Annotated in this window: 52 protein-coding genes and 1 tRNA gene (2 of these 53 cut by a window edge); 11 read left to right on the forward strand and 42 right to left on the reverse strand. The window is 56.4% G+C overall.

Translation table 11 applies throughout. From position 1 onward, the window contains the following. Positions 1 to 1279, forward strand: partial view of a hypothetical protein gene (locus tag HMPREF9241_RS04740; protein WP_006681141.1) — the 3' portion only. It extends 266 nt beyond the left edge of the window; 1279 of the gene's 1545 nt are visible here — the last part of the coding sequence; its start codon lies off the left edge, out of view; its stop codon occupies positions 1277 to 1279. 125 nt (positions 1280 to 1404) lie between these two features. On the opposite strand, the gene HMPREF9241_RS04745 is transcribed toward HMPREF9241_RS04740, so the two are convergent. Then, positions 1405 to 2019, reverse strand: a complete 615-nt coding sequence (locus HMPREF9241_RS04745) for a cation efflux transmembrane domain-containing protein (protein ID WP_006681142.1) — start codon at positions 2017 to 2019, stop codon at positions 1405 to 1407. Positions 2020 to 2268: 249 nt separating this feature from the next. After that, positions 2269 to 5145, reverse strand: a complete 2877-nt coding sequence (locus HMPREF9241_RS04750; protein ID WP_006681143.1) for a Cna B-type domain-containing protein — start codon at positions 5143 to 5145, stop codon at positions 2269 to 2271. 411 nt (positions 5146 to 5556) lie between these two features. Here HMPREF9241_RS04750 and HMPREF9241_RS04755 point away from each other — a divergent pair, with 411 nt between their 5' ends. Continuing rightward, positions 5557 to 8394, forward strand: coding sequence for a Cna B-type domain-containing protein (locus tag HMPREF9241_RS04755; protein ID WP_131367640.1), 2838 nt, complete (start codon positions 5557 to 5559; stop codon positions 8392 to 8394). Between the two features lie 182 nt (positions 8395 to 8576). On the opposite strand, the gene HMPREF9241_RS04760 is transcribed toward HMPREF9241_RS04755, so the two are convergent. Beyond that, positions 8577 to 9413 (reverse strand): ADP-ribosylglycohydrolase family protein, encoded by an 837-nt coding sequence (locus HMPREF9241_RS04760; RefSeq protein WP_006681145.1) that lies wholly within the window; start codon positions 9411 to 9413, stop codon positions 8577 to 8579. Positions 9414 to 9629: 216 nt separating this feature from the next. On the opposite strand from HMPREF9241_RS04760, the gene HMPREF9241_RS04765 reads away from it, so the two are divergent. The 5 genes from HMPREF9241_RS04765 to HMPREF9241_RS04785 all read left to right on the forward strand — a co-directional run bounded on the left by HMPREF9241_RS04765 (position 9630) and on the right by HMPREF9241_RS04785 (position 15238). After that, positions 9630 to 11057, forward strand: a complete 1428-nt coding sequence (locus HMPREF9241_RS04765) for a purine-cytosine permease family protein (RefSeq protein ID WP_006681146.1) — start codon at positions 9630 to 9632, stop codon at positions 11055 to 11057. Positions 11058 to 11086: 29 nt separating this feature from the next. Beyond that, positions 11087 to 12847 (forward strand): adenine deaminase C-terminal domain-containing protein, encoded by a 1761-nt coding sequence (locus tag HMPREF9241_RS04770; RefSeq protein WP_006681147.1) that lies wholly within the window; start codon positions 11087 to 11089, stop codon positions 12845 to 12847. Between the two features lie 8 nt (positions 12848 to 12855). After that, the gene (gene add, locus HMPREF9241_RS04775; protein ID WP_006681148.1) at positions 12856 to 13854 is read left to right on the forward strand and encodes an adenosine deaminase; all 999 of its coding nucleotides are present in this window, start codon (positions 12856 to 12858) and stop codon (positions 13852 to 13854) included. 197 nt (positions 13855 to 14051) lie between these two features. Beyond that, the gene (locus tag HMPREF9241_RS04780; protein ID WP_006681150.1) at positions 14052 to 14882 is read left to right on the forward strand and encodes a class I SAM-dependent methyltransferase; all 831 of its coding nucleotides are present in this window, start codon (positions 14052 to 14054) and stop codon (positions 14880 to 14882) included. A gap of 2 nt (positions 14883 to 14884) precedes the next feature. Continuing rightward, a complete protein-coding gene (locus tag HMPREF9241_RS04785) occupies positions 14885 to 15238 on the forward strand; it encodes a cupin domain-containing protein (RefSeq protein WP_006681151.1) in 354 nt (117 codons plus the stop codon). 106 nt (positions 15239 to 15344) lie between these two features. Here HMPREF9241_RS04785 and HMPREF9241_RS04790 read toward each other — a convergent pair. Continuing rightward, positions 15345 to 15418, reverse strand: a tRNA-Val gene (locus HMPREF9241_RS04790). Positions 15419 to 15503: 85 nt separating this feature from the next. Next, positions 15504 to 15902 (reverse strand): DUF3052 domain-containing protein, encoded by a 399-nt coding sequence (locus HMPREF9241_RS04795; RefSeq protein WP_006681152.1) that lies wholly within the window; start codon positions 15900 to 15902, stop codon positions 15504 to 15506. Between the two features lie 282 nt (positions 15903 to 16184). Between HMPREF9241_RS04795 and aceE the strand changes: the two genes are divergently transcribed. After that, positions 16185 to 18923: a pyruvate dehydrogenase (acetyl-transferring), homodimeric type gene (gene aceE, locus HMPREF9241_RS04800; protein WP_040318609.1), complete on the forward strand. Its 2739-nt coding sequence runs from the start codon at positions 16185 to 16187 to the stop codon at positions 18921 to 18923. 136 nt (positions 18924 to 19059) lie between these two features. Here the strand turns inward: aceE and aspA are convergent, their stop codons facing one another. From aspA to rpsB, 18 genes are all read right to left on the reverse strand, one after another. Further along, on the reverse strand, positions 19060 to 20523 hold the full coding sequence (aspA, locus tag HMPREF9241_RS04805) for an aspartate ammonia-lyase (RefSeq protein ID WP_006681154.1): 1464 nt from the start codon (positions 20521 to 20523) through the stop codon (positions 19060 to 19062). A gap of 209 nt (positions 20524 to 20732) precedes the next feature. Beyond that, the gene (locus HMPREF9241_RS04810; RefSeq protein ID WP_006681155.1) at positions 20733 to 21083 is read right to left on the reverse strand and encodes an acyl carrier protein; all 351 of its coding nucleotides are present in this window, start codon (positions 21081 to 21083) and stop codon (positions 20733 to 20735) included. 3 nt (positions 21084 to 21086) lie between these two features. Next, positions 21087 to 21590, reverse strand: coding sequence for a DUF3145 domain-containing protein (locus tag HMPREF9241_RS04815; protein WP_006681156.1), 504 nt, complete (start codon positions 21588 to 21590; stop codon positions 21087 to 21089). Between the two features lie 138 nt (positions 21591 to 21728). Further along, positions 21729 to 22220 (reverse strand): peptide deformylase, encoded by a 492-nt coding sequence (def, locus tag HMPREF9241_RS04820; protein WP_006681157.1) that lies wholly within the window; start codon positions 22218 to 22220, stop codon positions 21729 to 21731. Beyond that, on the reverse strand, positions 22220 to 24031 hold the full coding sequence (locus HMPREF9241_RS04825) for a proline--tRNA ligase (protein WP_040318555.1): 1812 nt from the start codon (positions 24029 to 24031) through the stop codon (positions 22220 to 22222). The genes def and HMPREF9241_RS04825 overlap by 1 nt, the downstream gene beginning before the upstream one ends. Before the next feature lie 86 nt (positions 24032 to 24117). Further along, positions 24118 to 24564 carry a hypothetical protein gene (locus HMPREF9241_RS04830; protein WP_006681159.1) on the reverse strand — a complete coding sequence of 149 codons (447 nt, stop codon included), beginning with the start codon at positions 24562 to 24564 and terminating at the stop codon, positions 24118 to 24120. A gap of 103 nt (positions 24565 to 24667) precedes the next feature. Then, the gene (locus HMPREF9241_RS04835; protein ID WP_006681160.1) at positions 24668 to 25162 is read right to left on the reverse strand and encodes a hypothetical protein; all 495 of its coding nucleotides are present in this window, start codon (positions 25160 to 25162) and stop codon (positions 24668 to 24670) included. Positions 25163 to 25179: 17 nt separating this feature from the next. Next, a complete protein-coding gene (gene ispG, locus HMPREF9241_RS04840) occupies positions 25180 to 26355 on the reverse strand; it encodes a flavodoxin-dependent (E)-4-hydroxy-3-methylbut-2-enyl-diphosphate synthase (protein WP_006681161.1) in 1176 nt (391 codons plus the stop codon). Between the two features lie 226 nt (positions 26356 to 26581). Then, positions 26582 to 27631: a threonine aldolase family protein gene (locus tag HMPREF9241_RS04845; RefSeq protein WP_006681162.1), complete on the reverse strand. Its 1050-nt coding sequence runs from the start codon at positions 27629 to 27631 to the stop codon at positions 26582 to 26584. Positions 27632 to 27643: 12 nt separating this feature from the next. Beyond that, positions 27644 to 28882 (reverse strand): M50 family metallopeptidase, encoded by a 1239-nt coding sequence (locus HMPREF9241_RS04850; RefSeq protein ID WP_006681163.1) that lies wholly within the window; start codon positions 28880 to 28882, stop codon positions 27644 to 27646. After that, complete coding sequence (gene dxr, locus HMPREF9241_RS04855) at positions 28879 to 30093, reverse strand: 1-deoxy-D-xylulose-5-phosphate reductoisomerase (RefSeq protein WP_006681164.1); 1215 nt, start codon at positions 30091 to 30093, stop codon at positions 28879 to 28881. The genes HMPREF9241_RS04850 and dxr overlap by 4 nt, the downstream gene beginning before the upstream one ends. A gap of 15 nt (positions 30094 to 30108) precedes the next feature. Further along, positions 30109 to 30660, reverse strand: a complete 552-nt coding sequence (locus HMPREF9241_RS04860) for a DivIVA domain-containing protein (protein WP_006681165.1) — start codon at positions 30658 to 30660, stop codon at positions 30109 to 30111. Further along, positions 30657 to 31904, reverse strand: a complete 1248-nt coding sequence (gene rlmN / locus HMPREF9241_RS04865; protein WP_006681166.1) for a dual-specificity RNA methyltransferase RlmN — start codon at positions 31902 to 31904, stop codon at positions 30657 to 30659. The genes HMPREF9241_RS04860 and rlmN overlap by 4 nt, the downstream gene beginning before the upstream one ends. An 8-nt stretch (positions 31905 to 31912) precedes the next feature. Continuing rightward, on the reverse strand, positions 31913 to 32803 hold the full coding sequence (locus tag HMPREF9241_RS04870) for a phosphatidate cytidylyltransferase (RefSeq protein WP_006681167.1): 891 nt from the start codon (positions 32801 to 32803) through the stop codon (positions 31913 to 31915). Beyond that, complete coding sequence (gene frr, locus HMPREF9241_RS04875; RefSeq protein ID WP_006681168.1) at positions 32800 to 33357, reverse strand: ribosome recycling factor; 558 nt, start codon at positions 33355 to 33357, stop codon at positions 32800 to 32802. The genes HMPREF9241_RS04870 and frr overlap by 4 nt, the downstream gene beginning before the upstream one ends. An 18-nt stretch (positions 33358 to 33375) precedes the next feature. Further along, a complete protein-coding gene (gene pyrH, locus HMPREF9241_RS04880) occupies positions 33376 to 34092 on the reverse strand; it encodes a UMP kinase (RefSeq protein ID WP_006681169.1) in 717 nt (238 codons plus the stop codon). Positions 34093 to 34182: 90 nt separating this feature from the next. Next, on the reverse strand, positions 34183 to 35010 hold the full coding sequence (tsf, locus tag HMPREF9241_RS04885; RefSeq protein WP_006681170.1) for a translation elongation factor Ts: 828 nt from the start codon (positions 35008 to 35010) through the stop codon (positions 34183 to 34185). Between the two features lie 33 nt (positions 35011 to 35043). Next, positions 35044 to 35871: a 30S ribosomal protein S2 gene (rpsB, locus tag HMPREF9241_RS04890; RefSeq protein WP_006681171.1), complete on the reverse strand. Its 828-nt coding sequence runs from the start codon at positions 35869 to 35871 to the stop codon at positions 35044 to 35046. Between the two features lie 349 nt (positions 35872 to 36220). On the opposite strand from rpsB, the gene HMPREF9241_RS09060 reads away from it, so the two are divergent. Then, a complete protein-coding gene (locus tag HMPREF9241_RS09060) occupies positions 36221 to 36742 on the forward strand; it encodes a M23 family metallopeptidase (protein ID WP_006681172.1) in 522 nt (173 codons plus the stop codon). A 45-nt stretch (positions 36743 to 36787) separates the two neighbouring features. On the opposite strand, the gene HMPREF9241_RS04895 is transcribed toward HMPREF9241_RS09060, so the two are convergent. The 17 genes from HMPREF9241_RS04895 to HMPREF9241_RS04975 all read right to left on the reverse strand — a co-directional run bounded on the left by HMPREF9241_RS04895 (position 36788) and on the right by HMPREF9241_RS04975 (position 52762). Further along, a complete protein-coding gene (locus tag HMPREF9241_RS04895; protein WP_040318557.1) occupies positions 36788 to 37702 on the reverse strand; it encodes a tyrosine recombinase XerC in 915 nt (304 codons plus the stop codon). Between the two features lie 10 nt (positions 37703 to 37712). Further along, on the reverse strand, positions 37713 to 38867 hold the full coding sequence (gene dprA / locus HMPREF9241_RS04900; protein ID WP_006681174.1) for a DNA-processing protein DprA: 1155 nt from the start codon (positions 38865 to 38867) through the stop codon (positions 37713 to 37715). Further along, positions 38851 to 40410, reverse strand: coding sequence for a YifB family Mg chelatase-like AAA ATPase (locus HMPREF9241_RS04905; RefSeq protein ID WP_006681175.1), 1560 nt, complete (start codon positions 40408 to 40410; stop codon positions 38851 to 38853). Before HMPREF9241_RS04905 ends, dprA begins: the two co-directional genes overlap by 17 nt. After that, a complete protein-coding gene (locus HMPREF9241_RS04910; protein ID WP_006681176.1) occupies positions 40407 to 40817 on the reverse strand; it encodes a YraN family protein in 411 nt (136 codons plus the stop codon). Before HMPREF9241_RS04910 ends, HMPREF9241_RS04905 begins: the two co-directional genes overlap by 4 nt. Before the next feature lie 111 nt (positions 40818 to 40928). Next, positions 40929 to 41225, reverse strand: coding sequence for a DUF2469 domain-containing protein (locus tag HMPREF9241_RS04915; RefSeq protein WP_006681177.1), 297 nt, complete (start codon positions 41223 to 41225; stop codon positions 40929 to 40931). A gap of 35 nt (positions 41226 to 41260) precedes the next feature. Next, positions 41261 to 41944 carry a ribonuclease HII gene (locus HMPREF9241_RS04920; RefSeq protein WP_006681178.1) on the reverse strand — a complete coding sequence of 228 codons (684 nt, stop codon included), beginning with the start codon at positions 41942 to 41944 and terminating at the stop codon, positions 41261 to 41263. Next, positions 41934 to 42641, reverse strand: coding sequence for a signal peptidase I (gene lepB / locus HMPREF9241_RS04925; protein WP_006681179.1), 708 nt, complete (start codon positions 42639 to 42641; stop codon positions 41934 to 41936). The genes HMPREF9241_RS04920 and lepB overlap by 11 nt, the downstream gene beginning before the upstream one ends. A 107-nt stretch (positions 42642 to 42748) precedes the next feature. Further along, a complete protein-coding gene (gene rplS / locus HMPREF9241_RS04930) occupies positions 42749 to 43105 on the reverse strand; it encodes a 50S ribosomal protein L19 (protein WP_006681180.1) in 357 nt (118 codons plus the stop codon). A 181-nt stretch (positions 43106 to 43286) separates the two neighbouring features. Continuing rightward, positions 43287 to 44630, reverse strand: a complete 1344-nt coding sequence (gene trmD / locus HMPREF9241_RS04935) for a tRNA (guanosine(37)-N1)-methyltransferase TrmD (RefSeq protein WP_006681181.1) — start codon at positions 44628 to 44630, stop codon at positions 43287 to 43289. Next, a complete protein-coding gene (gene rimM / locus HMPREF9241_RS04940) occupies positions 44630 to 45154 on the reverse strand; it encodes a ribosome maturation factor RimM (protein WP_006681182.1) in 525 nt (174 codons plus the stop codon). The genes trmD and rimM overlap by 1 nt, the downstream gene beginning before the upstream one ends. A 172-nt stretch (positions 45155 to 45326) precedes the next feature. Beyond that, a complete protein-coding gene (locus HMPREF9241_RS04945; RefSeq protein ID WP_006681183.1) occupies positions 45327 to 45566 on the reverse strand; it encodes an RNA-binding protein in 240 nt (79 codons plus the stop codon). A 2-nt stretch (positions 45567 to 45568) separates the two neighbouring features. Continuing rightward, positions 45569 to 45997: a 30S ribosomal protein S16 gene (gene rpsP, locus HMPREF9241_RS04950; protein ID WP_006681184.1), complete on the reverse strand. Its 429-nt coding sequence runs from the start codon at positions 45995 to 45997 to the stop codon at positions 45569 to 45571. 227 nt (positions 45998 to 46224) lie between these two features. Then, positions 46225 to 47331, reverse strand: a complete 1107-nt coding sequence (locus tag HMPREF9241_RS04955) for an amidohydrolase family protein (protein WP_006681185.1) — start codon at positions 47329 to 47331, stop codon at positions 46225 to 46227. Then, positions 47328 to 48920: a signal recognition particle protein gene (gene ffh, locus HMPREF9241_RS04960; protein WP_006681186.1), complete on the reverse strand. Its 1593-nt coding sequence runs from the start codon at positions 48918 to 48920 to the stop codon at positions 47328 to 47330. Before ffh ends, HMPREF9241_RS04955 begins: the two co-directional genes overlap by 4 nt. A 154-nt stretch (positions 48921 to 49074) precedes the next feature. After that, entirely contained in the window at positions 49075 to 50352 is a 1278-nt protein-coding gene (ftsY, locus tag HMPREF9241_RS04965; RefSeq protein WP_040318611.1) for a signal recognition particle-docking protein FtsY, read from the reverse strand. 88 nt (positions 50353 to 50440) lie between these two features. Then, positions 50441 to 50785 carry a hypothetical protein gene (locus HMPREF9241_RS04970; RefSeq protein ID WP_050998791.1) on the reverse strand — a complete coding sequence of 115 codons (345 nt, stop codon included), beginning with the start codon at positions 50783 to 50785 and terminating at the stop codon, positions 50441 to 50443. A gap of 117 nt (positions 50786 to 50902) precedes the next feature. Continuing rightward, entirely contained in the window at positions 50903 to 52762 is a 1860-nt protein-coding gene (locus tag HMPREF9241_RS04975; RefSeq protein WP_006681189.1) for an RNA polymerase sigma factor, read from the reverse strand. A 198-nt stretch (positions 52763 to 52960) separates the two neighbouring features. On the opposite strand from HMPREF9241_RS04975, the gene HMPREF9241_RS04980 reads away from it, so the two are divergent. Then, entirely contained in the window at positions 52961 to 54061 is a 1101-nt protein-coding gene (locus HMPREF9241_RS04980; protein ID WP_006681190.1) for a polyprenyl synthetase family protein, read from the forward strand. A 105-nt stretch (positions 54062 to 54166) separates the two neighbouring features. Here the strand turns inward: HMPREF9241_RS04980 and HMPREF9241_RS04985 are convergent, their stop codons facing one another. After that, the gene (locus tag HMPREF9241_RS04985) at positions 54167 to 54517 is read right to left on the reverse strand and encodes an Rv2175c family DNA-binding protein (protein ID WP_006681191.1); all 351 of its coding nucleotides are present in this window, start codon (positions 54515 to 54517) and stop codon (positions 54167 to 54169) included. Positions 54518 to 54637: 120 nt separating this feature from the next. Here HMPREF9241_RS04985 and pknB point away from each other — a divergent pair, with 120 nt between their 5' ends. Further along, the gene (gene pknB, locus HMPREF9241_RS04990; RefSeq protein WP_006681192.1) at positions 54638 to 56680 is read left to right on the forward strand and encodes a Stk1 family PASTA domain-containing Ser/Thr kinase; all 2043 of its coding nucleotides are present in this window, start codon (positions 54638 to 54640) and stop codon (positions 56678 to 56680) included. A gap of 369 nt (positions 56681 to 57049) precedes the next feature. On the opposite strand, the gene HMPREF9241_RS04995 is transcribed toward pknB, so the two are convergent. Continuing rightward, positions 57050 to 57671: the final stretch of a class II 3-deoxy-7-phosphoheptulonate synthase gene (locus tag HMPREF9241_RS04995; protein ID WP_006681193.1), read on the reverse strand. 794 nt of this gene lie beyond the right edge of the window; only the last 622 of its 1416 coding nucleotides appear in the window; its start codon lies off the right edge, out of view; the stop codon is at positions 57050 to 57052.

The following is a 57671-nucleotide window of genomic DNA, read 5'->3' on the forward strand; positions in this document are numbered from 1 at the left end:
ACTAACCGTTGGTAAAGATGAGCAGATTCCACTCAACGTGGACCCTAAGAATCCCCGAAACCCCAAGTACGAGGGTGTTGATAAGATCGGCGTTGACGACTGCTACCAATATCGTAACGGCAAGTACGGACCCAGCCAATTCACTTTTTCAACTGGATATAGTAATGGCGTGAAACAAGTCTATATGGACCAGCAGGCCAATACCGATTTCACGTTTAAGTTGGTTGAAGGCGAGTGGGATGGGGAAACCTATCTAGGTGAGATTCCCGACGGCAAGGCACCCACAATCACAATTGGGGTATCGCAGCATAAGGCCGGAGACGCAGTTACAGAAGATGGCCAAAAGGTTTACAAGCCCCTTATCACCAAGCGTGGCGACCCTGCTGCAAACAAGTATGTTTTCGCCGACGGGGAGTCTCATAGGCCCTCTGCCGAAATCATGCCAAGTCGTGAAGATACTCCTATTACTCGCGCTTCAATTGGCAATAGCCTGAACATGTTCTCTGGATATACGGGTCGTTACCAGTGGTACCAGTTGACCGCGTCAATTGATGATCCAGAAGAGGCTAAGCTCTTCCGCATTGAAAGCGTTGAAGGTAATGACCTTGACGGCTGGACTGTAAAGGTAAGCTCTGTTGTACGCAAGATTACCCCCGAAGCTCCGACCGTTGTAGATTCCAACAAGTGCGGAGTTGCTGGCACGGTCCAGGTTCCTGAATCCAAGTACTTTGACTACGAGCAGGTTCAGCAAGGCACCACTGTCTCGGTAGCGGCTCTACTGAAACAGGATTTTAAGGACAAGTTCGTGGTTGAGGGTGACACGCAGTGGGAGCTCAGCGTCGCTTCTCAGCCGTGCACAGTAGATCCAGCTGAAGAGTTGGCAACTCCTGTTGCTCCGAAGCTGATCAATCCGTCCGCTGCTGATCCTTCTTCTTGCACCGTCGAACCTTACGTGACGATCCAGAAGACCGAGGGCGTCGCCTACACCGTCACCGCAAACGGCGTTCAGCTGAAAGCTAACAAGGATGGCAACTACAACTACCCGTACAACTCGAAGGTAGAAGTTAAGGCCTCCGCTCTGGATGGTTACTTCTTCGCTGACGATGCTGTAGCCGAGTGGACCTGGGACAGCCACGATACTGCGATGGACCCAGCATGTAAGCCGGCTGAGCCAAAGAAGAAGATCGCTAAAACTGGTGCTGAGGTTGCTTCCCTCGTCGGCCTTTCCGCCGTACTGCTTCTTGCAGGTGGTGTGCTCACCGCACGCAAGTTCATGTAACCAACGAGCAACACGCAACCTGCCTACAGGCGAGTAGTTGCACAGAATCCCCGGAAGGGGAGCTGAGTGATCTCAGCTCCCCTTCCGGGGTTTGCTTTACCCATCTAGCCTAGGCTTATTCGCGCCTACTCATCATCGAGCTCAAGCTCCGGAGTTTCTGCACGAGCTTGCTCAAACACTTCTGCCGCAGCCGAGAGGTTGATGAAGCCGATAACAAGACCAACCGCGATGTCTGGCCAGGGGCTGAACCAGAACACCATGACAACGCCAGCGGCAAGGATCAAAAGGTTTGCGAGCACATCATTGCGGGCGGCCAGCCAGGCACCTCGCACTAATGCTGTATCGTGCTTACGCAGTTGCAGTAGTAGTAGCGCGCTGGCGAGGTTGATTAGCATTGCGATGATGGCGGTTACCGACAAGGTGAGTGGCTCCGGCGCCTCCCCGGAGATCATTTTCCATATCGCGGTGCCAAAAGCCGCAACTGCGGGAATGAGGATGAGGCCGGCCAGGCCGTAACTGGCTTTCCTCCTGCTTGCTACCGACCAGCCCAGGGCGGTGAGCACAAGCATGTTAATGAGGAAGTCTTCAAGGAAGTCGGCGGCATCTGCAAAGAGTGCGACTGAGCCAATGATTGAGGCGATCACCAGTTCAATGATGAAGCCGATGAGGTTTAGGATGGCAACCCAAGCAACGATTCGCCGGGCACGAGTGTCAAGATTCTTAGCGGTATACACGAGCATAGATTGTAGCTAATATCTTCAGATGCTTCGCGAGCCATCCTTTCCACCGTGATAGTTGTATTGGTGCGCGTTGGTTCCCTCTGACGGGGCACTAATCGAACGAAGTTAATGTGACCGGATAACGATAACAAAACACCTCCCAGGGATTGCCGGGAGGTGAATGTTGTGCATGACTAGCTCACTCGATAATGAGGAAGCCAGTTACTGTGCCGGGTGGGTCCGCTAAACGGCGGGCCCACCCGCACTTGCTTATGGACGACGGCGCTTGGATACAGCCCAGATTCCCGCAGCGAGCAGGGCAACGCCCCCTACTACTAGGCCTTGAACTGCCGAGCCGGTGCGACCCAACGAAGGTGGGATGTCCTTGGTGTTAGTAACCACGTACCCCTCGGCCGCGCTACCGCTAATGGAGGAGGTGTAGCCAGGAACTTCTACCTCAACCACCGTGTAAACGATCTCAGTCTTTTTACCATCAACCGTCACATACTTCGGCAGGTCGGTAAACGTACCCTTCCAGCCATTCTCGGCAGTCAGTTCCAAAGACTTATCCGTCTGTTGACCATCAGCCAACAAGTTGATAGTCACAGAACCCGGACGATCAGCCTCCACATCACCAGACCACCGCTTCTCAACAGGTACCGAGGTAACTGGCGGAGCGTCCTTGGTGTTAGTAACCACGTACCCCTCGGCTGCGCTACCACTGATAGAGGGGGTGTAACCAGGAACCTCTACCTCAACCACCGTATAAACGATCTCAGTCTTTTCGCCATCAACCGTCACATACTTAGGTAGGTCGGTAAACGTCCCCTTCCAGCCATTCTCAGCAGTCAGTTCCAAAGACTTATCCGTCTGCTGACCATCAGCCAACAAGTTGATAGTCACAGACTCAGGACGGTCAGCCTCCACATCACCAGACCACCGCTTCTCAACATCGACCGATGTGGGAGGTTCGTTAACGATTTCAACCTCGATCGTCTTTGTGTCTTTGTTTTCCGTCACTACTGCGCCGTGAGACATGTAGCCATCGACGTCATGCTCGACGAAGGTCAGCGGGATCTTCTCGCCCGTCTTGGCATCAATGAGGCTGCTTGGATCGGGATAGTTGGTTAGCTCAGCCTTCCAACCATTCTCCTTTGTGAGCTTGATGGTCTCAAGTACCTTGTCCCCCAGCTTCACGTCCACCGAAATGCTCTCGGGGCGGTCCTTGGGATCGTCATTTTCCCACTTCTTTTCCAGCTTCAGTTTCCACGGGTCGGGATCGCCAAAAGTTAGCTTGCCGTTGTTTGCGATACCAGCTCCTGATATGCCCACACCAGTGGCTACGTTATCGGTGATCTTCACAGTCGCGAGAGTCTCCGCGATGGCCTTAGCGTCCTCAGTTGGAACAGACTTAAAAACCATATTCTCGGTGACTTCTTCGTTTGGCTTGATAGCCGTGTTCGGCCCCTCCGCCGAGTAGCGTGGAACGGCTTTACCGTCCGACCAGTTGGTATGAACACCAGATGCCGACCCGTCTTGGAACCATTGACGGGGACTACCGCCGAGCATTCTTTCAGTAACTACAACCGAACTGTGTGTCTCTGGATTATCTCCAAAGTACTTCAGGATGCTAGCGAAGTCATCGCCGGCCCCACCGTTCTTATCCTTGTGAACATTTGGAACGCTATTGTCAAAAATACCCACGCCTCGAGTTACGTGCATAACTGTCGAACCGGTGGGACAGTTCCACACGCCACCGCCTTGGGCGCTAATGGTCTTACCACCGATGCCGATCAGGAAGCCGGGTTTAATGACGTTGCCACGAATGAGGCCATTGTAAATAGTCACTTTGGCATGGGTATCGTTGTACATCGCCCCGCCACCCCAGAAACCTTCCGCAGTGTTATCGCTGAGAGTAGCAGCATAGATAGAGGCCACCGTCTTTCCACCGAACGAGATGCCTCCACCGGATTTTGCGGCCGTGTTAGAAGTAATGTCTGCGCCAGATATTTCAACCTTAGCATCATCCGCGCTGATTGCCCCGCCGAAAGCAGTGGTCACGTTCTCTGTAAACGTTGCGCCACTGATGTTCAGTGTGCCTCCGACTTGATACAGGCCACCTCCATCGCTCGAAGCGCTGTTAGAAGTTATCTCGGCGCCGGCAATATCGACCTTCGTATCGCCCGCTGTGCAGATCGCACCGCCGGAACCAATAGACACGTTCTCTGTAAACGTTGCGCCACTGATGTTCAGCGTGCCTCCGCTTTGAAAGAGGCCACCTCCAGCGCCTTTATAATCCCCGTTGTTGTTGCCTTGAACAACAACGCCACCTGACAGAGCAACGTTGCTATTGATAAAGGCAAGAGCCCCACCGCGCTCCGTAGAGTTCTGCTGTAGAACCCCTCCAGTTATTTTCACTGAGGCATCTTCACCGTAAACTGCACCGCCATAGCCTTGGAATCTGGGGTGACTAATAACGTTTCCAGTTAACGTTCCGCCCGACATCTCGAAAGTACGCGTTCCGCCGTCGCGCGACCATAAACCAACAACACCACCGCGTAGCAGACCCGTGTTATTGCTCAGCGTTCCGCCTTTTACTCGCACGGTGCCGTTATAAGCCGTGATAGGAGCGTACTTCAGCTTTTCAACCCCCGCCGGGAGAAGTTTGCCGGACTCATCTGAAACGTTGTTTCCCGAGAACTCGGCTTCTCCACCAATGGTCAGGGTTCCGCCATTAACAAAAACGACCGGGCCGGTTACCGCAGTGTCGCGGATCGCGCCGCCTACAAGGTTCATATCGCCCGCAACGCTAAACTGTGCATTGGTGAAAGTCGGACCGGATAGGGTGAGTGTTCCACCCTCTTCTACCGAGAACAGCGGAGATCTATTTCCGCTGATCTTTCCACTACCCGTGAAGGTGACTTGTTTCCCCGCGGGCACAACCAGCGGCTGAGCACCGCCCTCTACGGTGATTTCTGATGCGATTGACAGTTCTGTTGACTCGCCGTCACCAAGACCATTAACCGTAGCAATAACGTCGTCCCAGGAATTAATATCGGCTGCCTGAGCTACTCCCCCGGACATCCCGACTGTTGCCAGCACTGTGGCCAGCAAAATCCCGAATGACCGCACCCAAGGGCCCCTCATTATTTGCTCCTCTCATAAGAGCGACCTCTGGTCTGCTCAACAACGGGCCAGATTACGCGCAACGTTACTTCGAGTCTTTCACATATGGGACTTAATTCCCAAGTCTTTTCGCGATCATTTGGCTTAGCGAGATTTCTTGTGTTTCCGACCACTTTTCACGCCGGGCGACACGTCGGATCGTATCCGACGATTCCGCTAGGTGTTGGCTCGCGTTGTGATTATTTTGTCTACACAAAGTAGTATCTTGTTTCTTCGCGATTCCTCTGACAGTATGGCTTTAGTCCTATAAGTCCCCCGGCCTTTTCCGAGGCTCTTCTTGCACTCTAAAAAAGAGGAAAAGTGAAAAGCACAAAGCGTTACAGTTTTCTCCCCGCCTTGTGGGCGGCATGTCTAACGGTATTTCTAGTGGTGATGGGCACTGGCCTTCCCCCGGTTGCCGAGGCCACACCAGAATCCCCGGACCGGCAGGTTCTCAAGTGCTACGAAGAGGGCCGGGTTCTGTACTGTGAGCCGGACCGTCTAGAAGAACTCATCGCGCAGGCTGGAACTACTCCGACCAGGATTGAAATTGGTAACGGTACCGAGACTCTGCTGACGAAGACTATTGTCATTCCCGCTGGCGCAGACATTGAGCTAGTGGACGCAGACATAGCTCCATGGTCCTCTGAAACCAATATTATTCGTGATGACGGTGATTTCACCGGCAGCCTACTGAAGGTTGAAAAGGGCGCAAAACTCACCCTTTCTGCCAGGACTGAAAACGGCGAGGGCATCATTATCGACTCGCGCGCACAATACGACAATGTTGTGACGGGATCCAGCTTCTCCCCCACGATTCTCGTGGAAGGCGAACTGGTGATGAACGCCGGCACCATTACCGGCGCACGGAAGCTGACTGGCTTCTATCGAGGTGCTGTCACGGCGCAGGGCGAAGAATCTAAATTCACTATGAATGGTGGAACGATCACCGATAATCACCGCCTGAAAAACACCCCCGAAAGCGTTCAGCGTGGCGCAGGGAACGTTGCATTGAATTCCGGCGCCACGATGGTTATGAACGGTGGCGAGATCTCCAAGGGCGAAACAGATACTTCGCCGTACGCTTACGGAGAAGTAGGCGGAATTGGCGTCTTTAACGGCGCCCACCTAACAATCAACGGTGGCAAAGTCACGCAAAACACCGGCTGGGCCGGCAATATCAATGTGTTCTCCTGGATCTGGGATTGCCCAGCGCCTGATGAAGACACGACGTCAACGCGTTCAACGTTCGTGTTCAATGACGGTGAAATCTCGAACGGTGATGCGGGCTTTGGTGGCGGTGGCATAAACATCTTCGGAAATGCCGACGTCACGATGAACGGTGGCACCATCAAAAACAACCATGCGAGCAACGGTGGCGGTGTCAATGCTATGGATCTGTTCGTGAAGGGCACGGATAACACTGGGAAGGAAGTTGCCGCGGAGGGTTTCACGTGCACCAAGGCTAAATACGGCGAACCGAATACGGAAGCGTGGACCACACTTTCCCCCGGCGGCTTCACTATGAATGGCGGTAGCATTATCGGCAACAGTGCTTCCCGCACAGGTGGCGGCGTAAACGTGGTTTCCAACGGTGTACACCTTAACGCAGGTACGATCAAGGGAAATAGTGCCGACGATCAGGGTGGCGGCGTGTACGTTGCAACCAAGTCGTACACCGCCCATTTCAAGGACGCCCTCATCACCAAGAACAGCACAACCGATGGCTGGGTTGCAGTCGGTGGCGGTGTTTGGCTCTGCCCCACAGGGAGCATGGTGACACACGTCACGAACGGCGTAGCGGTATTCGATAACGAATCCCCAACGACTGCTACCGATCATCACTGGGGCGATGACATTGCGCATGACAACTATAGAGGGGGGTCCACTTCCGCACGCATGCTTATCGATTCGCACATGCTAGGTGGCGGCGACTCTACCTTCTACAAGGATGGCGGCTACAACGTGCCTCGTTTCGACGCCGAGAATCCTGGTAAGAAGCAGGTGTTCGATGGTGAGGAGAGGGAATCCGACGAAACCAGTGATTATCGGACCTCGCTTCAGAACGCAGGCCTCAAGACCATTACTGACCAGAACGCGAAGAATAACGCGAAGTCCTGGGCGAGGTTGATTATCACGGAGAACCAGTCTCCGCGCGGTGGCGGTATTGGCTCAAACGGTGGACTTGAGTTTGGAACCCCAGAAAAGACCGAGGTAAAGGTTTCCAAGGCGTGGAAGGACTCTAAGGGCAACGACCTTGTTGACGAAGCTTCTAAGGTTGCTGTCAAGGTGCAGCTGGTGGGATCAGTTGGCGGTGAGAAGTTCTACATTGGCCAGCCGGCAGAGCTCAATGCTGACAACAAGTGGACGCATACGTTCAAGGACCTGCCCAAGACCAAGACCGTCGAAGGTGAGCAGGTAGAGGTCACGTACTCGGTTGAAGAGCAGGGCGTTGACGGAGCCAACACAGTTAAATTGGAGGGCACCGCGCAGGACGGCCTGAAGATCACTGCCCCACTAGCGATATCACCTGTAAACGTGCAGCTCCTGCAATCTACCGACGGCATTAACACGAGCCCCGTGGGTGATCCAGTAGTGCTAGATGAGACGAATGACTGGACATATACCTTCGATGGACTACCAGCCACGAAGACCACTGGGGACGAGGATTCCGAGAACACCGAGGAACACAATATCTCCTACTCTGTCAAGGAGCTGGGCGTTAGCGGATTTACCATCAAGGTAGAAGGTGATACAGAGGAAGGCTTCACTGTCACGAACACCCAGGTACCTCAACCCACACAGGTGGATGTGACCAAGGTGTGGAAGGACAATGAGGGTAACGATCTTGACGCGGGTTCAACGAAACCGGTTAAGGTCCAGCTGACCAGAACAATCAATGAGGAAACCAACCTGGTTGGTGACCCTGTCGAACTAAACGCTGAAAACGAATGGAAGCACACGTTCACAGATCTGCCTCGGTTCATGATCAGCGACGGCAAGCGCGCAAGAATCACTTACGCCGTTGAAGAGCTCCCCGTTGACGGCTTCACCTCTACGGTTTCGGGCAATGCGAAGGATGGCTTCACCATCACTAACGTGAAGAACCCGCCGACGGAGAAGCCACGCAAACCGATGCCACGCACTGGTGCTGAGATTGGCTCGGCTATTGTCCTCGCACTTGCCCTGCTTGGTGGCGGCGTAGTGCTAGTAAGGCGCAACCGGGAATAACACACCACATGCGTCGCCCAATAAACCGGGTAGCGCATAGCCCGTAATAGTTTGGCCGGCCACTTCAAGTGAAGTGACCGGCCAAACTCATTTAAGGAACGTTGCGCATAATCTTTGCTCTACTCCCCGTACAGCGCAAGGCTCGGCAGTACCGTGACGGCGCGTAATGGAAGCAGGCTCGCCTAGAGCTCGGCTAGACCAGCCTCGTAGGCAATCACATACCCGCGAAGGTCTTGGGGAAGGTATTCGAGGGCGGTATCGGACATCAATCGCATTTGGGGGTCTACTCCCCCGTTGTGCTTGTAATACGCCCAGGCGATCGAACCGGTGATGGCCCCCATGGTGTCGGCGTCACCACCCAACCAGATGGTGTTTCGGATTGCCTGCTCAAAGCTTTCCGATTCGAGGAAGGCCTGGATCGCCTGCGGCACGGTTTCCTGGCAGGATTCGTAAAATCCGTAGGTGGGTTTGATTTGTTCGATGGTGAAGTCGAGGTCGTAGAAGTTTTCGCGAATGTAGCCTGCTATCTCCTGCTGTGTTTTACCTGTTTGCGCTAGGTAGATCGCGGCAGCTACAGCCTGCGCGCCTTTAATCCCTTCGGGATGATTGTGTGTGACTTCCGCACTGGCCTTCGCTAAATACAAAGCCTCTTCAAGGCTGGTGGCAAGTTCTGCCGCTGCACACACCCGCATCGCACTACCGTTGCCCCACGAGTTGTAAGGCTCTGGATTCTCTTCGCCTAGCCACATCCCAAAACTGCCGCCGTATGCGCCTTTCGGGTCTGGAAACCTGCGCCCCATCGTTTGCATGTGCGATACGAGGAGGTCGTGCAGGTTCTGCTCCGATCTGGTTCGCTCATCGAGTGCCTGGTAGTCCTTGATGGCCATGGCAACCGCGATGGTCATCAAGGAGTCATCAGTGAAGTCCGCTGCTTGAGGAAACAGCTCAAAGTCGTAGGTATCAACGGGCTGGAACTCATAGTCTGAGCCCACAATGTCACCAATAATCGCGCCAATCATTCTCTGCTCCCTGTTCAACTATTGTTGCCGCGGATAGGCATTCTGCATCCAGCTTCGGCAACTATCTTTCGCTTTGCAATCCACTCTATTTCTTTAGGGACGGCATTAAACCAGAAATCGCTTTACAGCAAGTTGAATCGGCCTAGGCGGTTCTATAAACTCGAGATCGGATCCTAACCCAGTTCGGCTGGGCACCTTGAAAACTAAGGAGACAATTTGTCAGATCCAGCGGCTCTTGAAACCTCTTCAGGTATCGATCAACAGGGCATTGATCTCGTGCCACCACATCGTCGGCACGGAAAAGCTATCGACTTATTCTTCCTCTGGGCCGGCACAACCACGAACATCTTCACCGTCTCTTACGGCGCGCTGCTGGTGATTCTTTTCGGCCTCAGTTTCTGGCAGGCTATCGTGGCGATCGTCGTCGGCAACCTAATCGCCTACCCGCTGTTGGCGCTGGCCTCGTTGCAGGGCCCCAAGACCGGCACGACCAACATGACGATCAGCCGCTCTAGCCTGGGTCCTCGAGGCGGACGAGCAAATGGCCTGTTCTCGTGGCTGATGTTGCTCGGCTTCGAAGCTGCTGGTCTGGTGCTCGTTTATTACGCGATTGCCGCGCTACTAGGCATTTTCGGCATCGATATCTCGGGCGTTACGCAGGTCGCGGGCATCGTGGTGCTCGGCCTTATCCAAATGCTGCTGCCGCTGATCGGCTACAACTTCCTGATGGCAGCGCAGAAATTCGCCACGATCATTTTCGCCTGCGCGTTCGTAATCCTGGCAGTACTGATCCTGCCCAAGGTAAACATCGCGACGGGCGAGGTAGGCGCCGACATCAACGCGATGATCAGCGCGATCAGTCTAGTAGTGGTCTCCGGCGGCCTGAGTTGGGCATGCTCCGGCTCGAACTTCTCACGATATTTGCCCGAAGAAACCAGCCCGTTATCGGTTGGCACCTGGGCCGCGCTGGGCGGTTTCGTGCCGTACCTCTTGTTGCAGAGCCTAGGCGCCGCCATGGCTACGGTCGCAGTCGGCCCCGACGTTGACCTCTCCGACCCGCTAGCCGTTCCCGCGATCTTGCCTGCGGGGTTCTCTGTGCCGTTTCTACTTCTAGTGGGCTTCGGCCTGATGGTACAAAACGGCACCAACCTTTATTCGTCGTCACTTAACCTGCAGACCGCCGGCATCCCGGCAAAGCGCCCGGTGGTTGTCGTCACTGACTCGATCATTTGCATCTTGATCACTATCTTCGCGGTCGCCCAGTCGTCGTTCTACGCGCTGCTGAGCGCCTTCGTCGGTTCGCTGAGCGTCTGGCTAGCACCTTGGATCACGATCTATCTCGTCGATTGGGTCATGAGACGCGGCAATTACGATCTGGCTGGCTTGATGAACGACAAGGGCGGGGTCTACTGGGGCGTCGGGGGCGTGAAGCTGCCCGGATTCGTCTCGCTGATTGCCGGAATGATCGCTTCCGCGCTATTTGCCAACACCGGATATTTCATCGGCCCGATTGCAGCTGCGATCTCGCCGCAACACCCGGAATATGCCCCTGACTTGGCGATTCCCGCCGGGATAGTGGTCAGCGGCGTCCTGTTCATAGCACTCACAATCACCAATAAAAAGAAGAACTTAGGGATCGCGTGACCGCGCGCCCCTAAAGCGAAGGAGTAAAAATGCCTAACCGGCACGTAATGGATGTGGCCTACGGCAGGGCACATGCTGACAAAATCATCGAAAACGGCAAGCTGGTTAATGTCCTAACTGGCGAGATCTATCCAGCAGACGTGGCCATCGCGGACGGCCGTGTGGCTGCCGTCGGCGATGTGTCTGTGCAGAAGGGCCCCAATACCGAGATCATCGACGCCGAGGGCCGCTACCTGACCCCGGGTTTGATCGACGGCCACTTGCACATCGAGTGCTCGAAGCTCTCTGTGACGATGCTCGCCGACATGGTCGCACGTTATGGCACCACCTCGGTCATCTCCGGACTCGATCAGGTGTTGGTCGCCGCAGGCATTGACGGCGTCAAGGAGTTCCTGGCGGAGGCCGCCGACTCGTCGGTACACGTCTGGTGGGGAGCACCCGCTAAGGCGCCCTACACCATCCCCGAGTCCAACGTCGGTTATGCGTTCAAGGCCGAGGACCACAAGATAGCCCAGGAGCTGCCCGAGTGCGTCGGCCTCTGGGAGACGGTTCAGGAGATGGTTGAGGACGGCGATGAGGACGTTCTGGCCGCGATGGACATGGCGGAGAAGAACCGACTGCACGCCTTCGGCTGCGCGCCTCTGGTGGACGCCCGCAGGGTGGCTGGATACGCCTCTTCCGGGGTCGTCCTATGTCACGAGTCTTACTCGCCTGAGGAAGAGCTGGAGAAGTTGCGCAACGGCATCGACATCATCATCAGGGAGTCGACCGCGGCCCCGATGCTGCGCGAGAACATCAAGCTGGTCACCGAGATGGGCGCCCCGAGCGACCGTGTCGGTTTCTGCACCGATGACATAACCTCGAGCGATGTGCTTGGCCGTGGCCATCTCGACTACGTGGTTCGCCTGGCCATCGAGTGCGGCGTGACCCCGATGCAGGCAATTCAGATGGGCTCGATCAACACCGCTCGCATGTACAAGCTCGATCACAAGATCGGCTCGATCGCGCCCGGCCGCTTCGCCGACATCCTGTTCGTGGACGACCTGAATGACTTCCGACCCGCACGCGTGATGACCGCTGGCCGCATCGTCGCCGAGAACGGCAAGTCGGTCGTAGCTCCGGTGGCGCCCGAGCGCACCTCGGTTGTGACCGACACCTTCAAGCTGAAGGAAGTGGACGCAAGCCGCATCAAGGTCGAGGCCGAGGGCTCCAAAGCAGTCGTTCAGGCGATAGTGCTCAGCAAGGACGTGGCCTTCCGCCGTCCCGGCGCGGAGATCGAGCTGGACATCGTCGACGGCGTGGTTCAGCCCTGCACCGAAAAGGACGCAATCATGGTTGCCGTCGCCGAGCGCTACGGCAAGACCGACAACCTGCCGGTTGCCTTCATCAACGGTTTCGGTATCAAGAAGGGTGCGATCGCGACCTCCAACTCGCCAGATGACAACAACGTCGTGGTGGCCGGAACCAATGCGGCAGACATGGCCCTCGCCATCAACGAGGTGACTAGGCTTGGAGGTGGCCAGGTGGCTGTTGCCGATGGCGAGGTCATCGGCAGCTTGCCACTGCCGGTAGCCGGCATCGTAGCTGACATTCCAGCTGAGGAGATGGCCGCTGCCGAACAGGAGATGGATCGCATCGCCCGCGAGGAGTTGGGCAGCGATCTGCCGTCGCCGTTCGGCCAGCTGTTGTTCCTGTCGATCACCGCAATCCCGGAGTGGGCGATCACCGATCTGGGCCTGATCGACTGCGTCAAGTTCGTCGTCACCGATCCTGTAATTTCCAGCAACTAGGACTCAAAGTGAAGATTTCACCCTTCGTTCAGAAACTGCCCAAGGTTGAGCTGCACCTACACATCGAGGGCACGCTCGAGCCGGAGCTGAAGTTCAAGCTCGCCGAGCGCAATGGCATCAAGCTCGCCGAGGAAACCCCCGACCAGGTTCGCGAATCATACGATTTCGACGATCTGGCGTCCTTCCTGGCTGCGTACTACGACGGCATGAACGTGCTGCTGACCGCCGAGGATTTTTACGACCTAGCCATGGCATACCTGAGCAAGGCAGCCGAGCAGAACGTGCGCTACGTGGAAATATTCTTCGACCCCCAGGCGCACACCTGCCGTGGCGTCTCGTTCCACACCGTCATCCATGGTCTGCACCGCGCCCAGGTCGAGGCCGAGAAGAAGTTGGGCATCAAGTCGGCTCTGATCATGTGCTTCCTGCGCGACTTCCAGGCCGAGTATGCGATGGCCACGCTGACCCAGGCCCTGGATTACAAGCACTGGATCATCGGCGTCGGGCTGGACTCCGACGAAACTGACAATGCGCCCGAGAAGTTCGCCGAGGTCTTCGCTCGCGCTCGCGAGGAGGGCTTCCTGCTGACTATGCACGCCGACGTCGACATTAAGAACTCGATCGAGCACATCCGCCAGCTGATCGAGGAGATCAAGGTTGACCGCATCGACCACGGCACTAACGTCATCGAGAACCCCGACTATGTGCAGTATCTGGTGGACAACAAGATCGGCCTGACCAGCTGTCCGGTTTCCAACACCTGGGTTTCGGACGGCTCCAAGACTCAGCTGATCAAGCAGTTATCTGACAAGGGAATGAAGATCTGCATCAATTCCGACGACCCTGCATACTTCGGCGGCTACATCGGCGAGAATCTACAGCTAGTTGCCGATGAGTTGGACGCAGACGAGGACTTCCTCAAGCAGCTCTGCCTGAATGCGGTGGATATTTCGTGGGCCACCCCGACGCTCAAGCATCAGCTGCGGGAAGAGATTGCCGCCTGCTAAACCTTTCCAGCAACATAATTGGAGCCTTGGCTCAATGAAGCTGCTCCCTCGCACAGCGCGAAGCTCAACACCCCATCTACGTTATTAATAGCTAGCTTACGGATTGCGCGGACGTACATCGTCTGCGCAATCCTCTCTAACAACACAATGCATCCTTAGGTTGGGCTTACCTAATTCGTTCTAGTACTGTTGGCATCATGGACACAGATAAGAATGAACCCCGCCTTCCGCAAAGTGACCGGTCAACTCGTGTTGCGGCAGGCCATTGGGTGCTTGCCCGGGCAGGCAAGCGAGTTTTACGCCCGGGCGGATTGAAACTAACGAATCGAATGTTGGATGCGGCCGATCTATCTGGCAAGAAAGTGCTGGAATTCGCTCCGGGATTGGGACGTACGGCCACGCTCATGCTTGAGCGAGGAATCGCCTCCTACACGGGCGTGGATCAAGATCCAGATGCCGTCGCACGAGTGCAGGCAATGGTGGGGCCGAGGGGCACAGTTGTCAATGCAAATGCGCAAGACACCGGCCTTGAGTCCGAATCAGCTCAGGTTGTGGTTGGTGAAGCGATGCTGACCATGCAAGGCGATAAAGGCAAGCGAGAGATCATCGCCGAAGCGTTCCGACTGCTTCAACCAGGCGGTTGCTATGCGATCCACGAACTTGGACTCACCCCTGACAGCATAGACGCGGCGTTTGCGGACCAGTTGCGACAGCGCCTAGCCCGCACGATTAGGGTTAATGCTCGCCCTCTTACTCGCGCTGAATGGTGCGGATTGTTAGAACAGTCGGGTTTTTGTATCGAATGGGTGGGATATGAGCCGATGGCTTTACTGTCCCCACGTCGTAATCTAGCCGATGAAGGCATAGTCGGAGTTGCGCGAATTATGCGTAACGTTGCGCGTGACAAGGATTTGCGTCGCCGCATATTGGATATGCGCGCAACGTTCAACGAATACCGCGACAGTTTAACCGGCATCGCTATCGTCGCGCGCAAACCCACCGCTAGCCTGGAAGAAAAGGAGATTTGATTATGACTGAACTCAAACCATCATCAGCAGGCGCGCTGGGGTTTATTGAAAACCTTGCGCAGCACGTTGAGTATTGTGCGAACTCAACCACTTCTACAACGCTCATGCGCGCTGAGGGGGTGAACGTGGTGTTGTTCTCGTTCGACGAGGGAGAAGAACTATCCGAGCACACCGCCGCGATGCCGGTGATTGTTCAAGCCCTTGAAGGTGAACTAGAAATCAGTGGGGACGGTAAAACGGTGACGTTGCGTCCCGGCGGAATGGTGCATTTTCCTACGCGCCTACCACACGCGGTTAAAGCACTAACCAAAGCAAAAATGGTGCTTTACATGATGAGCCGACCATCGACGAACTAAGTACTTCACGCCAATTCGCGCAGGAGCGGACCGGAACCGGTCCGCTCCTGCGCGTTGACTTTAGGCAGTATTCACGTTGGTGGGAAAAGCACGTGGGTACCAAAAGTGGGCCCGGCCGGATTCGAACCGACGACATCTGCGGTGTAAACGCAGCGCTCTGACCAACTGAGCTACAGGCCCGTTACCCGCACACGCGCGGGAACAGTCGAAAGCATACTGGGCTTGCGTTTCTCGCGCGAATCCCAGTGGCTTTTTGAGACTAAAATCAACGACCCCGAGGACGAGCCGTCAAACGAATACCCGCCCAGTCATTACCAACCGAGGCAGCGGACGTGGAATGCAATCCCGCAACCTTCGCAGCTTCTTCAACATCAGCAACAGGAACGGTTCCAGCACGACCCGGCTTCGGGATGAAGACCCAGATCAGACCACCGTCATCAAGGTTCGACAGAGCATCAACCAGAAGGTCGGCAAGATCATCTTCTTCAGCATCATCTGCACGCCACCACACGATGGCACCGTCAACGACATCTCCGTAGTCCTCGTCGACGAGCTGTTCGCCCGTCTCGGATTCAATGGAGACGCGAATCTGCTGGTCAGCATCATCGTCGACGTAAAATTCTTGAACAATCTGTCCCGGTGTGAAACCGAGGCTCACCGCCATGATGAACAACCACCCTTCGGCGTGAGCGCACGGAGCGCTGAAGTATCTAACACCCTTTTATCGTATTGCACATCACTGCTGAAACTCCATTTGTCCACGCCGTGAAGACCAGCGGAAAGGTCGAGCACATCTTCCCGATGGCACAGCGTGCAATAATGAGGCATTACTCATGGGTCAGAAGTCCCTGTAGGGGTCGCATGAAGAGCCCGAACAGTGGACAATAGGAACAAGGTCACGAAGCCGTGCACCACCGTAAAAGCTAAGCAATACCAGAGGGGATTCGTGAGTCACTTGAGCGAAAACCATCCCGTTGTTAACGGCCTGATTAGCCAGGTTCCGGACAACGATCCGGCAGAGACCGCCGAATGGATTGAGTCGCTGTCCGGATTGATCGACGAAAAGGGTGGTCCGCGTGCCCGCTACATCCTGCTTCACATGCTGGATCAGGCACGCCACCAGGGCGTCCATGTTCCGCAGGAATACACGACTCCTTACGTCAACACCATCCCGGTGCACGAAGAGCCCTACTTCCCCGGTGACGAGGCCATGGAGCGCCAGTACCGCCGTTGGATCCGCTGGAACGCAGCCGTCCAGGTGACGCGCGCACAGCGCCCCGGCGTCAAGGTCGGCGGACACATCTCGTCCTACGCATCCGTTGCCACCCTGTACGAAGTTGGTTTAAACCACTTCTTCCGCGGTAAGGATCACCCGGGCGGTGGCGACCACGTCTTCTTCCAAGGCCATGCCTCTCCGGGCCCCTACGCACGTGCGTTCGTCGAAGGTCGTCTTTCCGAAGAAGAAATGGACGGCTTCCGTCAGCAGGCATCGACCGAACACGGTCTGCCCTCGTATCCGCACCCGCGCCAGCTCCCCGACTTCTGGGAGTACCCCACCGTCTCCCTCGGCCTCGGCCCGGCAGAAGCCATCTATCAGGCATGGTTCGACCGCTACCTGCACCTGCGTGGCATCAAGGACACGTCGCAACAGCACACCTGGGCATTCATCGGCGACGGTGAAATGGACGAGCCCGAATCGCGTGGCATGCTCCAGCTTGCCGCCCAGCAGGGCCTCGACAACCTGACCTTCGTCGTCAACTGCAACCTGCAGCGCCTCGACGGCCCGGTCCGCGGTAACGGCAAGATCATCCAGGAACTGGAAGCCTTCTTCAAGGGCGCCGGCTGGAACGTCATCAAGGTCATCTGGGGCCGTGGCTGGGATCAGCTGCTCGCCTCCGACAAGGACGACGCTCTTGTCCACGTCATGAACGACACGCTCGACGGCGACTACCAGACCTTCAAGGCCAACGACGGCGCATACGTTCGCGAGCACTTCTTCGGTCGCGACCCGCGCACCAAGGCCATGGTTCAGAACTGGACCGACGACCAGATCTGGGCACTGCAGCGCGGTGGCCACGACTACCGCAAGGTCTACGCCGCTTACAAGGCAGCGATGGAGCACACCGGCCAACCGACCGTCATTCTGGCGCATACCATTAAGGGCTACGCTCTTGGTTCGCACTTCGCAGGTCGTAACTCAACCCACCAGATGAAGAAGCTGACGCTGGAAGATGCGAAGCAGCTACGAGATCGTCTACAGATTCCGATCACGGACGCAGAGCTCGAACGCGATCCCTACATGCCTCCGTACTACAAGCCGTCTGAGGACGATCCGGCACTCCTCTACATGAAGGAACGTCGCGAGAAGCTTGGCGGTTGGGTTCCCGAGCGTCGTGACGACCGTCAGCCGAAGCTACCACCGTTGCCGACCAAGCCGTTCGAGGGTCTGTCGAAGGGCTCCGGCCCACTCGAGGTCGCAACAACCATGGCACTCGTTCGCCTGTTCAAGGACCTCTTCAAGGACAAGCAGGTTGGCCGTTACTTCGTCCCGATCATTCCTGACGAAGCCCGTACCTTCGGCCTCGACGCGATCTTCCCGTCCGCAAAGATCTTCAACACGCACGGCCAGAATTACACGGCCGTTGACGCTGACATGATGCTCTCCTACAAGGAATCCGAGCAGGGTCAGGTTCTCCACACGGGCATCACCGAGGCCGGCTCCGCCGCTGCCTTCCAGGCTGTTGGCACCGCATACGCGACCCACAACCTGCCGATGGTTCCCGTTTACATCTTCTACTCGATGTTCGGTTTCCAGCGCACCGGCGACCAGTTCTGGGCTGCCGGCGACCAGATGGCGAAGGGCTTCGTCATCGGTGCAACCGCTGGTCGTACCACGCTCGCCGGCGAAGGCCTGCAGCACATGGATGGCAACTCACAGGTTCTGGCTTCCACCAACCGCGCGTTCGTCTCCTACGACCCGGCATACGCCTACGAACTCCGTTACATCATGGAGGACGGCCTGGCACGCATGTACGGTGAGAACGATGGTCGTGACCCGAACGTCATGTACTACATCACCGTCTACAACGAGCCGATTCACCAGCCTGCAGAGCCTCAGAACGTTGACGTTGAAGGTATCAAGAAGGGTATCTACAAGGTCGAGGATCACTCAGGCCAGGGTCACAAGGTCCAGCTACTCGCTTCCGGCGTGGGTGTGCCGTGGGCACGCGACGCCAAGCGCATGCTTGCTGAAGACTGGGGCGTTGACGCAGCCGTGTGGTCAGTTACCTCGTGGAACGAACTGCGACGCGACGGCCTGGATGCCGACGAGCACAACTTCCTCCACCCGGAGGAAGCACCGCGCACCGCGTACCTCACGCAGAAACTGGCCGGTTGCGAAGGCCCATTCATCGCAACCTCCGACTTCGACACGCTGACCCAGGATCTGATCCGCCAGTGGGTGCCCGGCGAGTACCGTGTGCTCGGTGCCGACGGCTTCGGTATTTCCGACACCCGCCGTGCAGCACGTCGCTTCTTCCACATCGACGCTGAGTCGCTGGTCGTTCGCACCCTGCAGACTCTCGCCGATCAGGGCAAGATCGATCGTAGCGTCGTTGCTCAGGCAATTACGCGCTACGACCTGTTCAACTGCGGAATCGATTCTGTTGCAGACCAGGCACACTAAGACGAACTACTACCCTGACGCGGCGCTCAGTCGCCGCGTCAGGCCTCGTCAATAAGACAAACGAAAACTGCTGGGATACTCACCCGAGTGTCCCAGCAGTTTTTTATGCGCCGAGCGTGCGACGCCATATGAACGATTACTCTTCGTCCTCCAATTCCACGACCGACGGGTCGCCACCCGAGTAGTATCTCATGTCGCGGTACTTCGGGCGCAACAGGTTTTCAACGCTGAGCAGTTCATCCAGCGCAGCCTCGTCCAGAAGTCCCATTTCAAGAACAACCTCGCGAACGTTGCGACCACTACGCGCACACTCGCGACCAACCGCGTCACCGTTCGCGTGCCCGATCACCTCGTTAAGGTAGGTGACAATACCGATCGAGTTCAGGACATTGTTACGACAGACATCCTCGTTTGCCTCGATGCCGATGACGCAGAGCTCACGCAGGGTCCGTATCGCGTTCGCCAGCAGGTTGATGGACTCAAACAGAGTTTGGCCGATTACCGGCTCCATGACGTTCAGTTGCAACTGGCCAGCTTCAGCCGCGAAGGTCAGCGCCACATCGTTGCCCATCACCTTGAAGCACACCTGGTTCACGACCTCCGGGATCACCGGGTTCACCTTCGCCGGCATAATCGACGATCCGGCAGCGCGTTCAGGCAAGCGAATTTCACCCAAGCCCGCACGAGGTCCAGACGACAGAAGTCGCAGGTCATTGCAGATCTTCGATAGTTTAACCGCAAGACGTTTAATGGAGGCGTGCATCGACACGTAGGCACCAGTATCGGAGGTTGCTTCCAACAGGTCGTCCGCTCCCCTGATCGGCAGTCCCGTGACCTCACGCAGGCAGTGAACGACGGTGTCCTGATATCCGTCAGGAGTATTCAGGCCAGTGCCAATAGCGGTCGCGCCAAGGTTAACTTCCAGCAGTAGCGCCGAGTTGTTACGCAGACGCGGGATCTCTTCACCCAAGAGCACACTGAATGCTTCAAACTCTTTGCCTAGGCTCATAGGGACGGCATCCTGTAGCTGAGTGCGCCCCATCTTGATGACGTCGCGGAACTGCAAGCCCTTCGATGTGAAAGATTCGATCAAACGCTCGAGTTCATCCACCAGATCGTCGACCTTCTTGTACAAGCCCAAGCGGAAGCCGGTGGGATAGGCGTCGTTTGTCGACTGAGACTTGTTGACGTGATCATTCGGGTTGATGTGCGCGTAGCGTCCCTTCGCGTACCCTAGGTGTTCCAGCGCAAGGTTAGCGACAACTTCGTTTGTATTCATATTGACGCTGGTGCCCGCACCACCTTGGAACACGTCGATCGGGAACTGATCCAAACAGCGCCCATCTTCCAGGATTTCGTCGCACGCCCAAATAATCGCATCGGCGATTGTGTCGCTCAGTGTCCCCAGCTTCCGGTTCGCCATTGCTGACGCTTTCTTGACGGCAACCATGCCACGGACAAATTCAGGTTCCTCAGCGATTGTCGAACCGGAGATCTGATAGTTCTCGATTGCGCGGAGCGTGTGAATACCCCAGTAAACCTCGAGCGGAACTTCTCGTGCGCCCAAGAGGTCTTCCTCGATACGCTTCGTTTCCCTCACCTGCGACTCCTTCGTCTGTGGTTACGTGTACTGAGCGATGCTTGTGAGCATGCTCAGCTTCACTACTGTGTTGCGCTATCTATGGTGACGTAAATCTAGGACGAAAGTCCACGACTTGCCGAAACTACACAAAAGAAAAACCGTCTCATCACCTTTTCTTGACCGAAGTCAAAGAAGATGAAAAAGACGGTCCTCGAACGCGGTTTCACCTACATGCGCCCCGCAACATCGGAAAGCACATCGTCCACTGTCTCCCACGCATCAACCTCAGTATCTCGAATCGATAGCTTCAACTCGTGTTCAATGCGTGCAACGATCGCGTACCTGACCAACGTATCGATATCCAGATCCTTTTTCAGCGTCAGGTCACCGCGCGCATCTTCGGGGGCAAGATCGACAAATTCCAAGATGGCATCCATCGTCACCTCACGCGCGTGCTCAGTTTTAGGGGACGAGGCCTCCCCCGCTTCATTGATCGCACCGCCTGTTTCAGGGGAGATATCGGACTTCTCCCCTTCAGCGTTGAGCGTGTACCCGAGCAGGTCAGCGATCGAACCCACCGGTTAGCCGACCTTGGAATTCAGATAGCGAACCGGTGCGCCGGCACCGGCGTGACGGAAGGATTCCAGCTCATCGTCCCACGCTTGTCCGAGGGCAAGATCAAGGCCTTCGCGCAATTCCTCGTAATTCGTGGCGCTCTCAATGGCGGCACGAATACGGTCTTCAGGAACGACGACGTTTCCGACAGTGTCCATCTGCGAGTGGAAGATGCCGAGTGATGGAGTATGAGCCCAGCGACCACCGTCCGTGGAAGCCGTGGCTTCTTCGGTGACCTCGTAGCGCAGGTGTTCCCAGCCACGCAGAGCTGAGGCGAGGCGCGCACCCGAGTCGACCGGTCCGACCCACGAGAACTCGCAACGCACCATGCCGGGAGCAGCGTCTTGCGCGGTCCACTGAAGACGCACATCTTGACCGAGAGCCGTACCAACTGCCCATTCGATATGTGGGCACAGCGCGGGCGGTGTTGAATGCACGAAAAGTACACCGCGGGTGTATGTCCCTCTCAATGTGACCTCCATAGTCTTTGAGGATCGTCTTCCCCTACGCCCTCAACTAGCACTGCCACATCTCACAACGGTGTAATTTAACTGTAAACGCCGTCGCACCATATAGCAAGAGGGTGCGACGGCGTTGCAACGACTCGATCAGAAGTGTGAGTTACGAATGTCCCTCAAAGCCTTCTTACGAGTCTTACGATCCAGGCGATCAATGTAGATCATGCCATCCAAGTGATCGCACTCGTGCTGCAGGCAACGAGCCATCAGCTCTTCACCTTCAACAACGATCGTCTTACCGTCCAGGTTGATGCCTTCGACGCGCGCATACCACGCGCGTTCGGTCGGATACCAGAGATCAGGAACTGACAGGCACCCTTCATCACCGTCTTGGAATTCGTCAGCCGACAGTTCCACAATCTTCGGGTTGAGGACGTAGCCGATTTCGCCGTCAATGTTCCACGAGAACGCACGAAGACCGACACCGATCTGGTTGGCGGCAAGACCTGCGCGGCCTTCCATGTCAACACCTTCAAGCAGATCCTCGACCAGCAGCTTCACCGAAGCATCAATATCCGTGATCGGATCGCACTGGGTGCGCAGAATCGGATCGCCGATGATGCGAATATCGCGGATTGCCATCATTTGCCTCCAAGAATCTCAGCGTGAGCAGCCTTCAGAGCTTCAACGGCCTGCGCGAGTGGCATTTCGGTCTTTTCACCGGTGGCGCGCTGACGAACCTCGACCAGACCATCCTTCAGGCCACGGCCAACAACCAGAGCCAGTGGAATACCGATGAGCTCGGCGTCAGCGAACTTGACGCCAGCCGAGACCTTGCGACGATCATCGTAGAGGACGTCCATGCCGGCGGCTTCGAGTTCTTCAGCGAGGCCCTTGGCAGTGTCGAAGAGCTCATCGCCCTTACCGGTTGCCAGAACGTGCACGTCGAACGGTGCGATCTGAGCCGGCCACGCCAAACCCTTATCGTCGTGGTTCGACTCAGCGAGTGCTGCGAGCACGCGGGAAACGCCGATGCCGTACGAGCCCATGGTGACAACCTGGGACTTGCCGTTCTCGTCGAGAACCGTCAGGCCCAGAGCCTCCGCATACTTGCGACCAAGCTGGAAAATGTGGCCAATTTCGATGCCTCGTTCGAGGTGAAGCGAACCTGAACCGTCGGGAGCCTGATCGCCTTCGCGAACCTCGGCGGCCTCGATGGTGCCGTCGACTGCAAAATCGCGTCCCATAACCAGGTCGATCACATGGTGACGATCCTGGTTTGCGCCGGTCACCCAGGTGGTGCCCTCAACGACGCGAGGATCCACAAGATAGCGGACGGAACCGGTCGGGTTCCCATCCTCGTCGGTTGTACGTGCCGGCGAGTTCGGTCCGATCACCTGCGGGCCAATGTAGCCACGGACCAGTTCGGGGTGATCCTCGAAGTCCTTGTCGGTTGCCATCTCAACTTCGGCGGGTGCGACAGCTGCTTCGAGGCGCTTCATGTCGACCTCACGGTCACCGGGCAGGCCAATGACGAGCAGTTCACGCGAGCCGCCAGGCTGGGTCAGAACGACGACAACATTCTTCAACGTGTCAGCTGAGGTCCATGCACGACCGTCTTCACGCGGGTATTGTGCGTTCAGCAGATCAACGAGGGACTCAATGGTCGCACAATCCGGGGTCGGAACAACGCGAGCCGGACCCACGTTGGACGCATCGACCGGATCCGGTGCCGACGTCGTCACTGCCTCAGCGTTTGCTGCATAACCACCGGGTGAACGAACGAAGGTGTCTTCGCCGATCGGGCTGGGGTGCAGGAATTCTTCCGAACGCGAGCCACCCATGGCGCCCGACATTGCGGACACGATGACGAATTCAAGACCAAGGCGGTTGAAGATCCGCTGGTAGGTCTCGCGCTGCGCATTGTAGGAAGCGTCCAGGCCCTCGTCGGTAAGGTCGAAGGAGTAGGCATCCTTCATGACGAATTCGCGACCTCGAATCAGGCCTGCACGCGGGCGAGCTTCGTCGCGATACTTCGTCTGAATCTGGTACAGGGTGGTCGGCAGATCCTTGTATGAGGAATACATGTCTTTCACCAGTAGGGTGAACATTTCCTCATGGGTGGGAGCCAGCAGGTAATCCCCCGCCTTGCGGTCGTTCAGCTTGAACAGCGTCGGACCGTATTCTTCCCAACGGTTCGTTGCCTTGTAGGGCTCTGCCGGGATCAGACCCGGGAAGTGAACTTCCTGAGCGCCCATGCGATCCATTTCTTCACGGACGATGCCTTCGACCTTGCGCAGAACGCGCAGGCCAAGAGGCAACCACGTGTAGATACCGGGGGCAGTGCGTCGGATGTAGCCGGCACGAACAAGGAGCTTGTGGGAATCGACCTCAGCGTCAGCTGGGTCTTCGCGCAAAGTGCGCACAAAGTATGACGATAGAGTTCTCAGCACGCCTTCAAGATTAGTGCACCACGTCAGTGGTGTGCACCTTGAGGTCATCGACGAGGCCGAGCTCCTCTTTTCTCACACATTGACGTTCAGGCTCTCACGCCCACGAAGCGCCTAGCCGTACGAGCATTGAGTTCTTTTTCGGCGACTTTAGGGTGTGTTCGGTAATAGTGCTCTGCTCGCCAGCCGGGGTACATCCATGTTGGCAGGCTCTGTCCACACATAATCCAGACAGCGATCAAGGGAACCAATGCAAAAAGGAAGATGACAATAGTGCGTTCGAACAGTGTCTCGTGGCCGATGATGGTCTGAGCACTGTAGGCACCGACTGCGATCCACAGGCACCCAACAACGGGCACAGCCGGCCAAATGATCGCTTGGATCTGAGGAATAACTGGAGTGGGGCTATACGGGAACAATCGTTCCATGGCAACGACGCGTGTACGACGAGTGAGACCAGCCCATACCCAGCACCAGCCAACAATGATGGTAAGGCCAGTTACTACGAGCATTGCTACGCCAGCCCACGGCGCCATATGTCCTCCTTTGGACCAGCCCGTCTAGCACAAACGATTTTGGCGAGCCACGACGGTTTCTCTAGTGTAACCGTCGAACGCGCCACGCGTCTGATTCAGAACGTTAGATGGACTCAGCTGCCTTACGGATGTCGCGAAGCATCATCATCGCCCCGTAGGTTTCAAGGGAAAGCAATCCGTAGAGCTTTGCCTTGTCAAGGTTGGTTCCGTCGCTGGTGTGACGTTCGCGCATATGGAGCATCGTGCGACCATTACCCAAGTCGAGCAGGGCAAGAACGCACGTTCCCATCTGATCGATTTCTTCACCCTCGGTTCCAGGCTTGGGAGCATTCAGGATGATGCACGATTCTTCCTCTTTAGCCTTTAGCAAGGATTCGTCTTCAAGAGCAGCTTCGATGATCGACCAGACAGTAGAAGCCGGAGCGTTAATTCGAACTGCTCGATCAACCTGAACGTCAGCGCGGGGCACAAGAAGATCACCGGGAAGTGAAATCAAGGCTTCTGAAGCGGTCAGACCCAGACGTTTCGGGAAACCGGTGGCGTACAGTGAGGCGCCGGTTGCAAGCAGTCCCAGACCGAAGGCACGTGATTTTTTCATTCTTGCAAGTCCTTTTCTTAGCGACCGACGGGAATAACTTCGACTTGACCATCCCCCTCAGTCAGACCCATTTCTTCAGCTAGCGCGTGTGCGCGAGCAATCAGAGTTTCAACGATCTGATCTTCGGGAACGGTGTCAACAACTTCACCGCGAATGAAGATCTGGCCCTTGCCGTTGCCCGACGCGACACCAAGGTCGGCTTCGCGAGCTTCACCAGGTCCGTTAACGACGCACCCCATGACGGCAACACGCAACGGAACGGTCAATTCCTTGAGACCTTCGGTGACGTTTTCTGCCAAGGTCCACACGTCAACTTGCGCGCGGCCACACGACGGGCATGAAACGATTTCAAGAGTGCGATCACGAAGCCCCATGTATTCAAGAAGCTTGGTGCCAACCTTGACTTCCTCGACCGGAGGCGCAGACAAGGACACGCGGATCGTGTCACCAATGCCTTCTGAAAGAAGAACCGAGAATGCGGACACCGACTTGATGGTGCCTTGGAATGCGGGACCGGCTTCGGTCACACCGAGGTGCAGTGGCCAGTCGCCCTTTTCCGACAGCTGGCGGTATGCCTCAACCATGGTGAGAACATCATGGTGCTTCACGGAGATCTTGAAGTCGTGGAAGTCATTTTCTTCGAACAGTGACGCTTCCCAGACTGCCGATTCAACGAGGGCCTCGGGAGTCGCCTTGCCGTACTTCTTCAGCAGACGAGGATCCAGCGAACCAGCATTCACGCCAATGCGCAAAGAAACACCGGCGTCGGATGCCGCCTTACAGATTTCTTTCACCTGGTCGTCGAACTTGCGGATGTTACCGGGGTTCACGCGGACAGCTCCACAGCCCGCATCAATGGCTGCAAACACGTACTTCGGGTTGAAGTGAATATCCGCGATAACGGGGATACGCGATTGCTGTGCGATGATCGCAAGCGCCTCAGCGTCCTTATCCGTCGGGCATGCGACACGAACGATGTCGCACCCTGCTGCGGTGAGCTCTGCAATCTGCTGCAAAGTTGCACCGATGTCGTGGGTTTTCGTTGTGGTCATCGACTGGACAGAAACGGGGGCGCCACCACCAACGCGAACATCTCCAACCATGATCGACCGCGTCTTCTTACGCGGGAACGGAGACGTCTTTACTGCGGGGATGCCTAAAGATATTTCACTCACGCGCTCATTATCTCCCACTTCGGCTGTTTCTTCTTAGCGCAAAGGTGTGGGAAAGGTTAATGAAGATATGTCACTGTCACCATTTAGTCTCTGCATTTCACTCAATGGACGCGAATTCAAGGGAGAAACATGGAAACCCGCGCTTTCACTTCACACCGGGCATCCGTTATCGGTGTTGGTACAAGGTAACTCGGAACTGACTGGGGTGATGTGAGTCCTCAAGCAGCTAAGGAGCTACTGGAGGTTAACACGCAGACGAGGTCGCAATCCACTGAAGGAGGGCAGCTTCGTCTTCATCTGTGGTGGACCACGAAATGACGAAACGAACCGCCACCGTGTCGGCGACCGGCGCCCATTTTTCGATAGCAAAACGCTCGCGCGCGTCCTCAGCCATTTCAAGCGGGAGAATCGGGAAGAGCTGGTTCGTCGGAGAATCCACCAGCATCTCAAAACCGGCGTCTTTGAATGCCTGTTCGATCCGCTGAGCGCGCTGGGTAGCCTCGCGCGTAATGCGAAGGTACAGACCGTCGGCGAACATCGTGCGGAACTGCGAGCCCAGGATCCAGCCCTTCGACGCCAGTCCGCCGTGGATCTTCATCATCGCACGCAGTGAGTAGTCAGCCTTTGACGCGGCGGGCAGGACCAGGGCTTCACCCATCATCATTCCGCACTTGGCGCCACCAATGGAGAACGCATCGGTCAGCGTTGCCAGGTCAGCGAAGGTCACGTCATTTGCTGACGACCCCATCGCATATCCCAAACGCGCGCCATCAACGTAAAGGCCAACGCCGAAGGAATGACAGATCTCAGAAATCGCAGTCAGTCGTTCGAGCGAATACAACGTTCCAAGCTCCGTGGGCTGGGAAATATACACCAGGCCCGGCGCAGTCACATGCTCACGCACACCGCCGTCGCGCCATTCAAGAAGAGTCGCTTCGAGCTCACTTGGGTCCATCAGGCCATCATGCGAAGGAATCGTATGAACACGGTGCCCAGAATTTTCAATCGCACCGGCTTCGTGGGTAGCAATATGACCGTCAGCGGTGGCGATCACTGACTGCCACGGGCGCAAAAACAGGTCGATCGCAAGATCGTTAATCAGGGTTCCACCGGCCATGAAACGGACTGCTCCACCGGGAATACCGCACTGGTCGAGGATCAGCTTTTCAGCTTCATCGCAGATCGCATCCATTCCATAACCGGGGAACTTCTGCATTCCAAACGCCGTCAAATCGGCAAGAATCTGCGGGTGAGCAGTCGCGGAATAGTCGTTCGTAAAAACAGCCTTGGCCATTTCAACTCCAGTTCAACGCAATGAAAGCGGATCAACAATGTCAGCGATAACAAGCACGATGCTCATCACCGCCAATAATGCTCCCACAACCCAGGTCAGCGGTAATAATCGGGCGGTATCGACCGGGCCAGGATTCTGTTTTCCTCCCATGCGCGCCACTCCTCCGCGCACGCCTTCGTAGAGCGCACCAATGATGTGCCCACCATCGAGAGGCGGCAGAGGAATCAGATTGAAAACCGCCAACGCCATATTCAGCGAGGCCATCAGACTCAAAAGGAACGCAATCTGAGAACGCACATCCGCGACGCCACTGCCCGCAGAATCGCTGGTCACCTCACCAGCAATTCGTGACACTCCAACAATCGAAATCAAGCCTGACGAATCGCGTTCACTTCCCGTCACCATCGACATCGTAACGTTCCACAGGGACTGTGGAATCTTCGTAATTGCACCCACCGTTCCCGTGAACATGTAGCGATATTCCTTGGCCGCATCCCACATCGAGGCCGCCGTATATTCATATCCGGCAGTCACGCCCACCACGTACGTGCCGTCCTCCGTCTTGCGCGGATATAACGAGGCCTCATGAAGGTCGCCATCGCGTTCAAATGTCACCTGAAGAGGCTGTCCATTGGACGAGGCAATGGAGTCTCTAAAGGCAGACCAGTCATTCAAGTTCCGGCCATCAAGCGCGATGAGAGTGTCGCCCCCGGTCAGACCGGCCTCGTACGCCGGAGACGCAACGGTACCCGCATTCGTCTGAATTGTCGCAGACACATCCGCAAGCGTTAACGAGGCAGTGCGGAAACCAATGCCGACCATCGCAATAACGAGGAAAAGGAACGCAAGCAAGAAATTCATCGCGGGTCCAGCCGCCATAACAATTGCTTTCTTCCACCACGTCAGACACCAGAATGCACGGTGTGCACACCCTTCGGGCATTTCTTGGGCACTCTGGTGGCGCGCTTCTTCAGCAAGATCCCGCTGTCCCTTCGAATTCAGCGTGCGACGACCCGGCTTGGCAGGGGCGAACATGCCGAGGATACGCACGTAACCACCCAGCGGAATCGCGCGAAAAACAACCAACGTGCCTTTGACTTCACGCGACACAATCTTCGGACCAAAACCGATCGCATACTCACTGACGACCGCGCCGAATTTCTTCGCCGGAACAAGGTGGCCAAGCTCGTGAAGACCAACGGTGATGATAAAGCCGACGACAACGGCAAAGATCCCCGCCAGGTAGCTCATGAAGATCTACTCACCAGCGCATTCGCCTGCGCGCGCGCCCATTCTTCGACCCCAAGAATGTCATCCAACGTCGGGTCTGCAATACCATCGTGAGACTCAACAACCTTTGTCAAAGAATCGACAATGCCCAGCCACGGTAGTTTCTTGGCTAAAAACGCATCGACGAACACTTCATTCGCAGCGTTGTACACCGCTGCATGCGTCGGTGACGAGGCCACCGCATGACGCGCAAGATTGATGGCAGGGAAGGTATCGCTATCGACCGGTTCAAAGGTCCAACTCTGCGCATCGGCCCACGTCAGAGGCTTTTCCACGTCGTGCAGGCGCTCGGGCCATGTCAAGCCCAGGGCGATGGGCAGACGCATGTCGGGTGGCGAAGCCTGAAGCGTTGTTGCACCGTCAATCCACGTCACCATTGAGTGCACGATCGACTGCGGGTGAACAGTCGTCACAATGTGCTCGGGAGCCACATCAAACAGCAGGTGAGCCTCAATCAGCTCCAGCCCCTTGTTGACCAGCGTCGAGGAATTGATCGTGACAACCGGACCCATGTTCCACGTCGGGTGAGCAAGAGCAGCTTCCGGAGTGATATCAGCAAGTTCAGCGCGCTTCTTACCCCTAAACGGGCCACCTGATGCCGTCAGAACAAGATCGGCCACCTCAGTGTGGCCGGTGACCACTGGTGAAGTGAGGCCGGCCTCGTGAACTCCACTGGCCAACGCCTGAGCGATAGCCGAATGCTCGGAGTCGACAGGCACAATCTGCCCCGGACGCACACAGGCGCTACGCACCACATGGCCACCCACGACCAACGATTCCTTATTCGCCAAAGCTAGCGTCGCACCGGACTTCAAAGCACCCAGCGTGGGAAGCAGACCAACTCCCCCGGTGATACCGTTCAGAACAACTCCGTCAGGAACAAGTGAAGCCACCTGAGTTGCCCCGTCCGGCCCTTCGATAATCTGCGGGTGCGCAGACGAATCAATGGTATGAATCGCGTCGCGTAGCTCGCCACCAACACGGCGATCCACACTGACGACAGGAACATCGAACTCAACCACCTGGCGCGCAAGACGCTCAATATTGCCGCCGCCAGCAGCAAGACCTCGGATATCGAAACGCAACGGATTCGCGCGAACGATATCCAACGCTTGAGTACCAATTGAACCGGTCGACCCCAGCAGGACAATCGGCTGACGCGAAGAAGTCACGATTCGCCCTCCCAATCAGGAAACAGCCAGAAGAATCTCTACGGCGCGCCCAAGATAGGCGTCAACCGTTCCTTCCGTGTAGCCCTTCTTGCCACGAGCAGGCTGGAAAACAGCAAGACGAACGTCATCGACGCTAATCTCAGTGCCCTCGTCAAAATAGGCGGCCAAACGATCCAGCAGATCATCAACCTGAGCCGCGTCATATCCACGACCGGATTCCGGGTGCGAGAAACGCTCGCCCCGAGGACGCATCAGACGGTCATACAGCGTCGTTGCGCGCTCGGCAACCTTCTCGAACCATGCGGCCTCGCCGTTAACAGCAATATGATCCGCACGATCGCGCTGAACAAAGGCCGCTTCAAGACGGCTCATCGCGGAATCAACAGCATCAATCGCGTAGCCACGACGCTTCAATGGGAACGTCGCCTGGCGAACCTGCTGTGCAGAGAACTGCTCTGCCGGCAAGCCACCTTCATACGCCTGGCGCGCGTCCGCAAAGAAAGCGTCCACACGCTCAGTCGCATAGCCGTGACGCCAGAAGCTCACTCGTGGGAAAGAGTCACTCATCGAGTCTCCTGAATTGAAGTGGAATCTGAATTGATAGACCGACGCTTCGCATTCGCTTCCTTCACCGCTGTTGCGAGCTGACCGCACGCACCATCAATGTCAGAACCGCGAGTATCGCGAATCGTCGTTGAAATCCCATTGTTGCGCAGAGTAGCGACAAATGTGTCCTGAGCACGCCGAGTAGACGCAGTCCAGATTGTGCCGGGAGTCGGATTCAACGGAATTGGGTTCACATGAGCCCACCCGTGACCGCGCTTATTGAGCTCATCAGCAAGCAATTGGGCACGGTATTCCTGATCGTTCATATCCTTGATCAGCGCGTACTCAATCGACACGCGACGACCCGTCGCAACAAAGTATCGGCGAGCAGCATCAAGCAACTCCCCCACCTTCCAGCGCGAGTTAATCGGAATCAACTCGTCGCGAAGGTCATCATCGGGAGCATGCAACGAAACTGCCAACGTCACAGGCATGCCTTCTTTCGCCAGCTTGTCGATCGCGGGAACCAAACCCACCGTCGACACAGTGACGTTTCGAGCTGAAAGTCCAAAGCCTTCTGGGCTGGGATCAATCAGGCGGCGCAGAGTATTCACGACCGTGCGGTAGTTAGCAAGCGGTTCGCCCATACCCATAAACACAACGTTAGAGAGGTGCGTCGGCCCGCCGGGAAGCTCGCCATCCCGACACGCAATCTGCGCTTGGCGCACCTGATCGACAATTTCGCCCGTCGACAGGTTACGAGTCAGCCCCATCTGGCCGGTCGCGCAGAACGGACACGCCATGCCACATCCTGCCTGCGAAGAAATACACAAGGTCGTGCGCTGCGGGTAACGCATCAGCACGGATTCAACGCGTGCCCCATCGAAAAGCTCCCAAAGGTGCTTAATCGTCATCCCGCCATCCGCGTGTTGCGCGACGACTTGGCGAACCAGTTCAGGCAACAGACCTTCACGAATTGCATCGTGCATCGATGCGGGAATATCACTCATCTTCGCCGGATCGGCTTCGAAGTGATCAAAATAATGTCGAGAAAGCTGGTCAGCACGGAAACCGGGAAGACCCAGATCCTTCAGGACCTGCTTACGTCCTTTTGCATCCACGTCAGCGAGGTGAGCAGGTGCCTTGCCAGGTTTAGCTGGCGCGAAAGAAATCACCGGCTTCGCATCGGCTGACGTTGCTCCTTCTGGGGGCTGGTCAGTCGGACGCACTTCACGCCGACGCTGTTTTTCGAATTCGAGGCTCATAGGATTCCTTACAGCGTCCAGGTGAAGATCATAAACATAAGCGGTGCAACCATCAGCAAAGCATCAACGCGGTCAAGGACACCGCCATGCCCCGGCAGAATTTGCGACATGTCCTTCAGACCGGTTTCACGCTTGATTAACGATTCAGTGAGATCACCGAGCGTGCCGACAACACACGCAACAACGCCGGCAAGGAGGCCGAATGCCCAGTGGCCACCAAGTGCCCAGAAAGCAAGTCCACCAAGTGCGACAGAAGCAATTGTCGAGCCGATGAAGCCTTCCCAGGACTTCTTGGGTGATAGACGAGGCGCCATCGGATGTTTGCCGAATAGAACGCCTGCGACCCAGCCACCGGTATCGGATGCGACGACTAAGCCAACGTAGGTGAGAACCACCCATGGGTTACCGAACTCGCGCATCATCAGCACAACGAACGAGGCAAGGAAAGGAACATACAGCGCGACAAAGACCGATGCAATGACGTCGTTAATCCGCCCCTTGGGGTTCGGATCCAAGATTCGCCACGCAACAACAGCGAAAATGGTTGCGTACAGGGCAAAGAGGAGCGCTTCTGCGCCAAGAGACCATGCGCACGTGACCATGCCGATAGCTCCCGCATACAGCGGAGCCATCGTCAGCTTTGTTTCTAGGTGGGCGAATGCGCCACCTAACTCATATAAACCCGCCAGCGACGCCAGCACAATGAACAGTGTCAAAAGTGGCGGTACATAAAACAAGCAGATACCGACGAAAAGAATCAAAACAACGGCAGTAGATACTGCTGCTGGAAGATTACGTCCTGCCTTCCCGGTGGCTGCCAGTGGTTCCTTCACCTTCGTTGGTTGCGGAGAGAAAAACTTCGCAACCAACGAAGGGGAAGAATGATCAGAGGCGCTCACAGCGTCAGGAGCTCAGCTTCCTTGGATGCAAGAAGCTTGTCAACCTGTTCGACCTGCTTCTTCGTCAGCGATTCGAGGCTTTTTTCTGCACGATCGACCTCGTCTTCGCCGGCTTCGCCGTCTTTCTTCAGCTTATCGAGCTGTTCCTTTGCCTTACGACGAACGTTACGAACTGCGACGCGAGCATCTTCGGCCTTGGTCTTTGCCAGCTTCACGTATTCCTTACGACGTTCTTCAGTCAAGGCAGGAAGAACAACGCGGACAACGTTGCCATCATCGGTCGGGTTCACACCCAGATCAGATTCACGCAGGGCCTTCAAGATCTCATTCGTGGCAGTGCGATCGAACGGGGAGATCAACACGGTACGAGCTTCAGGAATCTGGAAAGAAGCGAGCTGTTGCATCGGCGTGGGTGCACCGTAGTAGTCGACAAGAATCTGCTCGAACATCGCGGCGTTTGCGCGACCGGTGCGGATATTGCCAAATTCGTGGCGTGCGGATTCAACCGCACGGTCCATCTTTTCCTCGGTTTCAAGGAGGATGTCGTCAATCATTCGTGACTCCTATGTTGATCAGTCTTGCGCAGTCACAAGAGTACCGATTGTCTCACCCATCAGGGCAGCAGTCACATTGCCTGCTTCAGACATTCCGAAAACTCGTGTCTGTAAACCATTATCACGGCAAAGTGCCAAAGCTGTTGCATCCATGACCTTGAGTTCCTGAGAAAGGGCATCCGAGTACGTCAGGAATTCAAGACGCTTCGCGTCCGGGTTCAGGCGCGGATCGTCATCGTACACACCATCCACGCCGTTCTTAGCAACAAGAAGCTCGTCGCAGTGGGTTTCAAGAGCACGCTGAGCTGAAACCGTGTCCGTCGAGAAGAACGGCATACCGGCACCCGCACCGAAGATAACAACGCGCCCCTTTTCCATATGGCGAATAGCGCGCAACGGAATGTAGGGTTCACCAACCTGGGTCATCGTAATTGCGGATTGAACACGCGCAGGAACACCGGCTTGTTCGATGAAGTCTTGAAGCGCAAGGGCGTTCATCACGGTACCGAGCATGCCCATGTAGTCGGCGCGGGAACGATCCATTCCTGCTTTAGCTAGCTGTGCACCGCGGAAGAAGTTACCGCCACCAACGACGACTGCGACTTCAATGCCTCGACGGACAGCAATAGCAATCTGGTGAGCAATATCGCGAACGACAGTGGGGTCAAGACCAACGGCGCCACCGCCGAAAGCTTCACCAGACAGTTTAAGAAGGACCCTACGAGTATGAGGCATGCGCGTTTCTCCTGTTCACGCGGTAAGAAGCATTAGTACACAGGATAGCCGAATGACCCCGCCCATTTGGGCGGGGCCATTCATGCGTTATCAGGCTCCGACGTGAACGCGAACGAACTCGGTCACCTTTGCGCCGGCCTCGGCAAGAACCTTGCCGACCGACTTAGAGGGATCGCGAGCGAACGCCTGGTCCACGAGGCAGTTGTCCTTGAAGTAGGCTTCCATGCGACCTTCGACGATCTTGCCGACGATGTGCTCGGGCTTGCCTTCTTCGAGCGTGATCTTCGTGAGAGTCTCGCGCTCCTTCTCGAGGACGTCAGCAGGAACGGCATCGCGATCAAGGTATGCCGGCATGTAAGCGGCAATGTGCATTGCGATGTCATGAGCAACGGAAGCGCCAGCTGCGTCGGTGACGACGAAGACGCCAACCTGCGGGGGGAGGTCGGGGCTGGTCTGGTGCAGGTACAGGTCAACGTTCTCGCCCTCGACGCGCACAACGCGACGGATTTCGAGCTTTTCGCCGATAACTGCTGCCATGGAATTGAGCTTGTCCTGAACGGTCTCGTCACCCATGGGGGATGCGAGGAGAGACTCAAGATTGGATGCGCCCGAAGCAACGGCTGCTGCGAGAACCTCGTTTGCGAAGTCAATGAACTTCTGGTTCTTTGCAACGAAGTCGGTTTCGGAGTTGACCTCGACGAGGACGCCAACGCCATCGTCAACCTGAGCGACCAGAAGGCCGGCGGATGCCTGACGATCTTCGCGCTTGGAGAGCGACTTCAGCCCCTTCAGGCGGATGATTTCGAGAGCCTTTTCAGCATCGCCATCAGCCTCGGTCAGAGCCTTCTTCACGTCCATCATGCCTGCGCCGGTCTGCTCACGCAGAGCCTTGACGTCAGCAGCGGTGAAATTCGCCATTGATGTCTCTTTCTACTTTGAAGTTGGTAAAGATCAGTTCTCGGCGGGGGCTTCGGTAGCCGGAGCTTCTTCAGCCTTGGCTTCGCCCTTGTCGCCTTCGAGGAGTTCGCGTTCCCACTCGGCGAGCGGTTCTGCAACGGTTTCTGCCGAGTCAGCGGACTTGCGGGTTTCGGAACGAGCGAGGAGGCCCTCTGCGACTGCGTCTGCGATCACGCGGGTGAGCAGTGCAACTGCGCGGATGGCATCGTCGTTACCGGGGATGCGGTAGTCGACCTCGTCCGGATCAGCGTTGGTGTCGAGAATGGCGACGATCGGGATGTTGAGCTTGCGAGCTTCGGAAACCGCGAGGTGTTCCTTCTTCGGGTCAACGATCCAGATGGCGGACGGGGTCTTGGCCATGTCGCGGATGCCACCGAGTGTGCGAGCCAGCTTGTCCTTCTCACGACGCATCATGAGGAGTTCCTTCTTGGTGCGGCCGGATGCGGCGACATCGTCGAAGTCGATCTGCTCGAGTTCCTTGAGGCGCTGGAGACGCTTGGAAACGGTGGAGAAGTTGGTGAGCATGCCACCGAGCCAGCGGTGGTTTACGTACGGCATGCCAACGCGGGTTGCCTGCTCTGCGACGGCTTCCTGCGCCTGCTTCTTGGTGCCAACGAAGAGGATGGTGCCACCGTGTGCGACGGTCTGCTTCACGAAATCGTAAGCAATGTCGATGTCAGCAATGGTCTGCTGAAGATCGATGATATAGATGCCGTTGCGTTCGGTGAGGATGAAACGCTTCATCTTCGGGTTCCAGCGGCGGGTCTGGTGACCGAAGTGGACACCGGACTCGAGGAGCTGACGCATGGTTACGACTGCCATTGAATCGTCCTTCCCCGCAAAACTGCGGGATCATGAGGGTTTTCACCCTCGGTTTCAGTTACGTGCTGTGCGCGGGTACGCAAGCCCTGGTGCCATGACTTAAGTTCACCTCGAAAGGACCTGGAACTTATGCCCACCGCGGAAGACCGCTGACGTGAAAATGGCACGCGAAGTCACCTGCAAGCAGGTGCTCAAATAGCTTATCTCATATGCCCTCATACTCCCTATTTCGCTTGATGTGACCCTCGTCGCCAGACTTTATCCACAGGTGCCTCACCCGATCGCGGAGTATCCACAATAAGCAATCACTCCATTCGCCCTTTGACCCGCGATCAACGACATTGAGTGCATGTTTCTTCGCAATGACCGTTATGCACATCTTCCTTTGACGATCCTTGCCGCCTTGGCTCTGTTTTCTTGCCTATTGACGAGGCCGGCCAACGCATCCGTCTGGCAACACTGGCAGTGGCCGACCGGGAATGCGGCAAGCGTGACCAGGGGTTTTGATCCTCCGGCGTTACGGTGGCTTTCAGGTCATCGCGGAGTCGATCTGAAGGTCGATGTTGGCGCTACGATCTATGCCCCGGCTGACGGGATTGTAGAAGTGGCCGGCGAGGTTGCCGGCAAGGGGGTTGTCTCGTTGTCCCATGGCCCGGTTCGTTCAACATATGAGCCCGTCGATGCTCTTGTGAGCGTTGGAGACCACGTCAGTGCGGGGGCTCCCATAGCAACCCTCAGACCCGGGCATGAGCCAGCAGGCGGTCTGCACTGGGGTGCCAAAACCTCAAGGGATCACTACGTTAATCCCCTACGGTTCTTAGTTGGCGATCTTGCCCTGAAACCCTGGGATGGGAGTAAAGTGCGCGGGTAGCCTCGTCAATCGTAGGCGGGGCGAAGCTGGAGGGCAGACGAAGAGTTAAGCGCGCGGGTGTGCCTGAGCATAGATAGCGGACAATCGTTTTGAATCAACGTGCGTGTATCGCTGGGTGGTCTGTAAAGAAGAGTGGCCGAGGATCTCTTGAACGCTACGCAAATCTGCTCCCCCTTCAAGCAAGTGCGTCGCCATCGTGTGCCGTAGAGCGTGTGGCGCAAGATCTGGGACCCCAGCTCGGGCAGCTTCGCGATGGAACATGGAGCGGACAACTCGAACATCGATCCGCTTGCCCTGGTCACCAATGAACAGAGCATTCCCAGAATCAGAATTGCTCAGTTGCGGACGACCGCGAACCGTCCACGTCTGTACGGCTTCGAGGGCAAGATCGGTCAGCGGAACAACGCGTTCTTTGTTTCCCTTACCCAAAACACGTCCGGTGTGGCCCGAATAATCGATGCTTGTCACATTCAACCCAACGAGTTCTGAGATACGCATTCCCGACGCATAGATCAGTTCAAGGATCGCCCAGTTCCGCAGATCTGTCGCATCGCCTGAACGGGCGTGGGCACGCGCATACTCCATCAGGGTCGTCGCATCATTCGATGTCAGAACCTGAGGAAGGCGTTGATCTACGCGAGCAGACGCAAGCGATGCAGAAGGATCATGAGCCAACACGTCATGGTCAATCGCCCACCGACAAAAGTTTCGTACGGCAGCGGTCTTACGTGACAGGGTCGAACGTGATGCACCCTGCTCACTCAGTTTCGCTAACCACAGGCGAAGACGGCGCGTTGTCAAGCGAGCGTCTAGTTGCTCGCTCGTTGGATTCGGGTCAACGCCGATGAACTCAAAACATCCAGCAACATCAACCGAATATGCCGTGATCGTATGGTCAGACAGCCGACGCGCATGGGTCAGGAATGATACCCATGCGTCGAAGATGCCTAACTCACTCATGCCTTCATTATCAGCACCGAGCTCCACCTTTGCGAGCCCAACCGCGGGAGTTAGAACGCACGTACCCGTCAAGCTCCAGTTCCGCGAGCGCCCGCAACGTTTCCTGTTCGCTCATGCCAGCGTTTGCGGCGATGGTGGAAAGTGTTGAGAGGTTGCGTATGGGAAGGGCTTCCCATGCCCTGCGCGCGTGGGGTGAGAGTGCATTGACTCCCTGATCTGGGCAGACGGGTTCACCGAAGAGTATGCCTTGGAGTTGCGTGTGCAGGGGGTCGATCATTTCGTGGATGTCGGATGCGTTTCTGATGAGCGTGGCACCGTTGCGAATGAGCTCGTGGCATCCCGTTGAGGATTGCGAGGTGATGGGTCCGGGGACTGCTCCTACGGGTTTGCCTAGTGTCATTGCTCGTCTGGCTGTTGCGAGGGCACCGGATCTGGATGACGCTTCGATGACAATGGTGGCATCCCCCCAAGCGGCTAACATTCTGTTTCGTCCAAGGAAGCGCCATTTTGCGGGTCTGAAGCTTGGTGGTACTTCTGAGACGATGGCTCCTGACGATTCGACGATCGTTTCGAAGTCGCGGGTATGAGAGACGGGATAGGGGTTTGCTACTCCCCCGGCAAGGATGGCGATTGTCTGTCCGTTTGCTGCGAGTGTTCCCCTGTGGGCGGCGATGTCGATGCCGAATGCTCCGCCGGAGAGGATGGTATCGCCTCTGTCGGCAAGGTCGGATGCGATGTCGAAAGCGTTCCTTGTTCCGAGGTTTGTTGTTGCTCTCGCTCCGACGATGGTGACTGAACGTGTGTGTGGGAGCGTGCCCACGACCCATAGGCCAAGTGGTGTTGATTCTTGAAGGATGGTGAGTTCTTTGGGGAAGGATGGGTCTTCTTGGCTGATGAAGCGTCCGCCTAGGGCGTGGATTGCCTCAAGTTCTTGGTTGAGGTTGTTGCGTAGTGCACGTGGTTTGAAGCGTTTCCAGGCGTCTTCGAGTGTTTTTCGATGCTGTGACAGTGGTGGTGGGAGTGGGCCGGGAGAATCGGCGCATACCCATTCGACTGATTCAATGAGTCCAAGGTGAAGTCGTAGAGCGTGGGCATGGGCGTCTTCGGGTTCTTGGATGCATGTCCACCATGCCCAGGCGAGGTCGCGTTCATTGATAGAAGGCATCGAGTGCTCCTGAGTTTCTCAGTTGTAGTGCCTGCGCAAGGTCGGTGTCGTTGGGTGTGGATCGTTCGGCTAGGTCGGCGAGGGTCCACATGAGGCGTAAGACGCGATCGGCGCCTCTCATGGACAGAATTCCTCTGTCGACGCCTTGATCGATGCGGTCAATGTATGTGCGTGCTATGCCCGAGTGCTGTCGCACCCAGGGGCCGGGAAGCTGACAGTTGAGGGTCCATCCTGTTCCTTCTAGGCGTGTGCGTGCCCTGTCGCGTGCGGCGAGTACTCTTTCGGCTACTTCTTTGGATGTGCGTCGTTTGCTGGCGTTGAGCTGCGCGCGGGTGGGAGCATGCATTGCGATCGTGATATCAATGCGGTCAAGCAAGGGCCCTGATAGTCGTGTGATGTACCTGCGTTTTTGGATGGATGCGCATCGACAGGGGCGAGCTTTGGTTCCACCACCGCACGGGCAGGGGTTTGAGGCGAGGATCAGTTGAAATCTGGCGGGATAGGTGGCTTGTCCTTTGGCTCGATGGATCGTGATGACGCCTTCTTCGAGTGGCTGGCGCAGAGCGTCGAGGACCGAGGGGATGAATTCGGTTGCCTCGTCAAGGAACAGAACTCCCCCGTGTGCCAGTGATGCTGCACCCGGCATCGCAATCCCACTACCGCCACCAATCAGGGCCGGCATTGTGACGCTGTGGTGAGGGGATTGGAAGGGTGGGGTGCGCATCAGGGTTGCGTGGTCTTCGAGGCGGCCTGCGATGGAATGAAGTGCGGATGTCATCAGGGCCGTTTGATCATCCATCGGCGGCAAAATCGTTGGCATACGTGATGCGAGCATTGACTTTCCGGAGCCAGCTTCACCGATGAGCAACACGTGATGGCCTCCCGCGGCAGCCACCTCTAACGCGTCAACAGCTCCGTCTTGACCTCGTACATCTGCTAAATCTGAAACCGCGGTGATGCTTTCTGTCAGTCTCTCAGTCGGCAGAGCGTGGAGAATCGGGATAGGTGTTTTCGGACGTAGAGCATCTCCCCCAGCCCAGGTAACAAGATCAGCTAAGTGGTCGAAACCAATGACATCAATACCGTGGACAAGACGAGCTTCTAAGACACATGTTGCGGGAACGATGACACGTTGAATCCCGAGTTTCTTCGCCGACAAGACCGCGGGAAGAATTCCTCGGATTGATTGGATACTGCCGTCAAGAGCTAGTTCTCCTAATAGAGCAGCGCCTACGAATGCCTGTCTTTTCAGTGAGCCCGCAGCTTGAAGCACTGCGATGGCGATCGCAAGATCAAACCCTGAACCAGACTTTGGAAGACCCGCCGGTGACAGGTTCACGGTGATATGAGAGTCCATCACTTCCAAGTTGCAGGACTGCAACGCCGAGCGAACCCGGTCTTTCGCTTCACGCAAAGACGCGTCCGGCAGGCCAACCAGAGTGAACTTGACCAGTCCGCGCCCCACATGTGCTTCAACGCGCACCCGATGGCCTTCTATGCCCACAAGTCCAATTGAATCAATGTGTGCAAGCGAGGCGTTCATGCGATGCCTCGAATCCATTCGATGCGCGCACCGTAGTCACGTAAGTCCGCATCTGGACCAGACTCTTCAACGACTACGCGCATTGCCGGATCGACAGTGATCGCAACAATGTCAACGCGCAAGTGCCCACGGCACTCATGCGATCGCACCCAAGCAACCGACAGCGAACGTAGTTGCCTGACCTTTCGATCATCAACTGATTCGAGCGCACTCCCCTTTGCGTTCCCAAAGCGGGTTCTGACTTCGATGACAATCGTGTTCGAGCCGTCCGTCGCAATGATGTCGAGCTCGCCTGCCCTGCCGTTGCGCCAATTTCGATCAACAACCTGCAGACCACCTTCGCTGATGAAGCGCGTCGCAGTGACCTCGCCTAGCATTCCGAGTCGACGGCGAAAATCGTTTCCCATACTGACCTCCGCACCAAGCGTCGGTCAGGAATACACAGAAAGAAAGTCAGCGAAAGCGAAATTGTGGATAAGTAGCACCCACCTGAAATTGTGGATAACCCGCCGAAGGGGTCAGAGGTTCAGCTCTGGCTTGGTCAATTCTTCGACGTTCACGTCTTTGTAGGTGATGACCTGGACAGAACGCACGAAACGCGAGGAACGGTAAATGTCCCACACCCACGCGTCAGTCAGCGTGAGTTCAAAGAAAATATCCCCACCAACTGGACGGGCTTGAACATCGACCTGATTGCAGAGGTAGAAACGACGTTCGGTTTCGACCACGTACTTAAATAAGCCAATGACATCCCTGTACTCGCGGAAAAGCTCAAGTTCCAGAGAGTTTTCGTAGCTTTCGATGTCTTCACTCACGGTTCAATCATGCCTAACAAATTGTTCCTGACCCTTCAGGCGCGCTCGGCGCGCCCAGTGCCGGGAAGGTTCCACGAACGGCGATGAAGAGGAGAAACCCCCAGTCGCCTAAGAGCGTCAATGTGTTTTGCCGAAGAATAGCCTTTGTTCGAGGCCCAGTCGTATCCCGGATCTTCCACCGTTTTCATCCATTCGTCACGTCTGACCTTCGCGACAACGGATGCGCCGGCCACGACCGAGCATGATGCGTCAGCCTTGACGCGAGTGGCAACGTGTGGCACCTCAATGTCCGGGTAGGGTGCGTCATCAATCGGAGAAAACAAATCGTCGGATCGCGTCAGCCAATTATGCGCCCCATCAAGCAGAACAATCACGCGTGCGCCATTGGGAATATCCAACTGTTGCAGAGCACGCATACCAGCCAAACGCAGGCCAACAATGATTCCGTGGGCGTCGACTTCATCATTCGAAGCAAAACCCACACCAACAGACTTCGCCCACCGGCACACCAGAGGCTCCAAGGCGACGCGTCTTTTTTCGCTTAACAGTTTCGAGTCGCGAAGCCCCGCTGGTTGAGGGGCCTCGTCCCCCGTGACAAGGCATGCCCCCACGACAACGGGCCCTGCAATTGCACCACGCCCCACCTCGTCCATTCCAATGACAACGTCATAGCGGGTAAGGAGCTCACGTTCGACATCGCGCGTCGCATCACTGGGCATCGGGAATACCAGCAAAAACGTCGCGACGATTCAGGCCTGCCTTCCAATGCGACGTCGGCCAAATAACTGCGCTCACGGTGCCAACAACCGCGTCTTCGGGAACGTAAGGTGTTTCACCAGAACCCATGTGGTAGCGAGAATCCGCTGAATTACCACGGTTATCACCCATGACCCAAAGCGTGCCCTGGGGAACCGTAATATCGAAAGAAATGTCAGAGGGAAGCTGACCGTCAGCAATGTAGGGTTCGTCCACGGGCACACCATTCACTGCAACCTTGCCTTCGGCCGTGCAACAGGTGACGTGATCACCGCCCACACCGATCACGCGTTTCACAAGTGTTTTATCTGAACCACCGGGAAGAAAACCAACAAATTTACCGACAGCATTGGCAAAAGAATCGTCGGTTGAAAGATTCGACGGGAGCCAGTCCAACTGATCGTGAAAAACAACCACGTCACCGCGCTCAATATTGCCCGTGTGTGCCGCGATACGTGAGACTGCGATACGGTCGTTTTCCACCAGGGTGTCGCGCATGGACGCGGAGGGAATCCAAAACACTTGGACGATAAAAATGCGGAGCAGAGTGAAGATCACGAACGCCGCAACCACGATCAGGGCAAGTTCACGAATCCAAGCAAAAAAACCACCTGAACCGGTATCCCCATCAGAATCGATGGCGTAATCACTGTCAGTCACTCGTAATCCTTCACTTTTCAGAGGAGATGCCAACACCGGTTGGCATACGAACACGCAAGCCCGGTGCCCCGAAGGGCACCGGGCACACAGTGGTCATGCTCAGAGTTTCACTCTGCGCTGCCCGAGCGGTGTTCCTTAATCTTGGCAGCCTTGCCGTGACGCTCACGCAGGTAGTAGAGCTTTGCACGACGGACGTCGCCCTTGGTGACGACCTCAAGGCGGTCGATCGTCGGTGCATGCAGCGGGAACGTACGCTCCACACCAACACCGAAGGAGACCTTGCGGACGGTGAACGTCTCAGAGACGCCGTGACCGCGACGGGCAATAACAACACCCTGGAAGACCTGGATACGGGAACGGCTACCTTCAATAACCTTCACGTGAACCTTGACGGTGTCACCGGCGCGGAACGAAGGAAGATCGGAACGAAGGGAAGCGGCGTCGACTGCGTCCAGCTTCTGCATGTTTACTCCTTGACACTTCTGCCGCAGGTCAGTTGCGTCGAATACGGCAGGCGGGGCCTGCGCTTTCTTCAACGGGCATTCATGTGAGTGTCCCCCTGCGGCAGGTTGCACTCGAATGCACCGTGTTCAAGTGTGCCACATTCGTCAGGCGGTGCCCACTGTCTACGAGGGACGAATATGTCTATCGAACGGTGAGATTCCGCACGAGGACAACGTCTACGTTCATTACTCCCCCGACGTTGAACGTGCGACGTGCCTTCTTTTTGAAGCCGTGCTTCTTGTAAAACTTTTGAGCGCGAAGGTTACCGGTGTGTGTTGCTAAAACTAAGCGCGGGGCTGCATTGGAAGCTTCAACGTCCGCCACTGCCGCTTCAAGTAGAGCGCCCGCCAGACCACTTCCACGCCACGTAGCATCCGTGTAGCACTTGGACAGGTAGGCATCCGACGCTTCGATACGTCCGGGGCGCACCATGCCTTTTTCAATCGCGTCTTCACCGATGATCGACAGGGTGTATCCGCCCAGTTCACCGCCGATTTCAGCGACCAGCACGCGGTATCGTTCCGGCTGAGCGATGAATCGAGCACATGCTTCAGGCGATAGCTGGTCGCCGATAAACGCTGCGATTGCTTCATCAGAAAGGACGTCGGGACAGGCGTCCGGGAACGTACGCGTCGCAAGTGCGGCAAGAGCGTCGGCATCGTGTGCCTGAGCCACTCGAATCGAAACCGTATGATGCCCGCTAGGGGTGACGAGGTGCCCGCAGGCAGCAAGAAACTCTTTGTCAGCTGAATCGAGATCCCCGTACTGCAACTGAGCAATCAAATCCGGCCTGCGCTCGACTGTCCGCTTCAGCGACAGGTCGCGTCGCCAGCGTTCGATCCGCCCGTGATCGCCACTGAGAAGAACGTCAGGCACCTCGATATCACGCCACGAACGAGGCTTCGTGTACGTCGGGTACTCCAACAGACCGTTCTCATGGGACTCTTCCTCGAGCGACTGAGGGTTCCCCATAAAACCGTCGAGTAGACGCGTCACCGCTTCCACAAGCACGAGCGCCGCCACTTCCCCACCGTTCAACACGTAGTCGCCGATCGAGTACTCAAGAACCTCGACACCTAACGCGCGGTAGTGATCGGCGACGCGCTGATCAATCCCTTCGTATCGTCCGCAGGCGATCATCAGCTGATCGACGTTAGTCAGGTTGCGTGCGGTTGCCTGCGTCAACGGGATACCGGACGGTGTTGGGATCGCAAGAACACGACGTTGCGCAACGTCCTGGTCTTGCCCAGCAGAGCACTCAGCAATGACCTCGTCGAGAGCCTCTCCCCACACGGTCGGCATCATCACCATGCCCGCGCCACCGCCGTACGGGGTGTCGTCAACTGTGCGGTGTGCGTCGTGCGTCCAATCACGCAGATCGTGGACATGCACATCGACGAGGCCAGTCTCGTGTGCCTTGCCCAGCAGAGACAGATTTACGGGCGCGAAGTACTCGGGGAAAATCGAGAAAAGGTCGATCCTCATCAGTTGGAATTCCTATCCGATGCATCGACATAGTCATCATCAAACAAGCCGGGAGGCGGAGTCAGAGTAACGCGCTTATTCTCAACGTCAACCTCGGGGACAAGCTCTTCAACGAAAGGCACCATGACTGTTGCTCCACTGACGGGCTTGACCAGAAGAAGATCCTGAGCCATTCCAAACTGCAGGCCAGTCACTGTTCCCAGTGTTGCGCCATCGGGCATCACAGCTACGCACCCCTTCAGTTGATGCGGATACCATGCATCTTCTTCTTCAGTTTCTTCGACCAGAAGCTTCTTGCCACGCAGAGCCTCTACCTGTTCGCGGGTTGACAGTTCCTCGAAGCCAACAAGCAGGCGATCCTTGTGCATACGCGCACTGCGAACCGTCAGTTCCATTTCAGGCTCGCCCAGTACACCGAAGACAAAGCCGGGTGCCCAGATCTCAGGATCGTCGGAACGTACTTCCACCATTGCTTCACCACGAAGGCCATGAGCTGGCCCGATGATGCCTGCGGTCATCTGCATAGTGTGTCCTTCATCCTTCAGTTGTGTACACCGAGAAGTGACGTATTGGCTTCTAGTATCCCACGGTCAGCGAATCGGTCTGCATTCCGTTGACCGCTCATATCGTGGGAGAAATAAAACAGTGGAGGGGCTCAAAACTGAGCCCCTCCACATGAGTTGTGTTTGCGAGCGCTTACTCGCGATCCGTGTCGACAACGTCAACACGAATAGGACCGCGCGTTGAAAGAGCGCCCATCACCGTGCGCAGAGCGCGAGCGGTGCGACCGCTACGACCAATCACACGACCGAGGTCATCGGGATTGACCCGAACCTCAAGGAGGTGACCGCGTCGCATGGAACGAGCCGAAACCCGAACATCTTCCGGGTGGTCGACGATTCCAGAGACGAGGTGCTCAAGCGCATCAGCCAGCATGATCAGGCTTCCTCGCCAGCTTCAGCCGGAGCTTCTTCAGCTTCAGCTTCTGCCTTTGCAGCTGCCTGAGCAGCCTTCGACTTTTCGGCTTCTGCTTCTGCAGCCTTGACAGCTTCAGCAGCTGCGCCAGCCTTGTCAGATTCGGCAACCTTGACGCGGGAAACCGCATCCTTCTTGCCGTTGAACTTTGCGATGTCGCCGGTCAGGACGAGCAGGTTACGAACCTGGTCGGACGGCTGTGCGCCAACACCCAGCCAGTACTGAGCGCGAGCCGAGTCGATGCGGATGATCGACGGGTTCGGCTGTGCGTCGTACAGACCGATCTCTTCGATGACGCGACCGTCACGCTTCTTGCGCGAATCGACGACGACAACACGGTATGCGGGAGCGTGAATCTTGCCCACGCGCTTCAAACGAATGCGAACTGCCACTTGTGTGGTCACTCCTGTTTCTAGTTCAGAGTTGGAACGTGCACTTCCCCGGTGGGAAACACAGGTCAATGTTTGTTCCGGGACGCGGTCAAAGAAGGTGAGAGGGTCCTCCAGTGCCCGAGTACGCCCTCAATTGTGCCATAGTTGGCGCCCGATGCCCCAAATCTGGGGCTCATCACACGCTTCAACCCGCCGTGGAATCGGTCACGTCCGAAACAAAGCGCAATTCAAGAACGCGAATAAACCAGCTGCCCATTGATCACGACATGGTCGGGCTGATCCAATGCACCGCTTGTTCGCGGATCCTCGCGGTAGATCAGAAGATCCGCACTGGCACCCGGACTCAACTGCTCAAAGTTCAGTGCAATGCGGGACTTCCATGTGGCGACATCGATCAGTTCTAAGCGCGATACTCCCCGATCCAGCCAGAGTTCAAACTCTTTACCGATCGTCCCATGCTCTTGGTAGCCACCAGAATCAGTACCCATCACCAAGGTGACGCCGAATTCCCGGAGCATCGCGAAATGCTCGCGACGCTCGTCGTACATACGAGACATGGTCGCACCGTATACGGGGTATTTCGCTCCGGCCTGATCAGCGAAGTCCTTGAACAATTCAACTTGAAGTAGCGTCGGAGTGATCAGCACTCCCCTGCGCGCGGCCTCATCTGCTTGATCCGCGTCCATGCCCGTCGCGTGTTCAATGTCGTCGACGCCCGCTTCAAGAAGTGAGTCGATCGTCGCGTGAGCGAAGGAGTGAACCGCCACTTTCGCACCGTTTTCGTGGGCAGCTGCAACGGCATCCACAAGAACCTCCGTCGGCCACAGCGGCTCGAGGTCAGAATCTACACCATTCGAGCGATCAATCCAGTCGCCGACCAGTTTCACCCAGCCGTCGCCCCGTTTCGCCTGCTCAGCGACGAGGTCCGGAAGATCAGCGAGATTCTCACAGTCGATGGGCATGCCACGAATGTATCGCTTGGGACGAGCAATATGACGTCCTGCTCGAATCAGTTTCGGCAGGTCATCGCGTGAATCCAACCAACGGTTATCAACGGGAGCGCCACAATCGCGCAGAGCCAAGACACCCGTGTTCCTCTGGGCACGCGCCTGTACTTCTTGCTCTTCAAGGCCCACGGGCCCATCTGATCCAACGCCAATATGGGCGTGAGAGTCAACGAATCCGGGCACCGCAAAGCCGGTGAAGTCCGAACCTGTCGTCCCGGCCTCGTCGATCATGGTGATGCCGGAAGGATCAATCTTCCACGAACCGGTTGTCCACGATGCCGGTGAGCCGGAGGTCGCGGACCAGAGTAGCGATCCCTGAAAGATCACTTGAGGCCGGCCATCATGCGCTTGATGTCGTCTGGCAGATCATCCATCGACGGACGAGCGGTCGGCTCGGAAGCAGGCGCACCGCCGAATGCGGATCCTGCAGCGGGAGCAGACGAACGTTGCTCGGGCGGAAGAAGAGCCTCAAGCTCCTGCTGGCGACGCTTCGCAGGATTACCGGAACGCGCCTTCTTCTTGACCTTCGCACGCTTTGCCTGAGCGGCACGCGCATTCGCCTTCTGCTTCGCCTTACCGCCCTGGCCGGGCATGTTACCGAAGCCGGGCATTCCGCCCATCTGGCCCATCTGGCCCATCATGGCCTTGGCAGCTTCAAAGCGCTTGACCAGCGAGTTCACCTCAGCAACCGTCACACCGGAGCCTCGTGCAATACGCGCACGACGCGAACCGTTCAACAGCGAAACATCTTCACGTTCCGCTGGCGTCATCGAACGGACAATCGCCTCAATACGATCGACCTCGCGTTCATCGAAGTTTTCAATCTGCTCGCGAATCTGGCCTGCGCCAGGAATCATGCCGAGCATCTTCTTCATCGAGCCAAGCTTCTTCACCTGTTGCAACTGCGAGAGGAAGTCACCCAAAGTCAGTTCGCCGGCCATTGCCTTTTGCGCCATGCGCTCGGCTTCTTCGGCGTCCAGCTTCTTTTCTGCCTGCTCGATCAGGGTGAGGATGTCACCCATATCGAGGATGCGTGACGCCATACGGTCAGCGTGGAAACGCTCAAAGTCATCGAGGTTCTCACCCGTGGACGCGAACAGGATCGGTGCACCGGTCACGCCTCGCACGGAGAGCGCAGCACCACCGCGGGCATCACCGTCGAGCTTCGACAGGACAACACCGGTGAAGCCCACGCCATCGCGGAACGCGGTCGACGTTTGGACGGCGTCCTGACCGACCATCGCGTCAAGCACGAACATGATTTCGTGCGGTTGAACAGCATCGCGGATCGCGACAGCCTGAGCCATCATTTCTTCGTCGACACCCAAACGACCCGCGGTATCGACGATGACCACGTTAATGCCGTTTTCAATCGCGTGGTTCAGACCCGAGCGTGCGACCTGCACCGGATCGCCAACGCCATTACCGGGTTCGGGCGCCCACACGTGAACGCCAGCACGCTCACCCACAACCTGCAACTGGTTCACTGCATTCGGGCGCTGAAGGTCAGAGGCAACAAGAAGAACGGACTTGCCTTCTTCGCGGAGCCACTTACCGAGCTTTCCGGCAAGCGTCGTCTTACCAGCACCCTGCAGACCAGCAAGCATGAAGACCGTCGGACCACGATCGGCAAACTTCAGTTCACGAGTTTCGCCGCCCAGAATCTCAACCAGTTCCTCGTTGACGATTCGAATGACCTGCTGTCCGGGATTCAGTGCCTTCGAACGCGCCGCACCGTAGGCCTTCTCACGGACCGAGTTGGTGAACTGACGGACAACGGGAAGAGCAACATCAGCATCAATCAGGGCGCGACGAATCTCTGAAATTGTCTGGTCAACATCTGATTCGGTCAGCACACCACGAGAGCGAAGCTGTTTAAAAGACTGAGTCAGCCGATCCGACAGATTTCCAAACACGTTGAGTCTCCCAAAAGGTGGAAAGCAAAAAGGGTACGAGGCCACGACCTCGTTGAGTGGTCAAAGCCTATCGCACGCGGGCTATCACAGCCGTATGCGAGGCAGCCCTCACACAGCGTGAGACTGACCCGCCTAGCGTGCAACTCGAAAAATGTCAGCCATTCACGATGGCATCAACGAAGCCCTGCGGATCGAACGGAGCAAGATCGTCAGCGCCTTCACCCAGGCCAACGAACTTCACCGGAACACCAAGAGCCTTCTGCACGGAGACAACAATGCCCCCCTTTGCAGACCCATCAAGCTTGGTCAGGACAATGCCGGTCACTCCAACAACTTCAGCGAAAACCTCAGCCTGCTTCATACCGTTCTGACCGGTGGTCGCATCGAGGACCAGCAGAACCTCGTTGACGGGAGCCTGCTTTTCCATGACACGCTTGACCTTGCCAAGCTCATCCATCAGCGTCGACTTCGTCTGCAGACGACCAGCGGTATCAACCAGCACGACATCAATATTCTTGTCTGCGCCAGCCTTGAGCGCATCGAAAGCAACCGAAGCCGGATCTGCGCCCTCGCGGTCAGAAGCAACGACCTCAACACCAACGCGCTCACCCCACGTGCCCAGCTGTTCGCCAGCAGCAGCGCGGAAGGTGTCAGCTGCACCCAGCAAAACGCTCTTGCCTTCGGCAACGAGAACGCGAGCCAGTTTGCCAACGGTCGTCGTCTTACCGGTGCCGTTCACGCCAACCATCAGGATCGATGCGGGAAGCTCACCTGTGTCGCCCTGACGATCAAGATGCAGGCTACGATCCATCGCAGGATCAACCAGCGCAAGAAGCTCTTCGGAAAGAAACCTCTTAATGGAATCAGTGTCGTGAACACCTTCGACAGCCACGCGATTCTTTAGTGCCTCAATCAGCGTGTCGGTCGCTTCAAGACCAAGATCAGCGACAAGAAGCGTATCTTCGACTTCTTCCCAGTCAGCGGCTTTCAGCTCACCACGGGACAACAGCGAAACGATAGCCTTGCCCAGCGTGCCCGAACGCGACAGGCGCGACCGCAGGCGAGCCATACGGCTCGGCAGTGATTCAGGAACCTCAACTGACAGTTCAGGTGCTTCGACAGTCTCTTCAACAGGTGTTGCCAGCTGGTCTTGCCCGCCATCTACGACAGGGTCAGACGTCGGAGCACACAAGGCGGCCTCGTCGATCGGCGACGGACTACCGCGCGCATCAGGTGCATCTGCGGGGACCTCATCCGCAGGAGTTGTCGGTGCGGCCGTAACTGGCGTGGCCGGAGTAGCAGGCGTAATAGTCGGCATGGACTTCTTCGAGCTACGCGCAACTCCAATACCAATGCCCACGATGACAACGACGAGCAGTGCAATACACGCAATGCCCGCCGGAGAGCTTAAAAATGAAAGAACAGCGTCCATGGGCTCATCATCTCCCATGGACGCTATCAAGTTCCACTTATTGGTTGAACCTAACGGAGTCGAACACTAGTGGCACGCTAGGCAACGTTTACTCGGCCGAAGATTCCTTGCCTGCCTTGCGGTGCTCCTGCATCGCTTCAAAACGATCCGTCACACGCTCAATACGATCAACGCCGGGCAACCGATCCGCATCAAAATACGCGTTCTTCATCGACGACGTATCACCCATCAGATCCGTCAACGTTGTCGAGTGAGGTGACACGGGATCGGCATCATTTTCGGGAGCATTCGTCAGCTTCTCACGCTGGTCACGAAGATGTTCCTGCCAAACGGACGCAGGGCGACGCTCAAGTGCCAAACCAACGATCACCGCAACAGCGATAACCACAACGAGCAGAAGAACAAAGGCCATGATGAGAAAACCCGAGAGCATGTAACTATGTTCTAACTGTTCGAGCCCGCCCGCCACCTCACACTTAGTGACTTCATCGTTTCGTGACCATGAGATGACTCACCGCAACGTTACTGAGATAAGACAAACGCGAGGTGATCAGTCGAGGTAATCGCGAAGCACCTGGCTACGCGACGGGTGACGCAACTTCGACATCGTCTTCGACTCGATCTGACGAATACGCTCGCGCGTCACGCCATAGACCTTGCCGATCTCATCCAGGGTCTTCGGCTGACCATCGCCCAGACCGAAACGCATCGACACAACGCCAGCTTCACGCTCCGACAGGGTGTCGAGCACGTTGTGGAGCTGTTCTTGAAGAAGCGTGAACGACACAGCGTCGGCGGGAACGATTGCTTCAGAGTCTTCGATCAAGTCGCCGAACTCAGAATCGCCATCTTCGCCCAGCGGAGTGTGAAGCGAGATCGGTTCGCGACCGTACTTCTGAACCTCGACGACCTTTTCGGGCGTCATGTCGAGTTCCTTCGCCAGTTCTTCCGGCGTGGGTTCACGACCAAGATCCTGAAGCATCTGGCGCTGGACGCGAGCGAGCTTGTTGATGACCTCAACCATGTGGACAGGAATACGGATCGTGCGAGCCTGGTCAGCCATTGCACGCGTGATCGCCTGACGAATCCACCAGGTTGCGTAGGTGGAGAACTTGTAGCCCTTCGTGTAGTCGAACTTCTCAACTGCACGAATCAGACCGAGGTTACCTTCCTGGATCAGATCCAGGAACTGCATGCCACGACCCGTGTAACGCTTAGCCAGCGAAACGACCAGACGCAGGTTTGCTTCCAGCAGGTGATTTTTCGCCAGCTGACCGTCGGATGCCATGAAGTGCAGCTCACGACGTTCCTTCGCCGTCATCGAATCGGCTTCGTTCTTCAGCTTGTATTCAGCGTAGAGGCCAGCTTCAATACGGCGAGCAAGGTCAACTTCCTGCTCTGCGTTCAGCAGCGAAACCTTGCCGATCTGCTTGAGGTAGTCCTTGACCGGGTCCGCGGTTGCACCCGCGACGGTCACCTGCTGGACGGGCTCATCGGACTCGTCGGAGTCGGAAACGACGAAACTCCCCTTCGTCTTTGCCTTCGACGTTGTTACCTCAACGACTGACGGCTTAGGCTTGGACTCTTCATCTTCCTCTTCAGATTCATCTTCATCATCTGACGTATCGTCGCCATCTGTGTCTTCAGTATCGTCGAGTTCTTCTTCGTCGTTCAGATCGATATCAGCATCGTCGATATCGTCTTCAGTCTCTTCTTCAGACTCTTCAATTGCCGGTTCTTCGACCTTGGGCTCGTCCTTCTTCTTGCGACGAGTCGTCTTCTTTGCAGGCTTGCCTTCTTGAGCCTCTGTAGCCTTCTTGGTACGACGCGTAGCTTTCTTCGCGGGCTTACCTTCTTGGGTCTCTGCACCCTCGACAGTCTTCTTGGTCGTGCGACGAGTTGCCTTCTTCGCGGAATTGTCTTCTTGAACCTCGGCAGATTCGCCGTCCTTCTTCGTGGTGCGACGAGTCGTCTTCTTTGCCGGTTTTGCAGGCTCTTCCTGGGTAAGCGGAGCCCGCGCGTCGGTTGTAGGAGCATCACTAGAAGTGGCTTCAGCGGTCGCCTTCTTCGTGGTACGACGCTTGGTCTTCTTTGCTGGAGCCTTGGTGGCTTCAGCTTCAGACGAAGCCTTTGCAGTTTTGTCGGCGACCTTCTTCACGGTACGTCGAGTCGTTTTCTGAGCAGGCTTCTCTTCGGGAGCGACGTCGCCAGCTTCCGTAGTCTTCTTCGCCGTGCGGAGCGCGGTCTTCTTTGCGGGAGCCTTGGTAGCTTCGCCTGTAGCCTTTTGAGTCGCAGCCTTCGAAGCACGCTTCTTCGTTGCTGGTGCGGTCTTTTCTACCTCTACTGTTTCGTCAACCCTGCTGGCCTTGGAAGTAGTCTTGGACCCCTTGGTAGTGCTCGATCCGGCCACACCTATCCCTTTCGCAGAAAATGGGGACTTCTTCGCGCCGATTCGGGCGCTGAAAACCTACTTTTAATTATAGTCCGATAGTGCAAATTTTCCTGATGAACTCACCTGTCAACCCCTATTTTTAATGATGTAGCTCACCAAAGGCGAAACAATAATGACCAGCACCACATTTACACGTGTCACGCTACAGTGTGACCTATGGAAACACTTACCGCACGGTTCGCCGAACTCCGCCCCACCATCGACAATGCGACTCACGATCATCTGATCGCGTTGATGGATGAAATCGGCACGTCACGAGTCTCGGATGAATTTACTCAGACCTGCGTCGCCTCGATCCAGTCAGGCAAGCGTTTCCGCGGACTTCTGGCATATTTCGGGGCTTCGTTGGCCTTGCAACGTCCGCTGGATGATCCGGATCTTGACCTTTCGGCGTTGGCAGCCGGCCTTGAGCTCTACCAGGCCTCAGCATTGGCGCACGACGATCTCATTGACCATGCTGTTACCCGTCGCGGAGCCCCCACTCCCCATGTTCGCCTTGCTGAGATTCATCGCGATAGGGGCTGGGAAGGGTCTGCAACCGCATTCGGTGCCGTCGGCGCCGTTCTTGTCGGTGACCTGCTGTTCTCCGCCGCCCAGGCCGCAGTCAATTCTCAGTGCTCGCTGTTGGCCCCAGAGCGCGCCTTCTTGCTCATGCAGCGTTTTACGACGATGCACGCGGAAGTGGGCTTGGGGCAATACCTTGATATCCGAGCAGAAAATCTTCCGTTGGACGTCGAAGATAACGTTGCCATCAGCGTCGAGGATGTCATGGAGGTTGTCCTCCACAAGAGCGCGCATTATTCGATCGTCCACCCGGCGATTCTCGGGGCGATTGTCGGCGGTGGTTCACCCGAGCTGATCCAGGCGTTGGACTCCATCCTCACTCCGTGGGGTATCGCTTTCCAGCTTCGCGATGACGATCTGGGGATCTTCGGCGACCCGGCAACCACGGGCAAGCCTGCCGGCGATGATCTGCGTGAGGGCAAGCGAACCGTATTGCTTTCTTTGGCGTGGTCTCATGCGACTGTAGACGAACGTCGCACTCTGCTCGGAGTGCTCGGCGACGAGGATGCTTCGGATGAAGCGATTGCCCAGTGCGCGACGATTATTGAAGAACGCGGTCGACGCGCCCACGAGTCGCTGATCGATTCTCTAGTGAAGGAAGGCCATCGCGGTTTTGACGCCTATCCATTCACTGAAGATCAGCGTCGCGATCTGACCGAGTTGGCTGAGATCATCACCGCCCGTACAGCGTAACCAGTCACCTTACGCGTTCAGATTTGCCTTCTGTGATAATGAAAAGAACGAGGCAACGCACATGAGCGAGCCTCGTTCTTTGTTCAAGCGCGGGTCGGAATAATCTCAGAACGCCAGAGTTGAGGCGATTGAATTGACCTTGTGGTGGCGCCCCTTCAACAGGGCTTCCATGGGCGTTTCACCGAGTTCGTCTTGAACGGTGTACAACCAAGCAGCCGCTTCTTCGGGCGTAAAACCGTCGTCCTCCAGAAGCGTCAGCGTGCCAGGAAGGCTGAACAGTGGCTCCCAGCCGTTTGCACCTAAGACAATGATTTCGCGAGGAATCGCAGGCTTTCCGCTCTCGCCCTTCACAGCAAACAAAACATGATCACGCACAAACTGCTTGATCCGGCGTTCTTCGACGCCCAACAGACGACCGGCTTCTTCAAACGAAATAGTTTCCACATTCTGGGTCATGTTCTCAGCCTAACCGTCAAACGCTCCCCCGGCCTCGTCTCGAGGCACTGAGCGCACGAACTCACATGGCGCGCCGTCTTGCGTACGCCCACTACGGCGCCCCTCTAATACAATCCGAACGTGACCGATTTTGATTCAGACCGACGCACCCCTGACGCTGGTTCGCAGCCGACTGAACGCCTGCAGACCCTACCAGGGCATCGTGTTGCACCTGAATCACCCGAGCCCAACGATCTTTCATCCCCTACGAGCGACCAGATTGATCCGCTTCTAGGAATGCTTATTGACTCGCGCTATCGCGTCATCCGCCTGCTGGCTCGCGGCGGAATGGCAACCGTGTACGTGGCACAAGACGAACGCTTGGAGCGCCCGGTTGCTTTGAAGATCATGCATCCACATCTTGCCCAGTCACAGGATTACGTTGCTCGTTTCCGTCGCGAAGCGCGATCCGCTGCCCGCATCATTCACCCCGGTGTCGTCTCGGTTTTCGATCAGGGTGTTGTTGCTGGTCAGGGATTCTTGGTCATGGAACTCATCGACGGACCGACCCTTCGCACTGTCTTAAACGAGCAAGGTTCTTTTACCGTTGGGCAAACACTGTCCTACGTTCACGACGTTCTTGACGCACTCCGAGCCGCTCATCGTGTTGGTGTGATCCACCGCGACATCAAGCCAGAAAACGTCCTTGTTCCCGCAGATCCGCCTGCTCGCGTGACCGATTTTGGTTTAGCACGCGCGGCCTCTGAAGTGTCACTTTCGACCACTGGTTCAATGCTGGGAACCGTGGCCTACATTGCTCCGGAAGTTGCCCTGTCACACGACGTTGATCAGCGCACCGACCTTTACGCCGTTGGCATCATGGCGTTTGAAATGCTCACGGGTTCAGTGCCGTGGGAAGGCGAAAATGCTATCCAGATTGCTACGCATCATGTGAATGATCCCATTCCGATGCCGTCGGCTCTGGTCAGCTGGTTGCCTCGCGAAATTGATGACTTTATTTCAGCGTTAGCTGCAACGAATCCTGATGAGCGACCAACAGACGCCGGTGAAGCACTTGAGCTCCTCGCTCGCGTCGAAAGTGGACTGCCGGAAGAAATCCTTGCTCGTCGAGCCGACGTTGCACCAAAGGTTGCCTCTTCTGCGGGAGAAACTGCCACTTGGGAGCATCTGGGTGTGACGTCTTCACTTCCCCCGAATGGTCATTCCACGTCCCGCACTGTTGTCCAGGCCGCTGGAGTGCAAGGAGCGATGCATTCTCCAAAAAAGAATCGCCGTTCGTTCATCGGCAAGTTCCTGGCCATCATTGCCTTCGTCTCTATCATCGGTGGTGTAGGTGGCTGGTGGTGGTGGAACGAGTATGGCCCCGGCTCGTACTTGACCATGCCTCAAACAGCTGGGCGTTCCTCACAGGCCGTGAAGTCAGAGCTTGCAGCTCTTGGGCTTGGAGTGATTGAAGAGGAAGCGTTCTCTGACACCGTCCAATCCGGTATCGTCATTTCTTCTGATCCCGGTGGCGGGCAGCCTGTTCACAAGAACGCAGAGGTTCGCGTAACAACCTCCAAAGGCATCGATATGCGAGCTGTGCCCGATCTTGTTGGAAAGAACAAGTCTGAGATTGAGACTGTGCTCACCGATGCTGGTTTAGCCGTGGGCACAATCAACGAAGAGTATTCGGAAGAGGTTGCCAAGGATATCGTCATTTCTCAGTCCTTGGATCCCGATACGTCGATCCCCCACGATACGAAAATCGATGTTGTTGTCTCGAAGGGTCGAGAACCACTGACGGTTCCGGACCTCATGGCGATGAGTAGCGCTGATGCTCAGGCTGCGATCGAGGCACTGGGATTGGTCGCGTCGCCAAGTGAAGAGTACTCGGACAGTGTCGCCGAAGGCTCCTTGATTTCTCAGACAACAGCAGCTGGCACGACTCTCTATAAGGGCGACAAGGTCGAATATGTCGTTTCCAAGGGGCCAGAAACAGTTGAAGTCCCCTCCATTACGGGTAAGCAGGAAGCTGAAGCGAAACGAATCCTGGAAGCTGCCGGCCTGAATGTCACGGTTCAACGCGTGCTCGGTGGCTTCTTCGGGACCGCGCGTTACACAGATCCCGGTGCTGGCACGGTTGTGAAAAAGGGATCGACGGTCACCCTCTTCATCGTGTAGTCGATAGCTCTGCATAGAGCTTCTACCGATACAGCTTCCACCCTCTTCTAAGTTTACTGACCTAGAACCAACCCCACGACCGCACCAAGTACACCCCACGCGACACAACCACACATTTCAGAGCAAAAGCGTCGCGTCAGGTGCAGCCGAGAACAGAAAACCCACCCAACCACAACACCATCGCCTCACACGACAAAACCCGACAGCCTGCACCTCGTGCGCGAGCAACAACGTCATACGAAGCGACAAAACCAGCTCCGCAACCCCCACACCATCGCCACAGACGACCAAAGCCACCAGAACAAGGCCGCGCCCGCCAAGCAATACGATGCTTGTGCGGGCACGGCCTTGTTGTATCGGGACTAAGATTTAGAGATCGCGACGCAAATACTCTGCGACTTGGAATGCCATTTCTAGCGACTGCTGGTGGTTCAAACGTGGATCCACCAGGGTCTCGTAGCGCTTCTGAAGCGACTCATCGTCAAGCTTTGCTGAACCACCAATAACTTCGGTGACATCGTCACCGGTCAGTTCAACATGGATGCCACCCGGGACGGTTCCTGCTTCATCATGGGCATCGAAGAAGCCTTTCACTTCCTCCATGATCGTTTCAAAGCGACGCGTCTTGTATCCGGTCGACGAGGTGATCGTATTGCCGTGCATGGGATCGGTAATCCAGGTGGCGGGGCGACCGTCAGCCTTCGCAGCGCTCAGCAACGGAGGAAGATTTTCAAGAATCGTACCTGCACCCATGCGAGTGATGAACGTCAGACGTCCTTCTTCCCCTTCGGGATTCAATCGATCCATCAATCCAAGCAGATCGTCGGGGGTCGTTGTAGGACCAACCTTGACGCCGATCGGGTTACGCACACGTGCAAGAAGCTCAATATGAGCACCTTCAAGATCACGTGTACGTTCCCCTACCCACAAGAAGTGACCAGATGTGTCATAGGGCAAGCCGTTACGCGAGTCGATACGCGTCATTGCTGAC

Source organism: Schaalia turicensis ACS-279-V-Col4 (assembly GCF_000296505.1).
Classification (GTDB): domain Bacteria; phylum Actinomycetota; class Actinomycetes; order Actinomycetales; family Actinomycetaceae; genus Pauljensenia; species Pauljensenia turicensis_A.

Excerpts from the sequence above, each read along its gene's own strand:
- HMPREF9241_RS04745 (WP_006681142.1), bottom strand. The coding sequence starts at position 2,019 with ATGCTCGTGTATACCGCTAAGAATCTTGACACTCGTGCCCGGCGAATC.
- HMPREF9241_RS04750 (WP_006681143.1), bottom strand. The coding sequence starts at position 5,145 with ATGAGGGGCCCTTGGGTGCGGTCATTCGGGATTTTGCTGGCCACAGTG.
- HMPREF9241_RS04755 (WP_131367640.1), top strand. The coding sequence starts at position 5,557 with ATGGGCACTGGCCTTCCCCCGGTTGCCGAGGCCACACCAGAATCCCCG.
- HMPREF9241_RS04760 (WP_006681145.1), bottom strand. The coding sequence starts at position 9,413 with ATGATTGGCGCGATTATTGGTGACATTGTGGGCTCAGACTATGAGTTC.
- HMPREF9241_RS04770 (WP_006681147.1), top strand. The coding sequence starts at position 11,087 with ATGCCTAACCGGCACGTAATGGATGTGGCCTACGGCAGGGCACATGCT.
- HMPREF9241_RS04780 (WP_006681150.1), top strand. The coding sequence starts at position 14,052 with ATGGACACAGATAAGAATGAACCCCGCCTTCCGCAAAGTGACCGGTCA.
- HMPREF9241_RS04785 (WP_006681151.1), top strand. The coding sequence starts at position 14,885 with ATGACTGAACTCAAACCATCATCAGCAGGCGCGCTGGGGTTTATTGAA.
- HMPREF9241_RS04795 (WP_006681152.1), bottom strand. The coding sequence starts at position 15,902 with ATGGCGGTGAGCCTCGGTTTCACACCGGGACAGATTGTTCAAGAATTT.
- def (WP_006681157.1), bottom strand. The coding sequence starts at position 22,220 with ATGGCAATCCGCGATATTCGCATCATCGGCGATCCGATTCTGCGCACC.
- HMPREF9241_RS04830 (WP_006681159.1), bottom strand. The coding sequence starts at position 24,564 with ATGGCGCCGTGGGCTGGCGTAGCAATGCTCGTAGTAACTGGCCTTACC.
- HMPREF9241_RS04835 (WP_006681160.1), bottom strand. The coding sequence starts at position 25,162 with ATGAAAAAATCACGTGCCTTCGGTCTGGGACTGCTTGCAACCGGCGCC.
- HMPREF9241_RS04845 (WP_006681162.1), bottom strand. The coding sequence starts at position 27,631 with ATGGCCAAGGCTGTTTTTACGAACGACTATTCCGCGACTGCTCACCCG.
- HMPREF9241_RS04850 (WP_006681163.1), bottom strand. The coding sequence starts at position 28,882 with ATGAGCTACCTGGCGGGGATCTTTGCCGTTGTCGTCGGCTTTATCATC.
- HMPREF9241_RS04860 (WP_006681165.1), bottom strand. The coding sequence starts at position 30,660 with ATGAGTGACTCTTTCCCACGAGTGAGCTTCTGGCGTCACGGCTATGCG.
- rlmN (WP_006681166.1), bottom strand. The coding sequence starts at position 31,904 with ATGAGCCTCGAATTCGAAAAACAGCGTCGGCGTGAAGTGCGTCCGACT.
- frr (WP_006681168.1), bottom strand. The coding sequence starts at position 33,357 with ATGATTGACGACATCCTCCTTGAAACCGAGGAAAAGATGGACCGTGCG.
- pyrH (WP_006681169.1), bottom strand. The coding sequence starts at position 34,092 with ATGCCTCATACTCGTAGGGTCCTTCTTAAACTGTCTGGTGAAGCTTTC.
- tsf (WP_006681170.1), bottom strand. The coding sequence starts at position 35,010 with ATGGCGAATTTCACCGCTGCTGACGTCAAGGCTCTGCGTGAGCAGACC.
- rpsB (WP_006681171.1), bottom strand. The coding sequence starts at position 35,871 with ATGGCAGTCGTAACCATGCGTCAGCTCCTCGAGTCCGGTGTCCACTTC.
- HMPREF9241_RS09060 (WP_006681172.1), top strand. The coding sequence starts at position 36,221 with ATGTTTCTTCGCAATGACCGTTATGCACATCTTCCTTTGACGATCCTT.
- HMPREF9241_RS04895 (WP_040318557.1), bottom strand. The coding sequence starts at position 37,702 with ATGAGTGAGTTAGGCATCTTCGACGCATGGGTATCATTCCTGACCCAT.
- dprA (WP_006681174.1), bottom strand. The coding sequence starts at position 38,867 with ATGCCTTCTATCAATGAACGCGACCTCGCCTGGGCATGGTGGACATGC.
- HMPREF9241_RS04905 (WP_006681175.1), bottom strand. The coding sequence starts at position 40,410 with ATGAACGCCTCGCTTGCACACATTGATTCAATTGGACTTGTGGGCATA.
- HMPREF9241_RS04910 (WP_006681176.1), bottom strand. The coding sequence starts at position 40,817 with ATGGGAAACGATTTTCGCCGTCGACTCGGAATGCTAGGCGAGGTCACT.
- HMPREF9241_RS04920 (WP_006681178.1), bottom strand. The coding sequence starts at position 41,944 with ATGCCCAGTGATGCGACGCGCGATGTCGAACGTGAGCTCCTTACCCGC.
- rplS (WP_006681180.1), bottom strand. The coding sequence starts at position 43,105 with ATGCAGAAGCTGGACGCAGTCGACGCCGCTTCCCTTCGTTCCGATCTT.
- trmD (WP_006681181.1), bottom strand. The coding sequence starts at position 44,630 with ATGAGGATCGACCTTTTCTCGATTTTCCCCGAGTACTTCGCGCCCGTA.
- rimM (WP_006681182.1), bottom strand. The coding sequence starts at position 45,154 with ATGCAGATGACCGCAGGCATCATCGGGCCAGCTCATGGCCTTCGTGGT.
- HMPREF9241_RS04945 (WP_006681183.1), bottom strand. The coding sequence starts at position 45,566 with ATGCTGGCTGATGCGCTTGAGCACCTCGTCTCTGGAATCGTCGACCAC.
- ftsY (WP_040318611.1), bottom strand. The coding sequence starts at position 50,352 with ATGGACGCTGTTCTTTCATTTTTAAGCTCTCCGGCGGGCATTGCGTGT.
- HMPREF9241_RS04970 (WP_050998791.1), bottom strand. The coding sequence starts at position 50,785 with ATGCTCTCGGGTTTTCTCATCATGGCCTTTGTTCTTCTGCTCGTTGTG.
- HMPREF9241_RS04980 (WP_006681190.1), top strand. The coding sequence starts at position 52,961 with ATGGAAACACTTACCGCACGGTTCGCCGAACTCCGCCCCACCATCGAC.
- HMPREF9241_RS04985 (WP_006681191.1), bottom strand. The coding sequence starts at position 54,517 with ATGACCCAGAATGTGGAAACTATTTCGTTTGAAGAAGCCGGTCGTCTG.